At 42.5% G+C, this 53464-nt stretch carries 61 protein-coding genes, 1 tRNA gene and 1 other annotated feature; of the genes, 11 read left to right on the forward strand and 51 right to left on the reverse strand.

The features are described from left to right. The first annotated feature begins 153 nt into the window (after window positions 1–153). Both K1I56_RS08405 and K1I56_RS08410 read left to right on the forward strand, forming a co-directional pair. On the forward strand, window positions 154–603 hold the full coding sequence (locus K1I56_RS08405) for an NUDIX hydrolase (RefSeq protein WP_070586411.1): 450 nt from the start codon (window positions 154–156) through the stop codon (window positions 601–603). Between the two features lie 67 nt (window positions 604–670). Beyond that, window positions 671–973 (forward strand): DUF1827 family protein, encoded by a 303-nt coding sequence (locus K1I56_RS08410; RefSeq protein WP_003012157.1) that lies wholly within the window; start codon window positions 671–673, stop codon window positions 971–973. Between the two features lie 102 nt (window positions 974–1075). On the opposite strand, the gene ileS is transcribed toward K1I56_RS08410, so the two are convergent. The 13 genes from ileS to typA all read right to left on the reverse strand — a co-directional run bounded on the left by ileS (window position 1076) and on the right by typA (window position 15994). Further along, window positions 1076–3868, reverse strand: coding sequence for an isoleucine--tRNA ligase (gene ileS / locus K1I56_RS08415; RefSeq protein WP_223325754.1), 2793 nt, complete (start codon window positions 3866–3868; stop codon window positions 1076–1078). A 253-nt stretch (window positions 3869–4121) separates the two neighbouring features. Further along, window positions 4122–4949, reverse strand: a complete 828-nt coding sequence (locus K1I56_RS08420) for a DivIVA domain-containing protein (RefSeq protein ID WP_021152770.1) — start codon at window positions 4947–4949, stop codon at window positions 4122–4124. Window positions 4950–4958: 9 nt separating this feature from the next. Beyond that, window positions 4959–5750, reverse strand: a complete 792-nt coding sequence (locus tag K1I56_RS08425; protein WP_214260087.1) for a YlmH family RNA-binding protein — start codon at window positions 5748–5750, stop codon at window positions 4959–4961. A 6-nt stretch (window positions 5751–5756) separates the two neighbouring features. Next, window positions 5757–6020, reverse strand: a complete 264-nt coding sequence (locus K1I56_RS08430; protein ID WP_003011858.1) for a YggT family protein — start codon at window positions 6018–6020, stop codon at window positions 5757–5759. A 1-nt stretch (window position 6021) separates the two neighbouring features. Beyond that, a complete protein-coding gene (locus K1I56_RS08435; protein ID WP_003005962.1) occupies window positions 6022–6651 on the reverse strand; it encodes a cell division protein SepF in 630 nt (209 codons plus the stop codon). Window positions 6652–6660: 9 nt separating this feature from the next. Further along, the gene (locus tag K1I56_RS08440; protein ID WP_070673759.1) at window positions 6661–7329 is read right to left on the reverse strand and encodes a YggS family pyridoxal phosphate-dependent enzyme; all 669 of its coding nucleotides are present in this window, start codon (window positions 7327–7329) and stop codon (window positions 6661–6663) included. 2 nt (window positions 7330–7331) lie between these two features. Next, entirely contained in the window at window positions 7332–8597 is a 1266-nt protein-coding gene (gene ftsZ / locus K1I56_RS08445; RefSeq protein WP_003005955.1) for a cell division protein FtsZ, read from the reverse strand. A 15-nt stretch (window positions 8598–8612) separates the two neighbouring features. Further along, window positions 8613–10001 (reverse strand): cell division protein FtsA, encoded by a 1389-nt coding sequence (gene ftsA / locus K1I56_RS08450; RefSeq protein ID WP_003005953.1) that lies wholly within the window; start codon window positions 9999–10001, stop codon window positions 8613–8615. A 142-nt stretch (window positions 10002–10143) separates the two neighbouring features. Beyond that, window positions 10144–11367, reverse strand: coding sequence for a cell division protein FtsQ/DivIB (locus K1I56_RS08455; RefSeq protein WP_223325755.1), 1224 nt, complete (start codon window positions 11365–11367; stop codon window positions 10144–10146). Further along, complete coding sequence (locus K1I56_RS08460) at window positions 11351–12433, reverse strand: UDP-N-acetylglucosamine--N-acetylmuramyl-(pentapeptide) pyrophosphoryl-undecaprenol N-acetylglucosamine transferase (RefSeq protein WP_223325756.1); 1083 nt, start codon at window positions 12431–12433, stop codon at window positions 11351–11353. The genes K1I56_RS08455 and K1I56_RS08460 overlap by 17 nt, the downstream gene beginning before the upstream one ends. A gap of 1 nt (window position 12434) precedes the next feature. After that, entirely contained in the window at window positions 12435–13784 is a 1350-nt protein-coding gene (murD, locus tag K1I56_RS08465) for a UDP-N-acetylmuramoyl-L-alanine--D-glutamate ligase (RefSeq protein ID WP_223325757.1), read from the reverse strand. A gap of 90 nt (window positions 13785–13874) precedes the next feature. Next, window positions 13875–14123 (reverse strand): DUF3165 family protein, encoded by a 249-nt coding sequence (locus tag K1I56_RS08470; RefSeq protein WP_004219693.1) that lies wholly within the window; start codon window positions 14121–14123, stop codon window positions 13875–13877. 23 nt (window positions 14124–14146) lie between these two features. Beyond that, window positions 14147–15994, reverse strand: coding sequence for a translational GTPase TypA (gene typA / locus K1I56_RS08475; RefSeq protein ID WP_003017941.1), 1848 nt, complete (start codon window positions 15992–15994; stop codon window positions 14147–14149). A 177-nt stretch (window positions 15995–16171) separates the two neighbouring features. Here typA and K1I56_RS08480 point away from each other — a divergent pair, with 177 nt between their 5' ends. Then, complete coding sequence (locus tag K1I56_RS08480; RefSeq protein WP_155125256.1) at window positions 16172–16897, forward strand: 16S rRNA pseudouridine(516) synthase; 726 nt, start codon at window positions 16172–16174, stop codon at window positions 16895–16897. A gap of 43 nt (window positions 16898–16940) precedes the next feature. Here the strand turns inward: K1I56_RS08480 and K1I56_RS08485 are convergent, their stop codons facing one another. Next, window positions 16941–17324, reverse strand: a complete 384-nt coding sequence (locus K1I56_RS08485) for a rhodanese-like domain-containing protein (protein WP_223325758.1) — start codon at window positions 17322–17324, stop codon at window positions 16941–16943. After that, window positions 17324–17542 (reverse strand): YqgQ family protein, encoded by a 219-nt coding sequence (locus tag K1I56_RS08490; RefSeq protein ID WP_003017930.1) that lies wholly within the window; start codon window positions 17540–17542, stop codon window positions 17324–17326. The genes K1I56_RS08485 and K1I56_RS08490 overlap by 1 nt, the downstream gene beginning before the upstream one ends. An 87-nt stretch (window positions 17543–17629) precedes the next feature. Here K1I56_RS08490 and K1I56_RS08495 point away from each other — a divergent pair, with 87 nt between their 5' ends. Further along, window positions 17630–18289, forward strand: a complete 660-nt coding sequence (locus tag K1I56_RS08495; RefSeq protein WP_223325759.1) for a prepilin peptidase — start codon at window positions 17630–17632, stop codon at window positions 18287–18289. A 7-nt stretch (window positions 18290–18296) separates the two neighbouring features. Here K1I56_RS08495 and trpB read toward each other — a convergent pair whose 3' ends face one another. The 14 genes from trpB to asnA form a co-directional block, all read right to left on the reverse strand. Further along, a complete protein-coding gene (gene trpB / locus K1I56_RS08500) occupies window positions 18297–19484 on the reverse strand; it encodes a tryptophan synthase subunit beta (protein ID WP_223325760.1) in 1188 nt (395 codons plus the stop codon). 122 nt (window positions 19485–19606) lie between these two features. Then, window positions 19607–19841, reverse strand: a binding site (T-box leader). 67 nt (window positions 19842–19908) lie between these two features. Continuing rightward, on the reverse strand, window positions 19909–20436 hold the full coding sequence (locus K1I56_RS08505) for a VanZ family protein (protein ID WP_223325761.1): 528 nt from the start codon (window positions 20434–20436) through the stop codon (window positions 19909–19911). Further along, window positions 20423–21511, reverse strand: coding sequence for a dual-specificity RNA methyltransferase RlmN (gene rlmN / locus K1I56_RS08510; protein WP_049514207.1), 1089 nt, complete (start codon window positions 21509–21511; stop codon window positions 20423–20425). Before rlmN ends, K1I56_RS08505 begins: the two co-directional genes overlap by 14 nt. Window positions 21512–21517: 6 nt before the next feature. Then, complete coding sequence (locus K1I56_RS08515) at window positions 21518–22093, reverse strand: YutD family protein (RefSeq protein ID WP_003005915.1); 576 nt, start codon at window positions 22091–22093, stop codon at window positions 21518–21520. Between the two features lie 135 nt (window positions 22094–22228). Beyond that, window positions 22229–23941 (reverse strand): cache domain-containing sensor histidine kinase, encoded by a 1713-nt coding sequence (locus K1I56_RS08520; protein ID WP_223325762.1) that lies wholly within the window; start codon window positions 23939–23941, stop codon window positions 22229–22231. Further along, window positions 23938–24672: a response regulator transcription factor gene (locus K1I56_RS08525; protein ID WP_223325774.1), complete on the reverse strand. Its 735-nt coding sequence runs from the start codon at window positions 24670–24672 to the stop codon at window positions 23938–23940. The genes K1I56_RS08520 and K1I56_RS08525 overlap by 4 nt, the downstream gene beginning before the upstream one ends. Window positions 24673–24730: 58 nt before the next feature. Continuing rightward, complete coding sequence (msrB, locus tag K1I56_RS08530; protein ID WP_201037355.1) at window positions 24731–25852, reverse strand: peptide-methionine (R)-S-oxide reductase MsrB; 1122 nt, start codon at window positions 25850–25852, stop codon at window positions 24731–24733. A gap of 12 nt (window positions 25853–25864) precedes the next feature. Continuing rightward, a complete protein-coding gene (locus tag K1I56_RS08535) occupies window positions 25865–26425 on the reverse strand; it encodes a redoxin family protein (RefSeq protein WP_155200254.1) in 561 nt (186 codons plus the stop codon). A 56-nt stretch (window positions 26426–26481) separates the two neighbouring features. Then, complete coding sequence (locus K1I56_RS08540; RefSeq protein WP_070589645.1) at window positions 26482–26820, reverse strand: hypothetical protein; 339 nt, start codon at window positions 26818–26820, stop codon at window positions 26482–26484. Window positions 26821–26846: 26 nt separating this feature from the next. Then, on the reverse strand, window positions 26847–27557 hold the full coding sequence (ccdA2, locus tag K1I56_RS08545) for a thiol-disulfide oxidoreductase-associated membrane protein CcdA2 (RefSeq protein ID WP_201037356.1): 711 nt from the start codon (window positions 27555–27557) through the stop codon (window positions 26847–26849). Between the two features lie 162 nt (window positions 27558–27719). Next, window positions 27720–28802: a SepM family pheromone-processing serine protease gene (locus tag K1I56_RS08550; RefSeq protein ID WP_201037357.1), complete on the reverse strand. Its 1083-nt coding sequence runs from the start codon at window positions 28800–28802 to the stop codon at window positions 27720–27722. Then, the gene (gene coaD / locus K1I56_RS08555) at window positions 28786–29274 is read right to left on the reverse strand and encodes a pantetheine-phosphate adenylyltransferase (protein ID WP_223325763.1); all 489 of its coding nucleotides are present in this window, start codon (window positions 29272–29274) and stop codon (window positions 28786–28788) included. The genes K1I56_RS08550 and coaD overlap by 17 nt, the downstream gene beginning before the upstream one ends. Then, window positions 29264–29803, reverse strand: coding sequence for a 16S rRNA (guanine(966)-N(2))-methyltransferase RsmD (gene rsmD / locus K1I56_RS08560; protein WP_223325764.1), 540 nt, complete (start codon window positions 29801–29803; stop codon window positions 29264–29266). The genes coaD and rsmD overlap by 11 nt, the downstream gene beginning before the upstream one ends. Before the next feature lie 96 nt (window positions 29804–29899). After that, entirely contained in the window at window positions 29900–30892 is a 993-nt protein-coding gene (gene asnA / locus K1I56_RS08565; RefSeq protein ID WP_049514189.1) for an aspartate--ammonia ligase, read from the reverse strand. 160 nt (window positions 30893–31052) lie between these two features. Between asnA and K1I56_RS08570 the strand changes: the two genes are divergently transcribed. From K1I56_RS08570 to K1I56_RS08585, 4 genes are read left to right on the forward strand one after another with little or no spacing between them, the layout of a single operon-like run. Beyond that, on the forward strand, window positions 31053–31730 hold the full coding sequence (locus tag K1I56_RS08570) for a helix-turn-helix domain-containing protein (protein ID WP_223325765.1): 678 nt from the start codon (window positions 31053–31055) through the stop codon (window positions 31728–31730). 2 nt (window positions 31731–31732) lie between these two features. Next, window positions 31733–33145 carry a Y-family DNA polymerase gene (locus tag K1I56_RS08575; RefSeq protein WP_223325766.1) on the forward strand — a complete coding sequence of 471 codons (1413 nt, stop codon included), beginning with the start codon at window positions 31733–31735 and terminating at the stop codon, window positions 33143–33145. Beyond that, complete coding sequence (locus K1I56_RS08580) at window positions 33142–33513, forward strand: hypothetical protein (protein ID WP_049498860.1); 372 nt, start codon at window positions 33142–33144, stop codon at window positions 33511–33513. Before K1I56_RS08575 ends, K1I56_RS08580 begins: the two co-directional genes overlap by 4 nt. Then, a complete protein-coding gene (locus K1I56_RS08585; protein WP_003005875.1) occupies window positions 33494–33820 on the forward strand; it encodes a DUF5960 family protein in 327 nt (108 codons plus the stop codon). Before K1I56_RS08580 ends, K1I56_RS08585 begins: the two co-directional genes overlap by 20 nt. Before the next feature lie 52 nt (window positions 33821–33872). Here the strand turns inward: K1I56_RS08585 and K1I56_RS08590 are convergent, their stop codons facing one another. The 11 genes from K1I56_RS08590 to K1I56_RS08640 form a co-directional block, all read right to left on the reverse strand. Next, the gene (locus K1I56_RS08590) at window positions 33873–34589 is read right to left on the reverse strand and encodes a YebC/PmpR family DNA-binding transcriptional regulator (RefSeq protein WP_003005873.1); all 717 of its coding nucleotides are present in this window, start codon (window positions 34587–34589) and stop codon (window positions 33873–33875) included. 120 nt (window positions 34590–34709) lie between these two features. Continuing rightward, window positions 34710–35807: a nucleotidyltransferase gene (locus K1I56_RS08595; protein ID WP_223325767.1), complete on the reverse strand. Its 1098-nt coding sequence runs from the start codon at window positions 35805–35807 to the stop codon at window positions 34710–34712. Between the two features lie 6 nt (window positions 35808–35813). Beyond that, window positions 35814–36554, reverse strand: a complete 741-nt coding sequence (locus tag K1I56_RS08600) for a class I SAM-dependent DNA methyltransferase (protein ID WP_311626171.1) — start codon at window positions 36552–36554, stop codon at window positions 35814–35816. A 322-nt stretch (window positions 36555–36876) separates the two neighbouring features. Then, window positions 36877–37230, reverse strand: a complete 354-nt coding sequence (gene rsfS, locus K1I56_RS08605; RefSeq protein ID WP_003014310.1) for a ribosome silencing factor — start codon at window positions 37228–37230, stop codon at window positions 36877–36879. A 14-nt stretch (window positions 37231–37244) separates the two neighbouring features. Further along, entirely contained in the window at window positions 37245–37745 is a 501-nt protein-coding gene (locus tag K1I56_RS08610) for a cysteine hydrolase family protein (RefSeq protein WP_223325768.1), read from the reverse strand. Next, a complete protein-coding gene (gene yqeK / locus K1I56_RS08615; protein ID WP_223325769.1) occupies window positions 37746–38342 on the reverse strand; it encodes a bis(5'-nucleosyl)-tetraphosphatase (symmetrical) YqeK in 597 nt (198 codons plus the stop codon). Next, window positions 38339–38971 carry a nicotinate-nucleotide adenylyltransferase gene (locus K1I56_RS08620; RefSeq protein WP_003012335.1) on the reverse strand — a complete coding sequence of 211 codons (633 nt, stop codon included), beginning with the start codon at window positions 38969–38971 and terminating at the stop codon, window positions 38339–38341. Before K1I56_RS08620 ends, yqeK begins: the two co-directional genes overlap by 4 nt. 21 nt (window positions 38972–38992) lie before the next feature. After that, window positions 38993–39304, reverse strand: coding sequence for a ribosome assembly RNA-binding protein YhbY (gene yhbY / locus K1I56_RS08625; RefSeq protein WP_003005853.1), 312 nt, complete (start codon window positions 39302–39304; stop codon window positions 38993–38995). Between the two features lie 222 nt (window positions 39305–39526). Then, on the reverse strand, window positions 39527–40633 hold the full coding sequence (yqeH, locus tag K1I56_RS08630; RefSeq protein ID WP_031575855.1) for a ribosome biogenesis GTPase YqeH: 1107 nt from the start codon (window positions 40631–40633) through the stop codon (window positions 39527–39529). Between the two features lie 2 nt (window positions 40634–40635). Further along, window positions 40636–41163 (reverse strand): YqeG family HAD IIIA-type phosphatase, encoded by a 528-nt coding sequence (locus tag K1I56_RS08635; RefSeq protein ID WP_118095844.1) that lies wholly within the window; start codon window positions 41161–41163, stop codon window positions 40636–40638. 183 nt (window positions 41164–41346) lie between these two features. Next, a complete protein-coding gene (locus K1I56_RS08640; RefSeq protein ID WP_223325770.1) occupies window positions 41347–42036 on the reverse strand; it encodes a hypothetical protein in 690 nt (229 codons plus the stop codon). 143 nt (window positions 42037–42179) lie between these two features. On the opposite strand from K1I56_RS08640, the gene K1I56_RS08645 reads away from it, so the two are divergent. Continuing rightward, window positions 42180–42800 carry a TVP38/TMEM64 family protein gene (locus K1I56_RS08645; RefSeq protein ID WP_070505292.1) on the forward strand — a complete coding sequence of 207 codons (621 nt, stop codon included), beginning with the start codon at window positions 42180–42182 and terminating at the stop codon, window positions 42798–42800. A gap of 71 nt (window positions 42801–42871) precedes the next feature. On the opposite strand, the gene K1I56_RS08650 is transcribed toward K1I56_RS08645, so the two are convergent. From K1I56_RS08650 to rlmD, 10 genes are all read right to left on the reverse strand, one after another. Next, window positions 42872–45520 carry a valine--tRNA ligase gene (locus tag K1I56_RS08650; RefSeq protein ID WP_223325771.1) on the reverse strand — a complete coding sequence of 883 codons (2649 nt, stop codon included), beginning with the start codon at window positions 45518–45520 and terminating at the stop codon, window positions 42872–42874. Between the two features lie 20 nt (window positions 45521–45540). Then, complete coding sequence (locus K1I56_RS08655) at window positions 45541–46272, reverse strand: DNA/RNA non-specific endonuclease (protein ID WP_021152725.1); 732 nt, start codon at window positions 46270–46272, stop codon at window positions 45541–45543. Next, a complete protein-coding gene (locus tag K1I56_RS08660) occupies window positions 46265–46831 on the reverse strand; it encodes a GNAT family N-acetyltransferase (protein ID WP_021152724.1) in 567 nt (188 codons plus the stop codon). The genes K1I56_RS08655 and K1I56_RS08660 overlap by 8 nt, the downstream gene beginning before the upstream one ends. Beyond that, window positions 46818–47396 carry a flavin reductase family protein gene (locus K1I56_RS08665; RefSeq protein WP_021152723.1) on the reverse strand — a complete coding sequence of 193 codons (579 nt, stop codon included), beginning with the start codon at window positions 47394–47396 and terminating at the stop codon, window positions 46818–46820. The genes K1I56_RS08660 and K1I56_RS08665 overlap by 14 nt, the downstream gene beginning before the upstream one ends. A 265-nt stretch (window positions 47397–47661) precedes the next feature. Further along, window positions 47662–48009 carry a helix-hairpin-helix domain-containing protein gene (locus tag K1I56_RS08670; RefSeq protein ID WP_021152722.1) on the reverse strand — a complete coding sequence of 116 codons (348 nt, stop codon included), beginning with the start codon at window positions 48007–48009 and terminating at the stop codon, window positions 47662–47664. A 180-nt stretch (window positions 48010–48189) separates the two neighbouring features. Continuing rightward, entirely contained in the window at window positions 48190–48444 is a 255-nt protein-coding gene (locus K1I56_RS08675; RefSeq protein ID WP_021152721.1) for a DUF1912 family protein, read from the reverse strand. Window positions 48445–48446: 2 nt separating this feature from the next. Then, a complete protein-coding gene (locus K1I56_RS08680; RefSeq protein WP_223325772.1) occupies window positions 48447–49793 on the reverse strand; it encodes a DUF438 domain-containing protein in 1347 nt (448 codons plus the stop codon). Then, complete coding sequence (locus K1I56_RS08685; protein ID WP_003005810.1) at window positions 49793–50026, reverse strand: DUF1858 domain-containing protein; 234 nt, start codon at window positions 50024–50026, stop codon at window positions 49793–49795. Before K1I56_RS08685 ends, K1I56_RS08680 begins: the two co-directional genes overlap by 1 nt. Before the next feature lie 13 nt (window positions 50027–50039). Next, window positions 50040–50483, reverse strand: a complete 444-nt coding sequence (locus tag K1I56_RS08690) for a cytidine deaminase family protein (RefSeq protein ID WP_223325773.1) — start codon at window positions 50481–50483, stop codon at window positions 50040–50042. Window positions 50484–50490: 7 nt separating this feature from the next. After that, window positions 50491–51843, reverse strand: a complete 1353-nt coding sequence (gene rlmD / locus K1I56_RS08695; RefSeq protein WP_021152717.1) for a 23S rRNA (uracil(1939)-C(5))-methyltransferase RlmD — start codon at window positions 51841–51843, stop codon at window positions 50491–50493. 37 nt (window positions 51844–51880) lie between these two features. Here rlmD and recX point away from each other — a divergent pair, with 37 nt between their 5' ends. Further along, window positions 51881–52663 carry a recombination regulator RecX gene (gene recX / locus K1I56_RS08700; RefSeq protein WP_021152716.1) on the forward strand — a complete coding sequence of 261 codons (783 nt, stop codon included), beginning with the start codon at window positions 51881–51883 and terminating at the stop codon, window positions 52661–52663. Window positions 52664–52758: 95 nt separating this feature from the next. Beyond that, a complete protein-coding gene (gene ntdP / locus K1I56_RS08705) occupies window positions 52759–53292 on the forward strand; it encodes a nucleoside tri-diphosphate phosphatase (protein ID WP_003005798.1) in 534 nt (177 codons plus the stop codon). A 97-nt stretch (window positions 53293–53389) separates the two neighbouring features. On the opposite strand, the gene K1I56_RS08710 is transcribed toward ntdP, so the two are convergent. After that, a tRNA-Pro gene (locus tag K1I56_RS08710) sits at window positions 53390–53463 on the reverse strand. Window position 53464: the final 1 nt, after the last annotated feature.

The raw sequence follows: 53464 nt of genomic DNA on the forward strand, positions 1-53464 counted from the left end.
GCGTAGTAGAGCCCACTCAACCACTGCGTCTTGCTCGACAATCCAAAAATAATTGAGAGGCTAGGACTTTTGTCCCATCCTCTTTCTTTTTTCCCTCCAGATTTTTGCTAAAAAATATGATATAATGATGAAAAAATAAGAAAAGAGAAAACCATGACCATTCCAAGTTTTGGTGAAAAAAAACAAGATGTGACCTACGTCAATCGCTATGGTGTCTACGCTGTTATTCCCAATAAGGACAAGGATCAGATCATCCTCGTTCAAGCTCCTAATGGAGCCTGGTTCTTGCCCGGCGGGGAAATCGAGGCAGGTGAAGATCACTTGCAAGCTCTGAAACGGGAACTGATCGAAGAATTAGGTTTTACCGCTGTTTTAGGACAATACTATGGCCAAGCAGATGAATATTTCTATTCCAGTCATCGCGACACCTACTATTACAATCCTGCCTATATTTATGAAGTGGTAGACTATACAGAAGCTCAAAAACCACTGGAAGATTTTAACAATCTTGCTTGGTTTCCTGTAGATGAAGCAATTGAAAAACTCAAACGTGGCAGTCATAAATGGGGCATTGAACAGTGGAAAAATACCCACAAAAAATAAAGGAATTCTTTCACAAAAAATAAAAAAGTGCTATAATAAATGAAGATAGAGGTTAGGAGGAACTCATATGAAGCTCATTAATACCACAAATAGTCATGCTGCACTGGTCAAAAGCCAACTTGCCAGCACTGACGCCTTGCTTGTCGAGGTTTATTCCGCGGGCAATACAGACGTCGTTTTTACACAGGCCCCAACACACTATGAATTATTGATCAGTAACAAACACCGAGCTATTCGTGAAACTGAAGTAGAAAAAATTCGTGAGTTCTTTTTAAAACGTAAGATTGATCTTCAAATCATTGACCAATCCGCTATTAAAACCCTCTACTCCGATAAACTAATTGAAATTTCCTTTCCAATTACAAAGTAAGGCCAATTTGTCTTACTTTTTTTATTTCCTTAATGGATGAACCTCTACACCATCTTAGCCATTAAAAAAGAAGTTCCTTTATGGAACTTCTTTTAATGGCTTTTATTTAGCTTCAAATCCTTCTGCGACTGCGTCCGCAAAGTTCTCTTCGACGATGCTTGCACAGTGATCACAGATGGTTGCGTGGTAGTGGCGTTCAGCCGTTGTTGGATCGATGCGACGGCAACGGTCACAAACTTCACCAGCTGCACGTTCAACTGTGAAGGCTACATCTTCAAAGGTCACTGCACCTTCTGGAGCTGGTCCTTCTGCGATCGTCAATTCAGAAACAATCAAGAGTTGAGCAACATTGCTATCAACAGCTCCAAGAAGTGTTTTCACGACTTCGTTTGGATAAACTGTCAAGTGAGCTTCAAGTGATTTACCAATCACTTTTTCATTCCGTGCTTCTTCCAAGGCTTTTTGAGCTTGACCACGGAAGTCCATGAAGGCTGACCAAGTATCCAAGATTTCTTCTTGGTTGGCAAACGTTTCTGCTTCTGGCAATTCTGACAATTGAACGAAGTCTTCCGCTTCAAACTCAAGATAAGACCAGATTTCTTCAGCAGTGTGAGGAAGAATTGGAGTCAAGAGTTTCGTGATTTTTACAAGGATATCATAGAAGACTGTTTGCATTTGACGGCGTTCGAGAGATTTAGCTCCTTCGATGTAAACAACATCCTTGGCAAAATCCAGGTAGAAGGCTGACAAGTCAACGTTGATAAAGTTAACAAGCGCCTTGTAGATCGTCAAGAACTCAAAGTTTTCATAAGCGTCACGGATAGTCTTGACAAGCTGGTTAAAGCGAATGGTCATGTACTTGTCAACTGAACGAAGCTCGTCGTAAGCAACTGTATCCTCAGCTGGATTAAAGTCAGAAGTATTGGCAATCAAGAAACGAAGGGTATTCCGGATCTTACGGTAAGTCTCAGACACTTGGCTCAAGATATCCATTGAGATACGCACGTCATTGCTTGAGTCTACACTGGTTACCCAGAGACGCAAGATTTCAGCACCAAATTGCTTTTCAACATCACTTGGAGCAATGGTATTTCCAAGAGATTTAGACATCTTCTCACCTTTACCATCCAAGGCAAAACCTTGAGACAAGATTTGTTTGTATGGTGCGACACCATGGTTCGCCACAGATGTGATAAGAGATGAGTTGAACCAACCACGGTATTGGTCTGAACCTTCAAGGTAAAGATCAGCTGGATATTTGAGTTCTGGACGATTAACCACAACCCCATTCCATGATGAACCTGAGTCAAACCAGACGTCCATGATATCTGTTTCTTTTGTAAATTCGCCATTCGGTGAACCTGGATGCGTAAATCCTTCTGGCAAGAGGTCTTTCGCTTCACGCTGCCACCAGATGATGGAACCATGCTCTTCAAAGAGTTGCGCTACATGTTCGATGGTTTCAGCTGTCATGATTGGTGTTCCATCTTCTGCGTAGAAGATTGGAAGAGGCACACCCCAGGCACGTTGACGAGAGATAACCCAGTCACCACGGTCACGAATCATGTTGTAAAGACGCACTTTCCCCCATTCTGAGTGGAACTTCACTTTTTCAATTTCGTCCAAGATATCTTGACGGAATTTTGATACAGAGGCAAACCACTGTGGAACTGCACGCCAGATGATTGGTTTTTTCGTCCGCCAGTCAAATGGGTAGGAGTGAGAGATTTCTTCTTGAGCAAGGAGCAAATCACCAAGTTTTTCGATAACCGTTGGAACAACCTTGTCATAGAACTGACCTGCAAAGTCAGGGCCAGCATTCTCCATCATGATTCCTCGTTCGTTAACAGTAACAGCAACTTCGAGGCCATTGGCAATCCCTACATTGTAGTCATCCTCACCAAAACCAGGAGCGGTATGGACGATACCAGTACCTGAATCAAGGGTTACATGCTCACCAAGGATCACCAATTCATCCACTTCAGGATCCCATGGGTGTTCTGTAACGATATGGTTCAATTCTTTTCCTTGGTAAGTCGCAAGGACTTCAGCATTTTCCCAACCGAATTTTTCAGAAAGACTTGGCAAGAGCTCAGATGCTACGACATACTTGCGGTCAGATCCAGCAGGCTTCACTACGACATAATCAAACTCTGCTCCTACCGTCAATCCACGAGAAGCTGTAACCGTAAATGGAGTTGTTGTCCAGACAACGATGTAAGTGTCTGTATCTAGGATACCCTTACCATCTTTAACCTTGTTCGCATAATAAAGAGACGTTGATACCAAATCATGGTATTCAATCTCTGCTTCAGCGAGGGCTGATTCAGAAGACCAAGACCAGTAGACTGGCTTAGCTCCACGGTAGATATAGCCTTTATTGGCCATTTCACCAAAGACGCGAATTTGCGCTGCTTCATAGTCAGGCGTCAAGGTTACATAAGGATGATCCCAATCACCTGAAACACCTAAGCGTTTAAAGTCTTCGCGTTGTTTATCTACTTGAGAAAGCGCATATTCACGGCAGAGTTTCAAGTACTCAACCAAGTCCATTTCTTTGCGTTTCACACCTTGTTTAGCCAAGACTTGCTCAATTGGCAAACCATGGGTATCCCAACCTGGAATATAAGGGGCATAAAATCCTGACATAGACTTAGAACGAACAATGATATCTTTTGAGATCTTGTTCATGGCATGCCCTACGTGAATATTTCCGTTGGCATAGGGAGGGCCATCATGAAGGGTAAAATGCGGTTTTCCTACATTCAACTCTTGACGGCGTTGATACAATTTTGCATCTTCCCATTCTTTTTGCCAAACTGGTTCTTTCGTTGGAAGCCCAGCCCGCATTGGAAAAGCTGTTTTCCCAAGATTCAATGTTTCTTTGAGTTTCATTGTGTCTCCTTATTGATTTAAAAGCTATAAAAAAAACACGAGCATCCTAAAAAGGACGATTGCTCGTGGTACCACCTTTGTTCGAGAAGTCGCAAGCGACCTTCTCCTCTCATCCCGTAACGAGGGAAACGTCCGTTCTTACTCAAGGGTTCAGAACGAATACTGTAAAAGGATCATCCATTAAGAGGGAGTGCAGATCTTCCACCATCATCTGCTCGCTAGACCTATCATTAATGGACCTGTTTTTACAAAATTATAAAATATTGACAGATTCACGATTTGCATCATCTTCTGGTTGAACAGTTTCTTCAACCTCAACGACTTCCTCATTTTCATGACGAGCGTGCTCTGCTTCTTCTAAAGCGGATTGAACTTTTTCATTCAAACCTTCAAACGCTTGTGTTGCCCCCAATTCTAAATTAGCAGCTTCGATGCGTTTTTGCAATTCTTCGATTTCAGCTGGAGAGAATTGACGAGTCAAATCAATGTTATCATCTTCTGCATGATGATGGTGAACTGATTCACCCAAAGCTTTCTCAACAATTTCACGGAAAGCTTCATCACTTGTTTGAATGTACATAGCTGTTGGACGAAGAATTTCATCCCATTCAGGTGTATCGATAATGCTCAATTGGCTTTCGATTGTTGATTTCAAACGTTGATGGAAGACGCGTGTCTTGTTCTTCAATTCCTCTGTTTCAACGGCAACCTTCTTGGCATTATCCGTTGCATGACGAAGGATTTCATTTGCTTTTTGTTTTGCTTCATCTACTAAGTGCTGTGCATCTTGTTCAGCTTGACGAACAATATTTTCAGAACGTTCGTTAGCGGCTTGTTTGACACGTTCCGCAGTATCTTGTGCAATCAAAACAGATTGACTCAATGAATCTTTCATTTCATCAAAATAGTTTAAGCGTTCTTCAAGAGCTTGAATTTTTGCTTCTTGATCATGATTTAAACGAACAAGATCTTCATAATCGCGAACAACGATATCTAGAAATTCTTCTACTTCGTTCGCATCATACCCTCTAAATTTAACGCCAAAAGTTTTATCTTTAATTTCTAAAGCAGTAAGAGCCATAACTCCTCCTCATTTTTTACTTAAGAGTACTTCAACAGTTATTTTATATTTTCCACTCTTTGAAATACCATTTTCAGAAACAATTTTAAGACGCCCAAAGCGTCGGACACTGACTAAATCATTCAGACCTACAGCATAGCTAACATTGGAAGTAGTAGCATAGTTAACTTTCACTAAACCAGAACTAATCAACTGACTAGCTTGTGAGCGTGAAAGCTTGAAGGTCCCAGCAATCACCTTATCTAACCGATAACTCGACACGAGAATATCTCGCTGCTGGCTTTCTTCCTCTACGATCATTTGTTCAGAGAGAGGAACTTCCCTCAGCTTAACAGGTACCCGAGAAATTTTCTGGATGTGATCCATGAAATAGGGAACAAAACGCTGTTCAACAAATACTTGGATCTTTCCATCACTCGTTAGAATATCTCCAAAGGACTTGCGTTCCACACCTAATTGGTGAACAATGGTCCCCAGTACCTGGGAATGGGTCAAGTGATGAAATTTTGAAGCATAGACCATTTCCAATAGGGCCAGATCAAAGTCACTTGGATCTAATTGGTAATAATCTGGAGCAACAATAACCTTGGCATACTCCATTTTCTGCTCATCGCTGGAAGCAAAGACCTGTAATTGGTAGCTTGCCGCGACATTTCGTAAAATAGTGACCTGATGAGGGTTTAAAAAGCCCGTCACCTCAACAGAATAGCGTTCCACCACTCTTTCAGACAATTCAATACAACGATCAATGAATTCGTGATCTTCGCGATTGAAATGTTGGTAAATCTCTGTCTGTCCCATCGTTTTCTACCCAATCAAAAGTAGGAACAAGCGGGCTAATAACTGATTCATCAAGTTCAAGACCAAAAGTGCTACAAGAACCGTAAAATCCAAGCCCCCAAACTGTAATGGTAACTTTCTAAAAAGGCTCAAAAATGGTTCAACTAGGCGGTGAACCATTTGTCCAAGAGTACTCTGAGGTGCCCCAGGGAACCAAGATAGTAAGGCATAGATGACAAGAATGATGGAATAGATTTGAATGATATTTGATAAGTATTGAAAGATAACCATCTTAACGATTACGTTTCATATCATAGTCAAATTCTGTCACTTCCACATCATTTGGAAGGCGGATATCTTCAATGTTAACAACTACATTAATTGGAGTCAACAAGTACATGGTACTTGCAACACGACGAAGATTTCCTGCTAAAACATAACGAGCCCCATCCAAATAATCTAAACAACGACGTGCTTGTACTTCTGTCATATATTGGAAGTCAATCAAGATACTCTCATTAGATAGTAATAGATCAACAATTTCAGTCGCTTCCTCGTATTTGCGGGGATAGCGTACATCAATGGTAATCTTTTCATCTGTATTCGCACGATTAGCAGCCAATTCACGTTGGCGTTCATGCAAACGAGTAATATTTTCAGATGTATTTTTCGTTGTTGAAACAGGTTCCTTCACTGCCGCTGTAGACACTGGAGTCGTAACAGGTGCGACAGGAGTCGGTTTTGGTTTTACTGGTTCTCTTTGACTAATCTGTGGACGTGGAGAAGTCACTTGAGGAGTCGGCTGTGGCTGTGGAACTGGTTGTGTTTCCGCCCCAGCTGCTTTTGCCTCGCGAACTTCTACTTCTTCACCGTCTTCTGTGAAGTAGTCAATAAAGTTGTTAAATTTATCTTTTAATGACATAGTTCTTTCCTATTTAAAAAATGATGTCCCAATTCTAACATAAGTCGCTCCGTTCGCAATGGCTACTTCAAAGTCACGACTCATACCCATACTTAGTTCTGAAAAAGGCATATTTTTTAATTGTTTCTTTTCTAGTTGTTTCTGAAGTTGGTGAGTTTTTGAAAAAATATCCTGCAACTCTTCTTGACTAGCCTCAAAAGGAGCCATCGTCATTAAACCAACAATTTCAATTTTGTCCAGCTGTGCGATTTCCGCTAAAAAATCACCCAGTTCATCGGGTGCAAATCCATGCTTACTTTCTTCTCCAGAAATGTTCACTTGGAGGAAACACTTGATCGGGTGTTCTGCTCGCTTTTGAATTTCTTGAGCCAGCTTCACCGAATCCAAGGCATGAAAGTAATCGACGAGATTGATCACGTCTTTTACTTTCCGCCGTTGGAGGCTCCCAATCAAGTGCCAAGTGAGATCATACTCTTTTAGAGCTTGATACTTTTCTAGGAATTTATCAACACGATTTTCACCGATATGTTGGATACCTGTTTTCACCAGTGCTTCTGTTGTAGCAACATCCACATACTTGGTGACAGCTATCACATTAACTTGATCTTGACGGTTAGCTTTGTTTCTTGCTGTTTCTACTTGTTGCCGAACAAGATCAGCATTCTCTACCAGATTCATGATTAACGATTCCGGAAGAATGGTGGTGTTTCCAATTCATCATCATCTGAAGATGAATCTACGTAACGATCAACTTGATGTGTTGATGTTGGTTCAGTTTGGCGAACGATATTCTCACGACGAATATCCCAATCACCAAAGGCTGAGCCACGGTTTGGTTCTACCGCTGGACGACTTGGAGTTGTTGGCAATTCAACATCTTGTTTCAAATCAAATTCACGGTCAAATGGCGCAGCTTGTGGGCGTTGTTCACGTGGTCCTGTTTTATAAGGACGTTGTGAGGAAGCAATGCCGCTAACGCGTTCTACCTTGTCTTGACGGACACCAGTTGCAACAACCGTCACGCGGATTTCATCTTTAAGAGATTCATCAATAGATGTACCCAACCAGATGTTCACTCCGTGACCTGCAGCTTGGTTCACAATTTCTGAAGCTTCTTCAGCTTCGATCAATGTCATATCCAAACCACCTGTTACGTTGACGATCACGTCTTCTGCACCATCAATTGTAGTTTCAAGAAGTGGAGAGTAAATGGCTTTACGAGCCGCTTCGATAACGCGTTCTTCACCGCTACCAACACCAATACCCATGAGGGCATTCCCCTTGTTTTCCATAACAGTCTTCACGTCTGCAAAGTCAAGGTTGATCAATCCAGGACTTGTGATCAAGTCAGTGATCCCTTGAACACCTTGACGAAGAACGTTATCTGCTTCACTCAAAGCTTCAAGAAGCGGTGTCTTCTTGTCTACAATTTCAAGCAAGTTGTTATTAGAAATAATCAACAATGTATCTACATGTTCGCGAAGTTCGTTGATCCCTTCAATAGCGAAGTTGCCACGTTTTGAACCTTCAAACCCGAATGGACGAGTCACAACGGCTACTGTCAAAGCACCTACAGCTTTAGCAATACGAGCGATGACTGGTGCAGCACCTGTACCAGATCCTCCACCCATCCCTGCAGTGATGAAGACCATGTCTGCACCTTGCAACGCTTCTGTTAACACTTCTTCGCTTTCTTCAGCTGCCTTACGACCAACTTCAGGTTGACCTCCAGCACCCAATCCACGAGTCAATTTTGGACCCAATTGGATAACTGTTTCAGCTTTTGCACTTGAAAGTGCTTGAACATCTGTATTAGCTGCGATGAATTCTACACCGGCAACGCCTTCGTCAATCATACGATTGATGGCGTTACCGCCACCGCCACCGACACCGATTACTTTAATTACTGCACCTTGTGCCGCTGCTGTGTCAAATGAAAATGTCATAAATACTTACACTCCTTAATCAAACATATTACCGATCAAATTTTTCATTCGGTCTGTGAATGTAGTTTTTGGTTCTTGTTTGCTATCATTGCTTGCTGCTGGAATTTCTTGAGCATCCACTGGAGATTCAATCTTCTCAGCATTGTATGCAGGTACTACCGGTTGTGCTGGAGCAGCAGGTTGTGGTTGTACTTGTGGTTGAACTGGACGGTCAAATTGAATCGGTTGTTGACGCAAGACTTCGTCTCCATGAACCGCAGCCTGAGCAATAATATCCACATCTGTCAAATTGCCTGCATATTCAGACAAGCTAATTACATGGGCAAAAGCTGGATTGCGAATTCCAATTTGATTTGGAACAAACAATTTCACATTTACACCAAAGACTTCTTGAGCCAATTCTTCAACACCAGGAAGGATCGCTCCTCCACCGATAATCACAATACCACCAGGAAGATCCAACAGATGTCTTCTCTCAAGGTCTTGTTTGATTTGCTCAAAGATGTGTTTGATACGTGCTGAAATGATTTCAGCTAAGTACTTCTCAGTCACTTCAACTGGCTCTACTTCACCGATGACTTCTACATGGAAAACTTCGTTTCCAGCAGACGGCACATAGGCTTCACCATAGTTGAACTTCAAGCCTTCTGCCAATTTTTGAGAAGTTTTCAATACTTTAGAAATATCTTTGGTAACATAATCGCCACCTTCTTGGTAGATATTTGTAAATTGAAGTTCTTGGCTACGAACAGATGCCACCGTTGTTTGGCCACCACCCATATCGATCACCGTTGCTCCGAATTCACGTTCGCCTTCATTCAAGACTGTTTTGATCATCGCAAGCGGTGAAATGATGATGTTCTCAACTTGTAAGCCTGCACGTTCGACTGTTTTACGCAAATTGTGCAAGATTGTACGAGGTCCTGTATAAAGAAGGCCACGCATTTCAAGTCGGATCCCCATCATTCCGCGTGGATCGCGGATTCCTTGGAAACCATCAACCGTGAATTCCTCAGGAATGAAGGTGATTACTTCACGATCCGGTGTCATGCTTTTTGTGAGTGCAGATTTGACAACATTTTCAACATCTGCATCTGTGATTTCTTTTGAATCACTTGTGACTGGAATCATTCCTTGAGTTGCTTCGATTTGTAGTAAGTTTGCAGGCAACCCAACATTGACTAGATTGATTGAAATCCCTGCTTTTTCTTCAGCTTGGCTGATTGCATTTTTAATTGCATTTGAAGCAGCTTCGATATCTACTATAATTCCATCTTTGACGCCAGCACTTTTTGCATTGCTGACTCCAATTACATTCATTTCTCCATTGACATGTTCTGCCACCAATACTTTTATTGAACTAGTACCGATATCTAAACCTGTAAAAAAGCCGTCTCTAGCCATTACACCAGTCCTCTCTCTTTATTTGTTTTCACTTTACATCTATTTATAGCCCTTTTAGTTGGAACTATCCAAACTTCATTATATCACAAAGAAGCCTAAAATGGACATTTTTTCTTCAATTATTTGAGATAATTTATGGGCTTTACTCATTTCCAGAAGAATTCTCTCCTTCTGGATTCTGTTCTTGATTCTGTTCTTGGCTTGCTTCCTCAGAATGTTCTTCTTGCTTTTCTGTACTTTCAGCCTTTTCTTTTTCAGCTTGCTCTTTGGCATCTGCAATGGATTGTTCACTATAGCTGAAGACTCCAGCCTCCATATCGATAGTCGAATCATCGTCTAATTGCTTGCTGATAGCTTTATAGTAAGGAAGCTTGCGGGTAATTTGGGAAACAGGCACCAAGATTTTATTATCGTTTTTCATGGTGATGGTCACCAGATCCTTGGTGACCTTGCTTGGTGTCAGATCAACCGAAACAATTTTATCCGTAATGGAAGAAGAAATAGACTTCATTTCTTGGACAAATTGTCTAACCAATTCTCGATCTGAGAATTTCAAGCTAATATAGGAGGACGGCAATTCCGAAGCTGGAGTTACTGTCTCCACTACTTCTCCATTTTCCAATACTGGATAGTGGTCTTCTCCGGTCACATAATAGGCAACCACTTTGTGTTCCACGATATTGACTTTAAAAGTCACCGGGAATTGATAATGCATGTGAACCTCTTTGATCCATGGACTAGCCGTTTTCATATTTTGTTCATAGACCGATTTATGAAGGAAAGTCGTCAGAGTATAATCTTCTTCTTTGATGCGACTTTTTTCATACAAGAGTTGCTGGTCAACCGCCTTGTTCCCTGAAAATTCAATCACTTTCTGTGTGGATAAGGGGCTTAAAAAGTAGATCGAGAGAAGGGCGACAATCGAGCTGATTCCGATAACCGGAAGGGCACGATAGATGTGGCGTTTTGCCACTGTCGGTTCCTTCTTTGGTTTTTTCGTCTTCAAGCCTTTAAAAAATGAAGGCTTTTTCTCTTGTTTCTCTGAAGGATCTAGCTCCTCTTTAGCCGGATCAACTTCTTCTCCTTCTGAACTTTCTCCATCCGCATCTGGATCCTCTTCGGCCTCAGATTCATCTTCCTCTTCAGACTCTTCTATTTCTTCAGATTCTTCCTCTGAGACGGAAGCTGTCTCTTTTTCTGAAAGGTCTTCGTCTTCTTTTGCTTCTTCGCTTTCAGTTTCCTCTGTTTCAGCTTCTTCCGCTTTTTCAAGCGCTTTTTTTTCTAAATATTCTTTGTTTCTTTTTTGCCAGGCTGACAATTCTGTAATTTTGTCATCCGTTGGCGTTTTTTTATTGTCGTCCGTCATCTTTTCCCTTACTGATATCTTTTTGAAGCAGGCCATAAAAATCGTCTAGTGAAAGGAGTTCTGTCGATTTTTCCATTGCTTGGTGGTAGACTTGACTTTGCTTCAACATTTCTTGAATGGTTTCATTAAAGGTTTCGAGGGTCAATTGATCTTCCTGCAATTGCTCTGCGTAACCTTTATCCACAAAATATTGGGCATTTTCAATCTGATCGCCACGGCTGGCTTCTTTTCCTAGCGGTACAATCAAATGGAGTTTGTTCATGGCCAAGAGTTCAAATAAGGTATTGGCCCCACCTCTAGTCACCACTAAATCAGCCTTCTGGAGCATGGGCAAATACTGATCGGTTACATAATCCACTCGATACAAGCCACCCTCAGCCTGATTCAAAGTTGAATCACCCGTCAAATTGATGATATTGTAGTGCTGCAAGAGCTCTGCTTTGTTCTCTGTCACAAATTCATTAAAGACACGCGCACCAGCAGATCCTCCGACAAAGAGAAGGGTCGGCAAGTCTTTTCGGAAACCTTTTGTTTTTTCTTCTAGTTCTTCAGAAGTTGTCGGAATATGATCTGTAACCTTGGTTACCGCACCGATATGCGCACTCTTTGTTAAACCATGAGCTTGCTCAAAAGTCGTGTACATCTTGGTAGCGAATTTATAAGCAATTTTATTGGCCAATCCCATCGAGAGATCCGACTCATGGATATAGACAGGGACACGCGTGAGTCTAGCTGCGATCACTGGTGGCACAGAGACAAATCCCCCTTTTGAGAAGAGAACTTGTGGACGCACACGAAGCAGGATTGCAATGGACTGGAGCGTTCCCCAAGCCACCTTGAACACATCCATCATATTTTGGAAAGAGAAATAGCGGCGCAATTTCCCCGTTGCAATTGAATGGAAGCGCACGTCTAAGCCAGACTTTTTGATCTCTTGGTATTCGATTCCTTTTTTGTCCCCAATATAATGGACTTCCCATCCATCTTCGATAAATTTTGGAATCAAGAGGAGATTAAGGGTCACATGTCCCACGGTTCCCCCACCAGTAAACATTATTTTTTTCATCTTATTTCAACCCTTTTACTGTAGCAAGAAATTCATCCCCACGCACTTCAAAATTCGGATACATATCCCAGCTGGCATTAGCAGGACTTAGTAGTACAACATCTCCAGGGCTAGCCAAGTCGAAAGCTTTCTTTGTAGCATCCGCTACATCTGCCGCATCGACATAAGGGACGCCTGCTTTATCGGCTGCGCGTTTCACTCGAGGAGCTGATTCCCCTAGAATCACTATTTCCTTTAAACCAGTAATGTGAGGTACCAATTCATCAAATTCATTGCCACGATCGAGCCCCCCTGCAATCAAGATCACCTTGCTGTTATCAAAACCAGAAAGAGCTTTTTGTGTTGCTAGAATATTGGTCGATTTACTGTCATTGTAGAATTTGACACCTTGAATTTCATCCACATATTGAAGACGGTGTTTCACTCCTCCAAAGGCCGACAAGGTTTCTTTAATGACCTCATTCTCCACACCTTGGACTTTTGCAACAGCAATCGTTGCCAAGGCATTCTCTACATTGTGACTACCTGGAACGCCCAGTTCAACTGCACGCATGACAGCTTCTCCCTTAAACTTGAGAAGTCCATCTTCCAAATAAGCCCCATCCACTTTTTCGACCGTTGAAAATGGAAGGACCCTTGCCTTGGTTTTTGTAGCCAGTTCCTTGGCCAGGTCTTGGTTGAAGTTCAAGACAATGACATCTTTTTCTGTCATATTCTTTTGAAGATTCCATTTGGCAGCTACATAATTTTCAAAAGAACCATGATAGTCGATATGGGTTGGCATGAGGTTGGTAATCACTGCAATCTCTGGATGGAAAGCTTCAATTCCCATCAATTGGAAAGAAGACAATTCCATGACCAGAACATCCTTTTCTGTTGCTGTTTGTGCAACTTGACTAGCTGGAAAACCGATATTCCCAGACAATAGACCACCTTGACCGGCAGCTGTCAAGACTTCCCCGATCATGGTTGTTGTCGTCGTTTTTCCGTTTGATCCTGTAATCCCAATAATTGGCGCATCCGAAATCAGATAGGCCAATTCCACTTCAGTGAGGACTGGAATACCCTTTTCAAGCGCTTTTTCAACCATCGGGTTCGAATAAGGGATTCCTGGATTTTTGACCATGACCGCAAAGTCTTCATCCAACAATTCCAGAGGGTGGCCTCCTGTCACGACTTTAATCCCTTCTTCCAGTAAACTTTGTGCTGCTGGATTTTCTTCAAAAGGTTTGCCATCATTGACGGTCACAATCGCTCCTAAGCGATCCAACAAACGGGCAGCTGACTCGCCTGACTTAGCCAAACCTAATACAAGAACCTTTTTATTTTCAAATTGTTTCACAAATTTCATGATTTCTTCGCTCCATTTTTATCACTCTCTATTTTACCTTTTTTTAGCAAAATTAAAAAGCCCAAAGGGCTTTAAAAATCACGTCAGCGTTTATTTTTTCTGTTTGGTCGTCATTTTGGAAATATCCACCAAAGCCAGGTAGCCAACAAAGGCAAGAAAGGCACCGACAAAAAACTCAGACGGTAGTTGGAATATCTGAAAAATGGCGAGACAAGTCAGTACGATAATGGAGACGATTAAGACCACCATTGTGACACTGTTTAAGGTACCACGAATACTCTTTGGGGTCATAAAAAGGTAAAAAAGGAGAATCAAAATCCCTAAGATAAAATAGACCATTTTGTTTCTCCTTTCTTTTCGTATTATTCAGCAGCTGCTGATTTTTTCTTTTTATTTGCTTTTTCGCGTTCTGCTTTGTTCAAGATCTGTTTACGCAAACGGATAGATTCAGGTGTTACTTCCATGTACTCATCGTCGTTCAAGAACTCAAGAGATTCTTCCAAAGTTAAGATACGAGGAGTCTTGATAACCGCTGTTTGGTCCTTGGTAGCTGAACGAACGTTGGTCATTTGTTTTGCTTTCGTAATGTTGACAGTCAAGTCGTTCTCACGAGAGTTTTCCCCAATGATCATTCCTTCGTAAACTTCTGTACCTGGATTGACAAAGATCGTACCACGTTCTTCAATAGACATGATCGAGTAGGTTGTTGCTTTTCCGTTATCGATGGAAACAAGAGCACCACGGTGACGTCCACCAATTTCTCCTGGAATCACTGGCAAGTATTGGTCAAAGGTGTGGTTCATGATTCCGTAACCACGTGTCATTGACAAGAACTCTGTTGAGTATCCAATCAAACCACGCGCTGGAACAAGGAAGACCAAACGAGTTTGACCGTTACCAGTTGAGATCATATCCAACATTTCACCTTTACGTTCAGAAAGACTTTGGATAACAGATCCTTGGTATTCTTCTGGTGTATCAATTTGCACGCGTTCAAACGGTTCGCATTTGACACCATCAATTTCTTTGATGATAACTTCTGGACGAGATACTTGCAATTCGTATCCTTCACGACGCATGGTTTCGATCAAGATAGACAAGTGCAATTCCCCACGTCCTGAAACGGTCCATTTATCAGGTGAATCAGTTGGGTCAACACGAAGAGAGACGTCTGTTTGCAATTCCGCTTGCAAGCGTTCTTCAACTTTACGAGAGGTTACCCATTTTCCTTCGCGACCAGCAAATGGTGAGTTGTTAACCAAGAAGGTCATTTGAAGCGTCGGTTCATCGATGTGAAGGATTGGAAGAGCTTCAACTGCGTCTGTCGGTGTGATGGTTTCTCCAACGAAGATATCTTCCATACCAGAGATAGCAATCAAGTCACCCGCTTTAGCTTCTTGAATCTCACGACGTTCTAAACCAAAGAAACCAAAGAGTTTGGTAACACGGAAGTTCTTAGTCGTTCCATCCAATTTAGAAAGGGTTACTTGGTCCCCAACTTTTACAGTACCACGGAAGACACGTCCGATACCGATACGTCCAACGAAGTCGTTGTAATCAAGCAGGGATACTTGGAATTGAAGAGGCTCATCTGAGTTATCAACTGGAGCTGGGATGTGATCAATGATAGTATCAAAGATCGGTGCCATTGTGTGCTCTTGATCAGCTGGATCGTCTGAAAGTGAAGATGTTCCGTTAATCGCTGATGCATAAACAACCGGGAATTCCAATTGGTCATCATCCGCACCCAATTCGATGAAGAGTTCAAGAACTTCGTCTACAACTTCTTCTGGACGAGCAGATGGTTTATCGATTTTGTTGACTACAACGATCGGAACAAGATCTTGTTCCAAGGCTTTTTTCAATACGAAACGCGTCTGAGGCATGGTTCCTTCGTAGGCATCAACGACCAATACAACTCCGTCAACCATTTTCATGATCCGTTCCACTTCTCCACCGAAGTCCGCGTGTCCCGGTGTGTCCATGATATTGATTCGAGTTCCGTTATAAGCAACGGCTGTATTTTTAGCAAGAATCGTGATCCCACGTTCTTTTTCAAGATCGTTTGAGTCCATTGCACGTTCTTGCAATTCTTTACGTTCATCCAAGGTGTGCGATTGTTTCAACAATTCGTCTACCAAGGTTGTTTTACCATGGTCAACGTGGGCAATGATCGCAACGTTACGAATATCTTCTCTTAATTTTGTCATGATTTCCTCTATAAAATTTAAATAATATTTCTAACTGAACAATTATACCACAGTCCTATCTAAAAAACACAGTTCAGCTAGTTGTAAATGTTTTCATCTTTATTTCTTTTCTCCGACTCGATTTCCTTTTCTTTTCATGATACACTGATTATTAGACTTTCAGAAAAAGAGGCTCCCATGAGATTAGATCAATTGATGGCAGACCATCAGTACGCTCGTAAAGACATCAAACAACTTTTGGCCCGAAGGCAAATCTTGGTCGATCACCTACCAGCTCAAAAGCTATCCCAAAACATCGACCCTGGACTCCAACAGATTCAAATCGGAGAACGAATCATTCAAGAACCGCGTCACCACTACTACATGCTCCATAAACCAATTGGAGCCGTGACCGCCAAAAGAGACGCCCACCATCTAACGGTGATCGAGCTAGTAGACCCCCAGCAAGAGTACCTCGACCTCTATCCACTTGGTCGCCTCGATCGCGATACCAGTGGTCTGCTCCTCCTCACAGATAATGGTCCCTTAGGCTTTCAACTGCTCCATCCTCAATACCATGTGGAGAAAGTCTATGAGGTAGAAGTCAATGGTTCGCTTTACGCAGCCCACATCGAGCAATTTCAGAATGGGATTTCATTCACAGACGGTCCTATCTGCAAGCCGGCTTCCTTGACCATTCTAGAAAGTACCCCCAGCTACAGCAAGGCCCAGGTCCGAATCTCAGAAGGAAAATACCACCAAGTGAAAAAGATGTTTTTAGCCATTGGGGTCAAAGTAATGACCTTAAAACGCTTGTCTTTTGGCCCCTTCACCTTGGATCCTCAGTTAGCCCCTGGAGAAAGCCGACCTTTGAATGAGGTAGAGCTCACATGGGTCAAAGATTACCTTGAAAAAACGAGATAAAAAAGCTCTAACCACATACATTGTGCAGTTAGAGCTCTTTTTATTAGGCGTCTTTTTTCACTTTCCCATTCCAAGAATCGAGACCATAAGACAAGACATAAATGTCTGTATAGCCCTGCTTCTTAAGATAGAGAGCCGCATTGGTTACACGCGAACTACGGCTATTTTCATAGAGCAAAATTGGTTTATCTTTGCGCAAGGCTGCAAGACTCAACTTCAACTGAGTAGAAGGAATGTTGCGTGCTCCTAAAATATGCTTGTCATGAAACTCAGCTGGCTCTCGCAAGTCAATCAACTGCCCCTTACGAATCAACTCTTCAAAAGTAGCATTATCCACAAATTTAGCAGCTTTACGGATGCGGAAATAATTAAAGGCCATCCATCCAACTACTCCTAAAACAACCAACCAAAAAATGATATTTCCCATCACTCTACCTCACTCTTTTTCAAAAATTCTAATTCTTGCTTGTGCTCTCTTCTTAAAACGGTATCGGCTTCTAAATAATCGAGCCGCTCCATCAAGCCTGCATCATAAAGACGTTGAAGCTCAATTTTCATCAATTCGATGTCATAGAGGCGCTTCCCCACATAAATGATGATTCCAAAACGTTTTAAAAATTGTTGAACATCATACAGGTTTTTCATGTTCATTATTGTATCAAATTTAGAAAGGCTTTACAAGATTTTCAAGTAGATGATGACATTTTTCGATTTGTTTACGAATAAATAAGTATGATCAACTTTTATTTTTTTACCATCGGTACTTGTTTCGCCTCTTTTTTGGGACTAGTGGTCGATCGCTTCCCAAACCAATCCATTCTCGCTCCTCGCAGTCATTGCGATCACTGCCAGCACGTCCTTGGAGTTTGGGATCTCATCCCCATTCTCTCACAACTACTGCATCGCTTTCGCTGTCGCTATTGTCATCAGACCTACCCATTTTGGTACTGCCTTTTTGAGATCTGGAGTGGCCTGATCTTCTTAGCCTGTTCTAATGGTTTTCTTTCTCTGCCTCAACTTCTGACGTTACTCGGATCTGCTGTTTTAGCCATCTATGACCTACGCTTTATGGAATACCCCTTGGTCATCTGGTGTTGTCTCCATACCTTAGTCCTCTTTTTATCCGGTAGTAATCTCCTCATGCTGGTCTTTTTACTCCTTGCGATCGGTGCCCACTTTTTCTTTATTGGAATGGGGGCGGGAGATTTTCTCTTACTCGCCACCTTCTCACTGACCTTTTCTTCTACCAAGATCCTTATTCTCATCCAGATCGCATCCATCTTAGGCATTCTCTTCTTTGCTCTCAAAAAAGAAAGAGACCGGATTCCTTTTGTTCCCTGTCTCTTTCTCAGTTATCACATTTTACTTCTTTATACGATGTTTTTTAGATAAGTTCTTCTTATTTTGCAGCTTTTGCTTCCAAATAATCGGCAATAGCAGCTACGTCCTTGTCCCCACGTCCAGAAACATTGATGATGATGATCTTGTCTTTGTCCAATTGTGGAGCACGTTTGACCGCTTCTGCAATCGCGTGAGAGCTTTCGATGGCTGGGAGGATCCCTTCTGTCTTACTGAGAAGAAGAAGCGCTTGAACTGCTTCATCATCTGTCGCTGCTACATATTCGACACGACCAGAGTCTTTAAAGAAAGCATGCTCTGGACCAACCCCTGGGTAGTCCAAACCAGCAGAGATTGAGTACACTGGTGCTACTTTCCCATCTTCGCCAAAGACCGCATAGGTCTTCATGCCATCGACAACTCCAACAGTCCCCTTGGTCATGGTCGCTGCGTGCTGATCTGTATCCAAACCATGGCCTGCCGCTTCAACACCGACCAATTTGACTTCTTCATCACCTACATATTGGGAGAAGGCACCAATAGCATTGGATCCTCCACCGACACAGGCAATCACATAATCCGGCAAACGACCTTCTTTTTCCAAGATTTGGCGTTTAGATTCTTCACTGATCACTTTTTGGAATTCATGGACAATGGTTGGGTAGGGGTGAGGACCAACAGCAGAACCCAAGACATAAAAAGCATCCAGATCTGCCATCCATGCTCCAAAAGCAGCATCAACAGCGTCTTTTAAGGTCTTAGTTCCTGTTTCAACCGCATGGACGGTTGCCCCCATCATTTCCATACGGAAGACATTGAGACGTTGGCGTTCCACGTCTTCTGCCCCCATGTAGACATCACAGGCCATGCCAAACTTAGCTGCCGCAGCTGCTGTAGCTACACCGTGTTGACCAGCTCCTGTTTCGGCAATCACGCGCGTTTTGCCCATGCGTTTGGCCAAGAGGATTTGCCCCAAGACGTTATTTAACTTGTGCGAACCTAGGTGATTCAGATCTTCGCGCTTCAAATAAATTTTTGCCCCACCTAAATGTTCTGTCAAACTTTCCGCAAAGTAGAGCGGAGTTTCCCGTCCAGAATAATCTTTCAAATAATGTTTGTATTCTGCGATAAATTCTGGGTCATTTTTATACTGTTCAAAGGTTTCCTCTAATTGATTGAGCAAGTTTTGAATGGGTTCTGGTACGAAAGATCCACCAAATTGTCCGAAATAGCCTTTTGTTTCTGTCATGATTGTATCCTCTTTTCTATATATTCAATCCTGTTTATGATCTTTTTTCTCTCGCTGGCCCTTTGAGCTGCAGTCTCACTGAATTCCTTTGAGATACAAAAAACCTCACACAGAAAAATCTGTGTGAGGACGATTCGATACCGCGGTGCCACCTCTATTGTAGGAAGCTATTCTTCTCCTACATCTCTGACCTGTCTAGCAACAGGGTGCACGATAAGGTGTGCTCACCGAATTTTTATTGTTTCAAATTCATCATCATAAACACATCAGCCCATTTCAAGATTCACCACTGCTTGTTCGCAATCACCACAAGCTCCCTGGAAGTGAGAAAAATCTCTACTTTTCTGATGTCTTGAAGCTATTATAGCTCCCGCTTCTGATTTTGTCAACAAAAATTTTAAAAAGGCGCTAAAATGTTCGGATTTTACATTTCCCCATTTTTGGCTAGCAATCGTGCTCGGAGATACTGAAATACTAGATAAGCCAAGTAAGACCCTAAGGTATTGGTCCACAAATCATCTAGCTCAAAGACACGATTGGCATCAAACAAAAGATCTAAGAGCACTTGGCTAGATTCAATCCACAAGCTCATGGCAAAGCCGAAGAACAAGACCCGTTTGCGACTCCTCAACCAGGGCCATAGCCAGAGAAGTTGAAAGACCAGCGGACTTAACAAAAAGACATTGGCTACGTTTTGGAGAATGACCTTAATGAGTTGGATGACACTGGTGATCTGGCCAAGATTCATTAGTGAGTTAAGAGGAACCAGCAGGACGACAATACGACCGAAATGTTGAATACCCGGTATTTCCATACCTGGCTCTGGATGTTGAGGCAAAAAGCACATTAGGCACAAGAGGATAAAATAGAAGAAGCTGCCACTCTGTAACAGCCTTCTTCCTCTCTTTGTTAGTTCCGTATGATCGATCAGCCCTCGTTTAAGGTTGTGCATGTTCAACAATCGCTTTCTCCCGATCCCGTTTCATCGTATTGGAACGCAATTGGCCACAGGCAGCATCAATATCTGTACCGTGCTCTTGACGCACCACACAGTTGACACCTTGTTTTTTCAAGGTATCATAGAAGGCCATAACCCGTTCTTTTGGACTCCGGCTATATTGGTCATGTTCACTGACAGGATTGTAAGGAATCAAGTTAACATAAGACAATTTCTTGATATTCTTGAGCAATTCTGCCAACTCTAAGGCTTGCTCAACCCCATCATTGACTTCATTCAACATGATGTACTCAAAAGTCACCCGACGGTTCGTGGTCTCGATATAGTATTCAATCGCTGCAAATAATTTTTCAATTGGGAAAGCCCGGTTGATCTTCATGATGCTAGAGCGCAAGTCGTTGTTTGGAGCATGTAGAGACACTGCCAAATTGACCTGCACACCTTCATTTGCAAAGTCGCGAATTTTATGGGCCAAACCAGAAGTTGATACGGTAATATGGCGAGCCCCAATCGCTAGCCCCTTATCATCGTTGACGGTCCGGATAAATTTCAAGACGTTGTTATAGTTGTCAAATGGTTCTCCGATCCCCATGACAACGATATGGCTGACCCGTTCATCTTGACCCCGTTCGTCAAAGTATTTTTGGACCAACATGATTTGAGACACGATTTCCCCATTGTTCAAATCGCGTTGTTTTTTGATCAAACCTGAAGCACAGAAGGTACAACCGATATTGCATCCGACCTGAGTCGTTACACAAACAGATAAACCATAGTGCTGACGCATCAAGACGGTTTCAATCAACATGCCATCTGGCAATTCAAAAAGATACTTGACCGTTCCATCTGCTGACTCTTGCACGATCCGTTGCTTGAGTGGGTTGACGACGAATTGATCATTTAACTTCGCAATTAAGTCCTTAGAAAGGTTGGTCATTTCTTCGAAAGACTGGACACGTTTACGATAGAGCCATTCCCAGATTTGGGCTGCACGGAATTTCTTTTCGCCATTTTCTTCCGCCCAATCAATCATCTCTTGGCGTGTTAAACTATAAATGGATGGTTTCATTCTTTCTTACTCCTCTTTTTGACGAATCACAAAATGACGTTTGTTGTTCGTCTTCGTTGTTTTTTTAGTTTCAGCAGACGGTCTTGTTTTTTTCGAGTTATTCGTTGACTGTCCCTTGTCGCGTTCTCGTTTTTGGAAACGATCTTTTTGTTTGCGATTGCGCGAACGCTTCTTAGGCTCTCTTTCTTCTGATTGAGCTTTTTTAACCGGTGATTTCTTATCAAAGGAAGCACGATGAGGCTCCTTATTTTCAAGGACAAAATAAGCACAACCATAGCTACAATATTCTAACAAATAATCGTCTAAGCGACTTAGTTTATCCATCGTTGCAACATCGCGTTCTTCCTTATAGAAGCCACGCAAGCGCAACTGCTCATTGCTCCAATCACCAACAATGTAATCAAACTTGGTTAAAATCTCAGAAAATCGTTGACCAAAAACGGTCGCATCAAATGCTTCCTTCTCATTTTTCAACAGCTCAAAGGAGAGGTTTTCTGAAAGGATCTGGTCTCCCACCTGACGAAACACAGGTCCAGGAAATTTATTGTAATTATATAATTCAGGGTCAATCTCTTTTCGCATAGTGTTCCTTCATCAAAATCTATTTACTGTAACACTTTATTCTATCATAAATTTGATGACTTGCGTCAGATTTGACTAGAAAAGAGTTGAAATTCCTTTGACAGCAAAAAGAGACAAAGAAGGCAATCTTTGTCTCTATGAAGATTCATCGCCAGATGAAAGTGGCAAATAAAGTGTGATTTTCGTATAGCTATTGGCCTTAGAATCAATCTCCATATGATAGGCTTCGCCAAATTGAAGATGCAATCGTTGGTCCACATTGTTCAAGCCAACACCTCCTAAACGAAGAAGGGTTTGGGCTGTTGATTCTGATCGGTCAAACCCTCGTCCATTGTCAAAAATCGATACGCAGGCGGAGTTTCCACTGACTTCAGTTGTCACTCGAATGAGACCTGGCCGATCGATCTCTTTAATGCCATGGTAAATCGCATTTTCCACTAAGGGTTGAAGTACCAATTTAGGAAGCTGATAGTCGCCCAACCGTTCATCTTCTAGAATTTCATAGTTGAGCTTTTCACCATAACGTTGTTTTTGAATGAAAAGATACTGGCGGACATGGTCAATTTCATCTCTCAGTAGGATTTGTTCCTGGCCTTGGTTGAGAGCTAGTCGAAAATATTGAGCCAGAGACTTGGTGATGTCAACCACCCGCCGACTATCATTAAACTCCGCCATCCAGACAATCGTATCCAAGGTATTGTAGAGAAAATGCGGATTAATCTGAGCCGAAAGTGCCCGCAACTCGTAACGCCGTGCGTTCTGCTCCTCTTCCTTGACCTGTTGCATAAGGTGATCGATTTGGTCCAACATGGCATTAAACGCTTGAGCGAGGTCCACCAATTCTGGAGATCCTTTGGCTGCAGCCCTCACGTGAGCATCTCCTGCTCCAATCCTCAAAATGATGGTCTGAAGGTCTCGTAAGGGTTTGATCCACAAACGCAGAACAAAGCTGATCCCTATCAAACACATGATCAAAGCTAGCAATCCTAGACCAATGAAAGAGTATAGGAGCTGCGACTGCAGCATCTGAAGTCCTTCAAGTGAAGCCACTCCAATCAAGGTCCAATCGCTATCTGGAATCGGAACCTGATAGATAAAATTCTTCCCTCCTTTGCCATAACCATCTTTCACAGCAATATAGGGCTGCATAGCCTGCATTTCTTGGCTGGAGGAATAGACCGCCTTTTTAGGATGGTAGACAAACTCATGCTTTTGATTAATGATAAAACTAAAGCCTTGTTTCCCTAGTTGAAGGTGATCCAAGTAAGCCTGAAGGCTATCGTAACCAATATCCAAGCGTACTACTCCGAGATTTTGGCCAGTCTGATCGACCACTTCTTGGGTAATAGAAACCACCCATTTTTCTTTTTCCGAAGTCAAGGATTCCTTTCGAGCTGGCGTCAAAACTGGCATGGCTCTTTCCTTAATCGCCTCTTGATACCAACTTTCATTCATCATATCTGAGGAAGTCTGCATGCTGATTTTGGAATCTGTCGCTACCAGACGTCCATCCTTGGTCACCAAGACCGCTGAGACTAGGTCCGGATCCGTTTCAATCATCGTTCGCATCAGGTGTTGAACCGTTTCTTGATTCGCACTCTTGTCTTGTGCAAATTGGCGAACAGCCTGCTCTTTGCTAAGAACCGTGGTGGTCTGCTTTAATTTTTTTAGATAGGAGGTGATAAACTGACTGCTTTGATCGATACTATTTCTTGTCGTCCGCTCTGTTTGCTGGCGGATCGTCCCTGAACTCGTTTGATAGTAAAGGCTACCAATAAGACCAAAAAGGAGGAGAATGAAGAGAAAAAAGTAGAGGACCAGCTGAACCAGCAAGGGGTATCGTTTCATTCATGCTCTCCTTTTTTGTACTGCCTTGGTGTCACCCCAACAACCTGCTTAAAGCGTTGAGAAAAATAGTTCATATCTTCAAAACCAACCTGATCGGCGATCTCATAAATCTTTAGATCTGTCGTGAGAAGCAAGAGTTGAGCCTTCTTCATTCGCTCTTGAATGAGGTAGTCTTGGAAGGGGAGTCCCAATTTTTTCTTGATCAATACACTTAGATAAGAGGCACTAAAACCAAGTTGATAGGCCAAATCCTTTAGGGTTAACTGGGAATCTGCTAAACGAGCATGAATGGCTTCTTCCAAGTCTGTCGAATAACCATGACTGACCAAATCTTCGACTTGCGCCTTTTTTCGCTCTTGATCGAGTTTTCCCTTCACCTTTGCTAACATCTCTTCAATATCATCTTTTGAAAAAGGCTTCAGCAAATAATCATCTGCACCTAACTTGATGGCTTTCCTCGCAAACTCAAAGTCATCATAACCTGTCAAAAAAATGATATGACAAGACGGAGACTTCTCTTTGACGAGATGGGCCAGATCCAAGCCGTTCATTTGTGGCATATTGATATCAGTTAGAAGGATGTCGGCTGGTTGCTCTTGAAACTTCTCCCAGGCCTCACGGCCATTTTCTGCCTGGTTGATGACGGTCATTCCAAACTGTTCATAATCCACTAAGGAAGTCAGTCCCTGCCGGATAAGCTCTTCATCTTCCACAATCATGATCGCATACATGTCTTTCACCTACTTGTCTTTGCTATACTTATTATAGCAAATTATGGTTCCAAATGTCTCAGACGTAGTCCAATAAATAACCGTAGCCCTTTTCTTTCATTTCTGCTTTGGGAATGAAGGTAATAGACAAACTATTGATGCAATAGCGAAGGCCGCCTTTTTCCTTGGGACCATCGGTAAAAACATGGCCCAGATGAGAATTTCCTACACGGCTCCGAACTTCTGTCCGAGTCATATTGAAACTCTTATCCTCCTTATAGATGGCCACATCAGGACTAATAGGCCGACTGAAACTTGGCCAACCACAACCAGAATCAAATTTATCCTTAGAGGAAAAGAGCGGCTCACCGGTCACGACATCTACATAAATACCGGCATCAAACTGATCCCAGTAACGATTGGAGAAGGCCCGTTCGGTATCATTTTTTTGTGTCACCGCATACTCTTCAGGAGATAACTTCTTTTTGATTTCCTCATCGCTTGGCTTAGAGTAGCGACTAGCATCAATAACAGGATAAGAAGCCTGATTGACATCGATATGGCAGTACCCATTCGGATGTTTCTTTAGATAATCCTGGTGGTAGTCCTCAGCCTTGATGAAATTGGTCAGTGGCTCTTTTTCCACTGCTAACGGTTTGTCGTATTTTTTTGCTTCTTCTTCAAAAACTTGATTAATGGTTGGAAGATCTTCTTGGGAGACATAATAGACACCTGTTCGGTATTGAGTCCCTTGATCATTTCCTTGACGATTCTTCGACGTTGGGTCGATAATCCGGAAATAATGCAGGAGCAATTCTTTCAGAGACACCTTCTTGACATTGTAAGTGATATGAACTGTTTCAGCATGGCCTGTTTGAGGGACCAATTCATACTTGGTCGTTTCTCCCTTTCCATTGGCATAGCCTGATACGGCATCAATCACACCTGGAACACGTGAGAAATATTCCTCTACGCCCCAGAAGCAACCACCAGCTAGATAGATTTCTCGTTGGTCTTCTGGATTGACTTTTTCTTCCTGCTTTTTGTTTGCTACTGGTGTCTGACTCATGGACGCTTTTTTGATCTGTTCAGTCGTCGCATCTGATGTATCCAAGGCCATGGATCCTTTGACAAGGAAAAAGATTCCAAAACAAAATAGCCCCACTAAAAGAATGGAAATGAGTTTCCATTTTGTTTCCATTTTATGTCCTCCTTACTTCATTTCTTTTAGAGTCTGGACGATGTCTTCCTTGCTCATATAACCGATATGGGTCTTAGCGAGAGTTCCATCGCTTGCAATAAAGAGGGCCGATGGATAAGAACGAATCCCATACTCTTTTAGTAGCTCCCCTTTACTATCTAGCAAAACTGGGAAATCCTTGTAATCCAAAGATTGGTACCAATTTTTGAAATCTGCTGCTGATTTTTCGCCATTAAAGGTTGGAGCTACAACGGATAAAACCACATAATCCTTACCTGACTCTTCTTTTGCCAACTCATTGGTATCCTCTAATGTCGACAGGCAAATAGAGCACCAGGAAGCCCAAAATTTGAGGTAAACTTTCTTTCCCTTGTAATCGGATAAGCGGTAGGTCTTGCCATCCACTCCTTGCAGGTTAAACTCCTTCACTTTCTTGCCAGATGCTTGCCTAGCCCCAGCTTTGGCTGTTTGTTGGCTAATGTCCTTATTGGAAGTAGCCATTCCTTGACTCGAACAAGCCCCCAAAAGTCCAGTACACAAGATTCCTGCAGCTACTAAAGCTAATTTTTTCATCATTATCACCTCTTTAAACAAGGAGAAAGTCATCCTCAGATGACCTCTCCCTTCTTTTATTCCTTGTCTGATTTCATATCCGATGATCCACTCTTTTCGTCTTTCATTTCTGAATCGCTAGATTTCATCTCATCTTTTTTCATATCGTCCTTCATTTCAGAACTGCTGTCAGACATCATAGATGAATCTTTCATGTCTTCTTTTTTCATTTTATCATCGGACATGGATGAATCCTTCATGTCATCCTTCTTCATATCGTCCTTCTTCATATCGTCCTTCTTCATCATACTACTATCGTCCGTTTTTTTCATGTCTGAATCCGATTTTTGACCAGAACAAGCTGCTAAAGTGACGATGCTAAGTGTAGCAATAGAAAGTGCAAGAATTTTTTTCATGATTTTTCTCCTTTAATCATTTAAGATTAGTGAAACAAAGATGCGAGGCTATTAAGATTTCCTAGCATCAGCAAGATGCCCATCAAGATGATGAGGGCACCACCAATTTTTTTCAAGGTTCCCATATGGGGCTTGAGTTTAGCAAAATGTTGTAGAACCCAGCTAGAAGCCAAGGCCAAAAGCAAGAAAGGCAGAGCCAAGCCTAATGTATAGACCAGCATCAGGAGAGCGCCTTGTAAAGCACCATCTCCTCCAGAAGCGGCAATGGCTAAAACAGAACTCAAAACTGGTCCGACACAAGGGGTCCAACCAAAACTGAAGGTGACCCCTATCAGAAAAGCGTTGAAGAATTCATTGCGTTTTTCATCCTTCTTCAGTTGGATACTCTTTTGTTTTTGGAGTTGCTGAAGATTGATGAGGCCCATCTGATGGATTCCCAATAAGATGACAATCCCTCCTAGTAGGTAACGGAACCATGTAGCATAAAGCACCTGGCCAAGGGCCCCTGCACCGTATCCTAGAATCAGGAAAACAGTTGATAGGCCTGCAATAAAACAAAGAGTCTTCACCAAGCCGTACCAAGAAATATCTCTTCCAAAAATCCGAACAGTTTTCACACGTTCAGAATCCAATAGAATCCCTACATAGACTGGCATCAGTGGCAAAATGCATGGGGAGAAAAAGGATAGAACTCCCGCTAAGAATACTGAAATGGAAAACAAACTGGTTTGAATCATTTCACTACCTCCCTTTCTTTCTGATACCAGTATAAAGAAAAAATCCCTCTAAAAATAGAGAGATTGATAAGCAAAAACTTGAATTTGATTAGAAGGTGAATCTTCCTATCTGCCAACTCTACCTCGTACTTTCAAGTACGAGACTGATCTAACAAGATACTTCTAATTCTTCTTCAAATAATCAATAGCGTCTTGAAGGGTTTTGACGGGGACAATTTTCATCTTCGAATGAATTTGTTTCGCTGCTTCTTTCGCTGTTTCATAGTTTGATTTGGCCTTGGGATTGGCTTTCTTTTCTTCTTTGGAAACAGGATTATTAGGGGCAAAGAAAATTTCTGCTCCTTCTTTATCGGCTGCGACGACTTTCTTGTCAATCCCACCGATGTCGCCAACCGTTCCATCTTGGTTAATGGTTCCTGTCCCTGCAATATGGCGTCCCTGACGAAGATCTGGATCAGCCACTTGGGTGTAGATAGCTAGGCTAAACATCATGCCGGCACTTGGTCCACCAATCCCTTGGGTCGCAAACTGTACAGGAACATCGCCTTTGGCTTCAGTCCGGTCGATCAGGCTAATTCCGATTCCGTTTTTCCCATTGGACAATTTGATGATCTTTCCGTCTGCGGTCTTGGTTTGTCCATCCTCTATATAGGTCACCGAAACAGGGTCGCCAATTTTTTGAGAACCAACATAGTCAATCAATTCTTTGGAACTCTTAAAGGTCTTGCCATTCACACCGGTGACGGTATCCGCAATGTTCAAGACTCCTTTAAAGGTCGAGTCATCTGCCACCTGCATGACATAGACTCCTAGAAAGTCCATCTGGGTTTCTTTTCCAGCTGTCTTTAACCCTTGGTAGATGGCCATATTTTGCGAGGTTTCCATATAGAATTGGTTAATCCGCGTGAATTCTTGGCTCGAACTACCACCGGTCATATCCTTGGCAGAATAGATGTCTGTAAAAGGCGTTGCCCAAGCATAGATCAAATCAGCCGGGGTCGCTTCTTTCACTGCCACGGTTACAAAATCATAAGATCCTGACTTGGTATCTATTTTTCCATCCACTGTCATGACGGATCGAATATCTTCTGCCGTTCCCGGCATCTCAATATAATAGGGAAGGCGGATCACAAAAGCAGCTAGCAAGAGAAGCAAGAAAAGAACTCCTGCAATCGGCCATCGGTATTCTTTCAACCGTCCTTTTTTCTTTTTAGGGGTCAAGCTTGGTTTATTCGCTTGGGTCATCTTTAATTTCCTCCATTACACTCTCTGGGACATAAGGTGAGATATCCTGCTGAAAAGCCAGCAACTCTCGAATACGCGTCGAACTAATGGCCTGGTAAGGAGGCTGGGCATAGAGATAAATAGTCTCCAATTCAGGTGCCAACTGGTGGTTAAAATAATCCATATTGGCTTCGTAAACCAGATCCTGTGCATTGCGCAATCCCCGGATCAAGGTCACCACACCAAGATTACGTGCCACTGTCACAGCCAATTCTTGAGTTGACGTCACAATTTCAACATTTTCCAAATGAGCCAAAGCCCCTTCTACCATGCGCACGCGCTGCTCAATGGAAAAAAGCCCGACTTTTTCCGGATTATAAAAAATTCCGACATAGACACGGTCAAACAAGCGACTAGCTCGCTCGATCAATTGCACATGCCCAATGGTAATCGGATCAAACGATCCTGTAAACAATCCAGTTCTATCTGACATATACTGTTACCTTACTAATTCCATAGATTTTTTCTTTCCAGATTCCCACTTGTCCGATTTCCTCAGGAAGTTCTACATGTTTATCGGTTTCGCACACAATCATGATGTTTTCTGACAAGAGTTGACGCTCGCACAAGGTTTCGATATCGCGGACAATCTCTTCCTTGGCATAAGGCGGGTCTAAGAAAACCAGATCAAAAGTGCCCGTTAGAAGCCCCAAGGCTTGCTTGGCCTCCATTTTTAGTAGTTGAAACCGTTCCTTTTCCTTGGTCATAGCAATATTGGCTGCCACAATTTCCTGCGCTCTGCGGTCTCTTTCCACTAGAACGGCCTCTGACATGCCTCGAGAAACTGCTTCGATAGAGAGGCCACCGCTTCCTGCATAGAGGTCCAGCGCTCTTCCACCATCAAAGTAAGGACCAATCATATTGAACATGGCCCCTCTGACCTTATCAGAAGTCGGCCTGGTTGTTTTTCCTTCAAGTGTTTTGAGGGGACGTCCCCCATAGGTTCCAGATACTATTTTCATAGGGACCATTATACCAAAAAAAATCAGAAAATTGCGATTTGATATGGTTAAGCGACAATTAAAAGAGCCGAGCTCTCTGCTCGACTCTTTCATCCATTATAGGATATTTTCATATTCATCGCGGACAGATTGAGGCCAGACACTGGTTTGGACTTCACCGATATGTTTCTTACGAAGTAAGAACATAGCCAAACGAGATTGCCCGATCCCTCCACCAATTGTGAGTGGGAAGAGACCATTTAATAAGGCCTTGTGCCACTCTAATTGGAGACGATCTTGATCTCCTGTAATCGCAATTTGACGGCGAAGCGTTTCCTCATCGACACGGATTCCCATTGAAGACAACTCAAAGGCTGAACCTAGGACATCATTCCATACAAGGATATCACCATTCAATCCCTTGTAGCCATTTTCAGATTCTGTTGTCCAGTCATCGTAGTCAGGTGCGCGTCCATCGTGTGGTTTGCCATCTGCAAGCTCTCCACCAATCCCGATCAAGAAAACGGCTCCGAATTCTTTGGCAATAGCATTTTCACGCTCTTTTGGAGTTAAATCTGGATAGCGTTCCACCAATTCTTCTGTGTGAACAAAGGTAATTTGTTTTGGAAGAACTGATTCAATATCATATCGCGCTTCTACTGCTAGTTCTGTTAAGCGAATTGCCTTGTAGATCTTTTCAACTGTTTCTTTAAGGTAAGCGATATTGCGTTGACCATTTGGGATGACTTTTTCCCAGTCCCATTGGTCTACATAAACGGAGTGAATGGCATCTAGTGAATCTTCATCTGGACGAAGGGCCTTCATGTGGACAAAGAGGCCTTCGCCTTCGCCAAACCCAAAACGCGCCAAGGTGTGGCGTTTCCATTTTGCGAGTGAATGCACGACTTCATAAGTCTCATCAGGAATTTGAAGGACCTTTACAGATACTGGGTGTTCAATCCCAGAAAGGTTATCCTGCATCCCGTCTCCGACCTTGCTCAAAATTGGCCCTTGGACTTCAATGATGTCCAATTTATCTTTTAAATATTGTGTAAACGTCGTTTTTACAAACGAAATTTCTTTTTGTTGGTGTATAAAACTTTTTTTCATATAATTCCTCGTTGTTAGAAGTTGTAAAACTGATTATACTCTTTTTTCATTCAAATTCCAAGCCTTTCCGTCACCTTATAACGGAATTTTTCTCTTGCAAAAGGATTTTATTTTTGATAAACTATATGTAACTTTTAAAACGTTACATAGGAGAAGCGACATGTTTGATGCAAAAAAACTAAAAGAAAGACGCCTGGAAAAAGGCCTGACCCAAGCAGATGTCTACGAGGATCTCAAAATTTCTCGCAAGACTTACTCCAGTTGGGAGAATGGCTTAGCGGAGCCACACGAAAAAAATCTCAGGAGGTTGGCCAAGCGCCTCTCCGTTAAAGAGGACTACTTTATTAACAAAGAGTCTGCACTCTACACCTACCCTTTATTAACCCCACCTCATCAAAAGAAAGTTGACCAATTGGCCAGCCAGTTATTGGAACAGCAGCAAAAAGTTGTTTCCTTGACGGCTTATAAGGTTCTTTCGATTGAGCTAGCAGCTGGTTTAGGACATACCTTTTATGATAACGAAACGGACTATGAAACCGTCTATTTTGACAAAGAGATTCAGCATGACTTCGCCTCTTGGGTATCTGGAAACTCGATGGAACCTCTCTACCCCAATGGCTCTGTTGCCCTCATGAAGCAGACTGGCTTTGACTATGATGGGGCTGTCTACGCCCTCATCTGGAATGGAAAAAACTACATCAAGAAAGTCTATCGGGAAGCGGAAGGTTTGCGCTTAGAATCCATCAACCCTGATTACGACGATTTATTTGCTCCCTATGAAGACGAGCCCAAAATCGTCGGCATTGTGGTCGGGCATTTTCTTCCACTAGAGGTTTAAATATGCTATTTGATTATTCACGTGAGCCTCATTCTGATATTGCTTTTGTGGATATGAAAAGTTTTTATGCCAGTTGTGAATGTGTCCGTCTAGGGCTCAATCCCTTGACGACTTCTCTTTGCGTCATGAGTCGGAGCGACAATTCAGCTGGCCTAATTTTGGCGAGCTCTCCCGTTTTCAAACAAGTCTTTGGCAAGAAAAATGTCAGCCGTAGCTACGACCTACCTTTTGACCTCAAAACCAGAAAATTTAATAGCTACGTCGCTAAAAAGCAAGGATTGCCCACAGATCCAGCCTTTATTGCATCCATTGAATCCTGGGCCAAGAGAACCCTGATTGTACCTCCACGGATGAATGCCTATATTCAGGTCAATATGGAGATTCAAAAAGTCTTTCAGGAATTTGCGGCACCAGATGATATTTTCCCTTACTCGATTGACGAAGGCTTTATCGATCTGACCTCTTCCTTAAATTATTTTATTCCAGATCTCTCCCTCTCTCGAAAGGAAAAATTGGATCTCCTTTCTGCCAGAATCCAAAAAAGGATCTGGCAGGAAACTGGAATCTACTCTACCATCGGCCTCAGCAATGCCAATCCCCTTCTTGCCAAGCTAGCCTTGGACAATGAAGCCAAGCATTGCCGAAATATGCGCTCCAATTGGTCTTATGAAGATGTAGAAAGTAAGGTCTGGAAACTGCCCCAGCTTACTGATTTTTGGGGCATTGGACGTCGGACTGAAAAGCGATTGCAAAAAATCGGGATCACGTCGATTGCTGAACTGGCCCAGGCTCACCCAGATCTCTTAAAGAAAGAATTCGGAGTCATGGGCCTTCAACTGTGGTTTCATTCTCATGGCATTGATGAAAGCAATGTCCACAAGCCTTATCGTCCGAAATCACGAGGCATTGGCAACTCTCAAATCTTGCCCTATGACTACCATCTACAAGCTGATATTGAACTGGTATTTCGGGAGATGGCTGAACAGGTGGCTATTCGCTTGCGACGGAAAAAAAAGAAGACCCAACTGGTCTCCATTCATGCCTCCTACTCCAAAATCGAGGGGCTTCCGTCCATTCACTGCCAGCAAAAGATTGAGCCCACCCAAACCACCAAGGTTTTATCCGATACGGTTCTGCGACTCTTTCGCTCCAAGTACGAAGGAGGAGCCATTCGGCAGATTGGTGTTTTTTATGGAGAACTTGTCGAGGAGTCTCTTCAACTCTTTTCTCTCTTTGATGACCCAGTAGCCTTGGAAAAAGAGGAGAAACTCCAGCAGACCATTGACCGCATTCGGGACCAATTTGGCTTTACCTCTCTTCAGAAAGGCTCCTCATTACTAGAAAACTCACGCGCCATTGCACGCAGTAAACTAACAGGCGGACATTCCGCAGGAGGCTTAGATGGATTAACATGATCGACCGTTCTTATCTCCCTTATCAATCCGCCCGCGAATTTCAAGATCGTGGCATGGCCAAATGGGCTGGCTTCTTTTTGTCTGAGCACACAACCGCCCTACATACAAAAGAAATTGACCGTAGTCAGCTCACGGTTCTTCCACTTGCTGAACAGATCCAGCTCCTGGAGCAGGCCTTTCAACAACAAACGACGATCTCGATCACAACTTTAGAGGGGAATCAATTTGCTACCTACACAGGTTCGATTCACACCTTATCTGCTTCTGAGCTTCTTCTCAAAAGCGATGGCCACTACCACCGTCTCCTCGTAGACTCTATCATTTTTATTGAATCTGAGGAAACACCCTATGAAACCTATTCAGACTAAACACGAATTACAATTTGATTATTTTTCGGAGAATTACCACCAATTTGAGATGGACTTTTACAAGTGGGCCGCTACTTCTACGCCGCTCGTCTTTTTAGAAGACGATATTCTCCACTCTATGGCAGCAGGCCAGCGAAACTACTTTCGTCTTCACCATACTAAAAGTCGGGATCATCGAGACCATTATTTCTATTTCAAGGTTTCCACACTCTCCCAATCACCCCTGACCCGTATTTACGCTTATACAGGACATCACTTACAAAAGATAGATCCTCATCAGACAGAGAAAAAGGATAGCTTGATCTGAGAAGCTATCCTTTTTCTTGATTTATGGGATTCACTACAATCCTTATGAGTGATTAGAATCCATCTACGTTTGTGTAGATTTTTTGTACGTCCTCGTCATCTTCAAGAACGCTGTAAAGTTTTTCAAATGTTTCCAAATCTTCACCTGATAACTCAACTTCTGATTGAGGAATCATTTCCAATTCTGTTACTTGGAATTCTTCGACACCTGATTCACGCAAAGCAACGATCGCTTTGTGAAGATCAGTTGGAGCAGTGTAGACTGTGATCGTTCCTTCTTCTGCTTCGACATCATCTACATCAACATCTGCTTCAAGCAAAAGTTCAAAGATCGCATCGGCATCATCACCAGCAAATACGATGACACCTTTGTTGTCAAAGAGGTAAGATACAGAACCGGAAGCTCCCATGTTCCCACCGTTTTTACCAAAAGCAGCACGGACATTAGCAGCTGTACGGTTGACGTTTGACGTCAAGGTATCAACGATCAACATCGAACCATTTGGTCCAAATCCTTCGTAACGTCCTTCTGTAAAGGTTTCGTCAGTGTTTCCTTTTGCCTTATCGATCGCTTTATCAATCACGTGCTTTGGCACTTGCGCTTGTTTCGCACGGTCAATAACGAATCTCAAAGCAGTATTTAGTTCTGGATCTGGTTCACCCTTTTTAGCAGCTACATAGATCTCCACACCAAATTTAGCATACACTTTTGAGTTGGCACCATCTTTGGCAGTTTTCTTGGCAACAATATTGGCCCATTTACGTCCCATGAGGATTCTCCTTAAATTTTTTCAAATTATTTTCAATCTTTTATATTATATCATAAATCACAAGACTTGGAAGAGTTTTTTGCGTATCCTTCCAATTGGAGTTGCTCGACTATTCACCTCTTATTGATCTTCCACTCTCACTGGCACCCGCCCCCAGATCTGCTCTGGCAATTGGGGATGGCCTAGTTGATACACCTGATCGGCTTGCTGGGTCAAACTGTCCCAAGGTTCCTTACCGATTCGGGTCACGATTTCTACTGATTTTTTCAAGCCTTTGAGATGAGCTTGTCCCTTTGCGGAAAATCCTAAGACATGAATGGCATAGGGAAGAGCTTGATCCATCGCCCCTACCAAGATGTAGGTCAAGATGCGGCGCACACGTGCTTTGGTATAGCGCTTGGTTGCGACTTTCTCCACCAGGTCTTCCACAGAACTAGCACTTCGAACCGCATCTTTTATCCGATTGGCCAGTTCTTCATTGACTTGAAAAATCTGTGTCAAATCCGGATGGGTTAGGATTTGATAACGGAGCAGTTGGTCATAATACTCCCAAGATACCTGTGGAGCCGACTGAAAGAGTTGGCTATTGGGCATGAATTTAGCGACAAAGTCTTGATCTTCCTTGTGTAGGCGTAGACTAGTCGCAGAAGCATAGGCCACCTCTTTTTCTTCTGAATGGTAGCCTGCACCTTGACGTTGGATAGCCTTGAGCGCAATTCCCTTCCCAGCACAAGCCTTGGCATAGGCCAAACCCAGGATATGATTGGGAGTAGCTCCTGTGAACTCCACTCCAGCAAAGGTTTCCCACATTTTTTGAGTCTTTTGTGGATAGGATAAATCTTCTGGAAGACTTCGCAGGAAAGCTTCCATTTCCACTTCTTTCTCCGAATAAACAGTCGCAATCGCTTGGTAATCTAAGACCTCTTCTGTCCCAAAAGTCAATTGGTCGATTCCTAGACGGGACAAGATTTCTACTGCTCCCTTGGCAAAATGATCAGCCGACTGAACAGCCACGAGAAAGGGGAGCTCGACCACCAGATCTGCTCCATTTTCCAAAGCCATCTGAGCACGTGTCCACTTGTCTACAATGGCAGGTTCGCCACGCTGGACAAAATTCCCAGACATGAGCACAATCTTCAGCCCTTCTGCCTGTTCCAGCAGGTACTTGTGTCCATTATGAAAGGGATTAAATTCTGCAATAATACCTGTAACTGTCATGCTATCCTACTTCTGTGCTACAAAAAACCAACGTTTGCTGGTCTTTGTTGGCGCTTTGTCCTCAAAGTCTGCATACAATTTGAAAGATTTAAAGCCAGCCTGCTCCAATAAGATGTCATAGGTTAAAACTTCATAAGTGCGTTCCTCATGAACTTCATCGTGGCGACTAAAGGAGCCATCCTCTTCTTGGACAAAGAAGGTCAGCTCATGGACGATCGAGTGAGGGGCTGCATCCTCATAGGTATCCCAGAGCATGGCAAAGTCTTCCGCATTCTCGTGGTAAGAATATCCTGGGAATACCTCATCTGTCTGGTAGGTCGAATGTACATCAAAGATAAAAACACCATCTTCATTAAGGGCATTATACACTTCTTTGAAGACATCCCCTACTTCTACCTCGTCTTGCATGTAGCAGATAGAATCGGAATAGCAGGTCACGAAATCATAAGTGCCTGCTTGCGACAGGTCCAGCATATTGCCCTTGATAAAATCAATCTTCTGCTTGGCTGAAGCCGCTCTTTTTTCAGCAATTTTCAGCATATCCGCACTCAGGTCTAATCCTGTCACATCAAAACCAGCTTTGGAAAAGCGAACAGACTGAATCCCTGTCCCACAAGCCAATTCCAGTAATTTTTTCCGGTCCTTACTTTTAGGAAGATGACGGAGGGAAAAATCCGTCCATAAGTCATACAGACTATCATCCATGACCGCATCGTAGACCGCCGCAAACGTTTCATAAGTCGCCATATTCATGATACCAAGTCCATCCGTAATCCGATAGAAAATTAGGAGCACGACGATGGAGCTAAACTCCAAGGAGTGCTATCTATTTTCCGAGGAGTACAGGACGGGTTCAAATCCTTTCTAAGATACAAGGAGCGTTAAAAGCATAGAGAAAATAGGGAACTTTCTGCCGTATCATCAGATACAAAGGAAGTTACTCTTTTTCTCACAGCTTTTAGCTCGTGTTCAATTATCAAATTAACCAAACACGAGGCCCCATCCTTTCTTTCCATAGAATTTCAATTTAACCAACAAAACTCAGTTGCTACCAACTGAGTTTACCTGCTTATGCTAGGGCTGCTGAAAGATCGACAGCACTTGCTTCGTGCCATAGCTTTTCTAGGTTATAGTGGGCACGCATTTCTTCTGAGAAGACATGAACCACTACACCACCTAAGTCAAGAAGGACCCAACCTCCAGCTGAATCACCTTCGACGTGGCTGGCATTGCCACCAGCTTCAACGACCTTCTCGCGAATATTTTCAGCGATAGCCTCCAATTGACGGCTATTCATAGAGCTTGCGATGACAAAGTAGTCTGTCACGCTGGTTAAGCTTTGAACATCCAAAGCTACAATGTCTTCTGCACGCTTTTCATCTGCTGCTTTGACAACTAGTTCAAGTAGTTCTTTTTCTTTCATGTAATCCTCTTTCCTTAAAAAATTGATTTGTAATCTAAGACATCCGCAAAACGTTCTGCCCAAATATTTTCATAAAATTCATTAAGCGTTTCTGCCGGAATATCCTCTCCATCAAAGGTTGTGACAGCTCCTTCTGGAATGACCAGCTTGTAGCCGTATTCAAACCCCACTTTGACGGATGTATCGACACAATATTCTGTCTGCATACCACACAGGACCAGTTGTTCAATCCCTTGTTGATCCAAGTATTCTTTTAATCCTGTCTCTTTAAATATGCTATTGTATCGCTTCTGAAATACCTTTTCATTCTCCTGTCTTTTCAACAGAGGAGATAATTGCCAATCTTCCGAAGTTAAAGCCTCTGACGTTTCAATATGCTGCATGTAGATAATTTCAACCTGCTGTTTTCTAGCCTGATCCTGCAAATAAGCGATCTTCTCTAAGAGCTTTTCTGTCTCAAAACCTGTTTCCACTAAGATATTTTGTACATCAATAATGATAAAAGCTGTCTTCACTCACTGCTCCTCTTTCAAATACTTCACAAAGGCGTTATAGGTTTCAAGGGTTTGGGGATAAATCGGCAATCCTTGGTGGGCTAGGTGTTCGACTGTGCGAGCCGTCTCATAGGCCACGGCACGATCCAAGGAGACTTGGGCGATATCACGTGCTTGCTCTACCCCTGGAAAGGCACGGTTGTGCTCAATGTAATCTGCCACATAGACAATCTTGTCTAAGGTTGACATCTGATCACTCCCCACGGTGTGGATCTCAATACTGTGAAGAATGGCTGGATCTGTCAGTCCGAGGTCTTCTTGGATCTTGTAAATCCCGACCATCCCATGCCAGACATTGTTCCCCCAGTTTTTTAATGCTGGATCCAGCTCATAGCGATCGATCAAGTCCAGAAATTCCTGATCTGATAATTTCTTGGCGTAGTCATGTAACAAACCTGCTAGACCAGCCTGCTCTTCATCAGCCCCATAGCGTTTGGCTAAGTCACGCGCAGCCTTCTCAACCCCTAAACAGTGAGTTAGCCGCTTTTCTGGCAGGATTTGACGCATTTTTTCAAGCAAGACCTCACGAGAAAAGCCTAGATAGTTTTCATAGGTCATTGATACAATCCTTCTTTCTTGATGTAGTCCAAGACTGGTTTTGGCAACATAAAATTCGGCGTCCGGCCTTTTGCCACAAAATCACGCACCATACTAGAGGAGATGTCCATTAGAGGAACATCCACCCAGATCACCGGATAAGAAGTCCCTGCCTTATAGCGTGGTCGCTGTACCCCGACAAATTGCACAATCTCCACCAATTCATCGATGCGGTGCCATTTTGGTAAATAATCCACCATATCTGCACCAATGATGAAGTAATAATCTGTGTCTGGATCCCGTTCATTGAGCAAGAGCATGGTGTCGTAGGTATAGGAAATCCCTTTTCGTTCGAGCTCGATCGTCTCGATTTCCAGACCTTCAATGCCTTCAATAGCTAATTCCAGCATCTTAAGGCGATGGTGCTCTGCAATCGTCCCCTTGGCATCGACATGCGGTGGCTCATACTCAGGCATCAAGAGCACCTTATCTAACCCTAATTGTTGGCGCACTTGATCCGCAACGACCAAATGGGCATTGTGGACCGGATTGAAATTTCCACCCAAAATACCAACTTGTTTGCGTTTCTTGTCTTTGATCTCTGGCTCTAACTCTACCTTGGTAAAAGGAGTCAATAGTTCAATTGCCATAGGTTTGCTCTCCTCGATGTCTTAAATTTCTTTTACCTTCGCTGAAATTTTACGATTTTCTTTTTTGCTCGATTGTTTGAACAAGATGAGAATCCGACCAATCTTTTGGACCGTTTCCACACCGATTTCTTCTTCCAAGATTTCTGCGACTTCATGGATATTCTCATCCGTATTTTGAAGAAGAGTCACCTTGATCAATTCGCGCGCATCAAGCGCTTGGCGCACACTGGTTTTGATTTGGTCATTGAGCCCATTTTTCCCAATTTGGATAATGGGTTTGAGGCTGTGGGCTTGGCTGTTGAGGAAAGCCCGTTGTTTAGATGTTAATGTCATGTTTTTACTTCCTTTTTTTGATCGTTATTTTAAGTGGTGGGGACGGCCGGAACTAATTTTTCAAAGATCTCATCTTTGAAAAATGGATTTCCTCACCTCAAAATGGAGCCTTGGTCTCCATTTTGCCCTTGCCAATCGATCGATTGGCAACTACACCACGGCAATAACGATCTCTTTATGAGCTCACTTCGTGCGCTCTTCAATTCATTCTATTACAAATTTTTAAATGATAGCTTTGCGGGTAACGACGGCGACGCCTTCTGGTGCCCAGACGGCTACTTTGGCTTCTCCATTGACGCGGATCCAGCCGAGTCCTGAGATAACGAGGTCAGTCTTGTCCTTGATGGTAAACTCATGGGAAATCAAAGGCGGGAATTCTTCTTTTTCCTTGCTGTTAGGAGGGGTTAGTAAGCCACCGACATGCTTGTCATAAAAAGCGGTCGCGCCCTCAAGCTTGGTTCGGTGAAGCTTGAGTTCGTTGTCAAAGAAGGCGGTGAAACCTTGCTTTTCCCCCTTAATAAAGTCAAAGCGTCCCAAGCCACCCAAGAAAAGGGTTTGCTCTGGATTGAGCTGATAAGTCTTAGGCTTGATTTCCTTTTTAGGACTGACATACTTGAGGTTTTTCGCCGTCAAGTAGTGAGCCATCTGGTGGCGATGGATAATCCCTGGTGTATCGTAGATGTAGGATCCATCGTCCAGTGGGATTTCGATCTTGTCCAGTGTCGTCCCTGGGAAGCGAGAGGTCGTAATGATATCCTTGTCCCCAGTGATTTCTTGGATGATCGCATTGATAAGGGTCGATTTCCCAACGTTGGTCACACCCACCACATAGACGTCACGGCCCTTACGGTACTGCTCAATCTTTTCCATCAAGTCCTTGATAGCACTCTTGTTTTGGGCAGAGGTGAGGACCACATCGACAGGACGCATGCCTTCTTCGTGGGCCCGCTCCATCAACCAATGGGTTACCTTGCTGTCCTTGACAGACTTGGGCAAGATGTCTTTTTTGTTTCCGACCAAGAGAACATCATTTCCTGCTACAAAGCGTGGTAAGCCAGGGATAACGGATCCATTAAAATCAAAAATATCCACTACATTGACCACGAGAGCATCACTATCTCCTACTTCGTGAAGGAGTTTTAGGAAATCATCATCTGTCAGATGCACATCAGTGATTTCATTGTAGTGACGCAGACGGAAACAGCGTTGGCAATAAACCTCGCCTGTTTCCAAGCCCTTTTCAAGAGCTGATTGGGGAGTATAGCCTAGCCCCTCTTTGTTTTCTGTCTGAATGGGGGCTCCACAGCCAATACAGAATAATTCTTCCATTCTTAAATTCCTTTTTTGTATACAATCGGACCATATTTCTCGGCCATTTGCTTCATGACACGGCGTTCACGCGCCCGGTTGATCTGCGTCTTGATCGAGTCATGCTCAACCAAAGGCTTGACCAAAATCGAACGAATGCCTGCACGATGGGCAGCCCGAATATCGGTCATCAGTTGATCCCCGACCATGACCACTTCATTTTTCTCATAGTGGAAACGTTTGAGGGCACGATCAATCCCAAAAGTAAAGGGCTTGAGCGACCAGGCTTCATAGTCAATATCAAATTTCTCAACAGCGCGCTTGACCCGTTTGGGACTATTATTAGACACCACGATAACCCGAATCCCTCCATCACGAAGGTCATGCAACCACTGGCGCATCTCAGGAGTTCCATCCGGATTATTCCAAGCAATCAAGGTATTATCCAAATCCACAAGGACCGCCTTGATACCCTGTTTTTTCAAGTCTGTAACGGTGAGATCATAGGCTGCTTCCACCGCAAAATCTGGTTTGTAATTTTCGATTGACACGTTTTTCTCCAAACATTCGTATTCTCCCCATTATAGCATAAAATAGGCTTTTTAGCACGGATGACTTGATCTCAGAGGAGAGGGCTACTTATAAACAAATGTAGAATGTCTCCGTTACTTTTTCTAGACAAAAAAACTTTCCAAAATGGAAAGTTCTGATGTTAGAGTGGAGAGCCGTTTTATTCACAATTTGGACTTTTTTCCATTCTTTTCTTCCTGCGAATTCTTATAATATATGAATTGAAGGTCGCTAACAATACTAGTAGCACCTACTTTTTCTTCTCTTTCGATATGAAGCACTTTAGAAAATTTCTGAAAATCACTTTCTTCAACACTTGGTGCAATACGAATATCTACAGATTGCCAACTATCATCTTTCACTTCATATCCAACCAAAACAATCACAAAGTCATTTCCAACCTGCTGTCGACCTGATAGCAACATGGATGCTTTTCCAAACAACGCATCATAATATGTTGGATTAGATATCGCAAATAGGATAATATCTTGTCTTTTTAATTTTCCATCAACACTGGCTATGGGAATTTTATCAATATTCTCAATCATAGGTAAAACGGTGTCACGTTTTAACCCTTCAAAACTCCATTCATTGTTATAATCTGATTTGGGATTCATAATTTTATCATAACTGTATAGATACTCCGCTCCCATACTAAGAAAGAATAAGACAAAAGGAATACAAGTAACAATCAGGACACGTTTTTTATTTCCTGCTAAGAGATCAAACATGACATAACTGAAATAAATTAATAACCCCCAGGAAAGTGTATTTTGATTGATGAAAGTATCTCGCACATTAGTAAAAGCTATTTCCCATAATTTCTGATGGTATAAATTTATATATTCTTCCACTACATCCTCCTCTAATATCTATGATAATTCGAGCCTCAATTACATCATTATACCATCTTTTAAGGCTTTCATCACCTCCATCACCAGAGCTTACAAATAGACAAAAAAATGGTATAGTAGAAGAAAAAATACACGGAAGAGTTATGATAACAAAAGAAAAAAAATTGAGGGAGGTCTCACCTCTCCTCCAGCGCATCATTAATTGGTCATCTATCATTGGTGCTCTCGGGACCTTGGCCTTTTGTATCTGGGCCTACTTTTCTGGCATCCTTCAATCCAAAGAAACCTTGTCAGCTTTTATTTTGCAAGCCGGAATCTTCGGGCCACCGCTCTTTATCTTTCTTCAGATCCTTCAAACAGTGGTCCCTATTATTCCTGGCGCCCTGACATCTGTAGCAGGTGTCTTCATCTACGGCCATATTATCGGGACCATCTACAATTACATCGGGATCGTGATTGGCTGTGCCATTATCTTCCACCTAGCCAGAATGTATGGGCCTAAGTTCGTCCAATCCATGGTCAGTCAGAAAACCTACGACAAGTACATTGGCTGGCTCAATGAAGGCAAGCGGTTCGATCGCTTCTTTATCTTCATGATGATCTGGCCGGTTAGTCCCGCCGACTTCATCTGTATGCTGGCAGGTCTGACCAATATGACCTTCAAACGCTACATGACCATCATCATCCTCTGTAAACCCATCACCCTCGTCATCTACACCTACGGCCTGACCTATATCATCGATTATTTCTGGAAAATGGTCTAAAAATAGGTTACTTAAACTTTTTCTCTTACAGAATCATACAAAAAACACGGCATTCCGCCGTGTTTCTGTGTTTATTTAACGAGTTTCTTCATCTCATCAATACGTGCTACAGTCGCGTCGTATTTAGCTTGATAGTCGGCTTGTTTGTCGCGTTCTTTTTGGACGACTTCTGGTTTGGCATTGGCTACGAAGCGTTCGTTAGAGAGCTTCTTACCGACCATATCCAGTTCTTTTTGCCATTTGGCTAATTCTTTTTCAAGACGAGCCAATTCTTCTTCAACATTAAGAAGGTCAGCAAGTGGCAAGTAGATTTCTGCGCCTGTGATGATGCTTGACATAACCAAGTCAGGCACTTCGACATCTGCTGCAATTTCCAAGTGTTCTGGGTTTGTGAAACGTTTGATGTAGTTGACATTATCATTAAAGAAAGCATCAAGCTTGCTGTCGCTTGTCTTGATCAAGATAGTGATTGGCTTACTTGGCGCTACGTTCACTTCTGCACGTGAGTTACGAACGGAGCGAATCACATCTTTAAGAGCTTCTACACCAGCTGCTGCTTCCTCGTTTTCAAACTCTGGACGAACCACTGGGTATTCCGCCGTCACGATTGTTCCTTCAGAGATTTGGCCGTAGATTTCTTCAGTTACGAATGGCATAATTGGGTGAAGGAGACGCAAGATTTGGTCCAAAGTGTAAAGAAGAACAGAGCGTGTGATAACTTTTTCGTCTTCGTTATCGCTGTATAGCACTTCCTTAGTCAACTCAACATACCAGTCCGCAAACTCATCCCAGATGAAGTTGTAGAGGATGTGACCAGCCACACCGAATTCAAACTTATCAAAATTTTCAGTGACTTTTCCAATAGTTTCGTTGAGGTTGTGGAGAATCCAACGGTCTGTCACGTTACCTGATTGACCAGCAGCGACTTTAGCCACATTTTCACGCGCCACATCCAAGGTCAAACCTTCATTGTTCATGAGGATATAACGTGAGATGTTCCAAATCTTGTTAATGAAGTTCCATGACGCATCCATTTTCTCGTAAGAGAAACGCACGTCTTGCCCTGGTGCAGACCCGTTTGAAAGGAACCAACGAAGGGCATCGGCACCGTATTTCTCAATAACATCCATTGGGTCAATCCCGTTACCGAGTGACTTAGACATCTTGCGTCCTTGTTCGTCACGGATAAGGCCGTGGATCAAGACATTCTTAAATGGTTGGCGTCCTGTGAATTCCAATGATTGGAAGATCATACGAGACACCCAGAAGAAGATGATGTCGTAACCTGTTACCAAGGTTGAAGTTGGGAAGTAACGTTTGAAGTCTTCTGAGTCGACATCAGGCCAGCCCATGGTTGAGAATGGCCAAAGGGCAGAACTGAACCACGTATCCAAGACATCTTCGTCCTGAGTCCATCCGTCACCTTCTGGAGCTTCTTCGCCAACATACATTTCACCCTCAGCATTGTACCAAGCAGGGATTTGGTGACCCCACCAGAGCTGACGAGAAATTACCCAGTCATGGACATTTTCCATCCATTGAAGGAAGGTATCGTTGAAACGAGGTGGGTAGAATTCTACCTTATCGTCTGTGTCTTGGTTAGCAATAGCATTTTTCGCCAATTGATCCATCTTCACAAACCATTGCGTAGACAAGCGTGGCTCAACCATCACCCCTGTACGCTCTGAGTGACCAACTGAGTGGGTCATCTTCTCAATCTTAACAAGGGCACCAATTTCTTCTAACTTCTTGATAACAGCCTTACGAGCTTCAAAGCGGTCCATGCCATTGAATTCACCAGCCAATTCATTCATAGTACCATCATCGTTCATAACGTTGACTTGTGGCAAGTTATGACGTTGTCCAACCAAGAAGTCATTAGGGTCATGGGCAGGAGTGATTTTCACCACACCAGTACCAAATTCAGGGTCTGCGTGTTCATCACCAACGATTGGGATTGGCTTGTTCAAGATTGGCAAGATAACATTTTTACCAATCAAGTCTTTATAACGGTCATCATTTGGGTTAACCGCTACGGCAGTATCCCCAAACATGGTTTCAGGACGTGTTGTTGCTACTTCAAGGGCACGTGAACCGTCTTCCAACATGTAGTTCATGTGGTAGAAGGCACCTTCGACATCCTTGTGAATCACCTCGATATCAGAAAGGGCTGTACGGGCTTTTGGATCCCAGTTGATGATAAATTCACCACGGTAAATCCAACCTTTCTTGTAGAGCTCTACAAAGACCTTACGAACCGCTTTTGACAAACCTTCATCAAGGGTAAAGCGCTCACGAGAGTAGTCTACAGAGAGCCCCATTTTACCCCATTGTTCCTTGATAGTCGTCGCATACTCGTCTTTCCATTCCCAAACTTTTTCAAGGAATTTTTCACGACCCAGGTCATAACGAGAGATGCCGTCCTCAGCCAAACGCGCTTCTACTTTAGCTTGAGTGGCAATCCCAGCATGGTCCATACCAGGAAGCCAAAGCGTGTCAAATCCTTGCATGCGTTTTTGACGGATGATGATATCTTGAAGAGTTGTATCCCAAGCGTGACCAAGGTGAAGTTTCCCAGTTACGTTTGGTGGTGGAATGACGATTGAATAAGGCTTAGCCTTTTTATCGCCAGAAGGCTTAAAAACATCCTCATCAAGCCATTTTTGGTAACGACCAGCCTCAACCTCGGCTGGATTGTATTTAGGTGAAAGTTCTTTCATTTTAGTTCTCCTTTGTTCTGTTATTCTAAAACTGTAAAAATTGCATCTTTATAATCGATCTTTAGTCTAGAATCGATATTTGGTATAAACACATGTATAGATTTAATCGTTACAAAATTAGAATATTTTTCTGTTTTCTTGTTAAATATAGCTTTTAAACAAATACCTCTAGGAATTAAATCATCATCACTATAAATCAATTTCACATAATAAAGCACTTGTGAATTAGTATTCTCATCCAAAAATTTCTTAATTTCAGACTCGTAATAGGCCAAGTTTTTTCCAACTTTTAAATCACCTTCCTTGGTTGCTTTGCTAGATTTATTACTCCATTCAGTTTGAGTAAAATACTTCCTATCCTTATCACATTCCCAATTGTCATCTGGATATAATTCATGAGCAATTATATGACCTCTGTTAATATAAGTGACACTACTATTAAGTTCCTTATCCCACCCAACTGGTGTAACTTTTTTACTAAATTCTTTTGGCCTTGGTTTGTTTGCTAAAAAATTTTTAGTAAGCAAGACTTTGCACCCTATAGGCAATAGGACTTCTTCCTCACTTTTCACGATTCTTTTCGATTGATAAAAGTCTAAACCTCGAGAAGAAATAGTCAATCTAACTTTTCTTCTAATATGAAAGCTACCGTTATCAAAAATTAATCTATCTTTCGAACTCACACCCAGTTGTTTAAGAACTGTTTTAGTGAGTACGGCATCAAATAATTCATATTCTTTTAACCTATTCATAGTATAACTCCCACTCACTCTTCAGCAAGCCATATCTCAAATCATCACAGCGATTGCCCTGAGCATCTTTGCGGTCCCTTATACGAGCTTCGAGGGTAAAACCAAGCTTCTCAGCGACTCGTTGACTTTGGACATTGTAGCCAAAGCAAGACAATTCTATCTTGTGAAGTCCCAATTCTTTAAAAGCTAAATCAATCAAGGCATGTGCTGCTTCTGGCACATAACCGCGACCCCAATAATCTGGGTGTAAGGTATAGCCAATTTCCAGCACATCATCTTCGTAGCGATGGTTGAAGTCAACAGAGCCAATGATTTTATCGGTTCCTTTGACCACAATGCCGTAACCAGCTGGAAGATTTTCTTTTTGATTGCGATCGGGAAGGATATGCTCTAGATAATAGATCTCGTCTTCCAAGGTCTTGACGGGTGGAAAACCTGCTGGGTAAGAGACTTCTGGAAGACTAGCGTAAGCATGGATGTCCTCTGCATCAGCCACTGTTCGGACTCGTAAGACCAGACGATCCGTTTCGATTCGTTCTGGCAGTTCAGCTCTTGTCATTCTTCTTCCTCGCTTTCTTGATAAAGCACCCCATGGGATCGACTCGGTCATCTAGATAACGGTAAACACGCTGATGGCCGTCCCCCATAAAGTAAGTCGGCGCAAAACGGTCATTTTTAAAATGCCCCTTGTCATCTAAGAGCTCTGGATCAGCCAGTCGCTCAAGAATCTTAGCAAAGATATGGCAGATGCCATCTTCCTCGACAATCCGATCTACCTGGCAATCCAAAACGACTGGACAAGCCTCCAAAATCGGAGCCTGAGTCCGTTCAGAAATCTCGTAGTCTAGCCCTAGGTGTTCCAACTTCTCCCGATGGCTGATAAACCCAGCCTGCTCCATCTCAAGCATAAAGTTTTCATCAGGGATGTTCACAGTGAACTGTTGATAATGCTTAATCTGGTTAGCCGCATTTTCCTCACTACCAACCCCGATGACCAGCCAATCTCCCAGGCTATAAGAGGAACTGCAGGTCGTGATATTGTGCCCAAAGTTCTGGTCCTGATACCCCAAGATGAAGATCGGAAAACCATAGTAGAGTTTACTGGTGTTAAAAGATTGTTTCATGACAAGCTCCTTTGGCTAGGCTGCAACAAAAAAATCGCCCCTGTCATCAATCTGACAGGGACGAATGTGTTGATCCGCGGTACCACCCAATTTCGGGCAATGCCCGCAACTTTGTTTATTTCATTTTCATCCATTAGCAACCAGTTTTGACACATTTGTGGACTTCTCAGCACCGCCACTTTCTGTAAAATGTGGGACTCAAAACACCTCTAACAGGTTCATTTTAGCAAGTTTTCCTGGAAATAGCAAGAAATCATAAAAGCGATTATTTAAATTTAACGCCTAGTTCTTTCAATTTCTTGATTGTAGCTGGGCCGATTCCTTTAAGGGCCAACAACTCTTTTTCTGTCCAGTTTGCGAAGTCCGCAACAGAGCGAATACCTTCATCATAGAATGTTTGCGCACGATCAAGTGCCACACCTTCCAAACTTGCAGCAAATTCTTCCACTGAAGAAGCCGCTTGTTTCACTTCTTTCGCCACTGCTTTTGTAGCTTTCTCAACCTTTTTAGGTGTTTCTTTCACAGCTGCAGTTACAGTTGCGACAGCTTTTTTCAAAAGATGTCTATTTTGATGTTTGTATTGTTTCGCACGGTTTACGTTCTTCTTTGCCATTTTTCCTCCTAAATTCAGTGATCAATTCCTAAGGCAACAAGGTTTCATCACTATCATTCCATTCAAAAATCCGTTGATGTCATTTCAACTTTTTTATTGTATCACAATCCCCTAAAAAATCAAGTCATTGCTCAATTTTCAGGTAAATCTAGCTAGTAAAACGCCTTCAATAAGGTGTTTTTAATATTTTCTTTCACCAAAGAGGCCATCTGGTAAATCATGAAATCCTTTTCCAGCATGGAAATTTTCAAACTTCCCTTGCAAGAACTGATAAGCGTCCAAACGGCTTTCATAGCGAATCATGGCGATTTTAGCTCGTTCATCCTGGTCTTCCTCAAAAACCTTCTTACTCTCTTCGAGAGCCATTTCATTGATCATGACTTGGGTCTTGATCCACTCCTCAAACTCCTTCATAAACTCTGTTTCGTAACTCATCTTTACTCCATTCCTCTATAAAAATCCGTATCGATCTCTCGATAAGGTTGAATGTCCTGAACATATTCCAAGACACCTTGGAAGTCTCCAGCTTCATCACGCACGGCTGCATAGGTAACATGGACAAATTTCCCACGCGATTCTGATTTGAACCACATTTCATACTTGTCTTTTTTCCCTTCACGAAGCCCCTGCATGATGGCTTTGACCTTCTCCAAATATTTCGGTGGGTGACACAGCTCAACATTGCGTCCTACCTGCGATGGCGTCCTCTTAAAAATCATTTCCTCAAAAGGCGCAGCATCATTGTAATATTGGAAAATATCATCCTTATTGACAAAGGTGATCTCCATTGGTAACTGGTTCAAGATTAAATTCGCTTGCTCCACCGATAAAAATCCATGACCAAAAGCTTGTGGCTGCTTGCGATCGAAGCTCTCTTCTTTTTTCTTAGGCGTGAAGGTAATCGTCAATTGTCCCTCAGGAGTCTCAATGACCTGACGGTGCTCATCTCCTTTTGAAGAAGGAAGCGGTTCAGTTGAACTCTCTGACTCTCTTGCTCCTTCTTCCTTGAAGTCCACACGTTTCGGCACCCATTTCTCACTTGAGAGAATAATGGCATAACCATAAGCATCACTTTCTTCTGCAATGGAGAGCCAGTCATCCTGGGTAAAGGACTCCAGCAAAATCATCAAGAGGATCGACTCTTCCTTGAAGATCATGCGCTCAAACTCTTGTGCAAAGGCTTCAAAGCGTTCCTTGACTTCAAAAATACTAGAATCCGGTAATTTCTTTGCCGCATCCAAAGTTTTCGCAAAGAGTTCCCGAATCTGGTCATCTACTCCCCACATCACTTTTGGTGGGGAATCATGACCATATTTTTCCATAATCGGAAACATCAACTCTTCCTTACGACGGTAATGCCGGTCAAATTGACCCACCAAGCCCAGCTGACGTAACAAGCCCTTATGAATCTCCTGAATCATCTCAGGATCCTCAGTCGTCTCATAATTGTCTAGCAAGCGACGTACCCGCATCATAGCGGCTCGAAGGGCTAAGTTCTCCTGTTTAAAGATTTGAACAGGATGCCCTGGGTGGTCAGTATCTGCTACTTCGACCCCTTGAACCGCATTCTTAAAGAGATTGGCATGGACATCACAAAGCTCCATAACATCTTCAAAAGTAACCCCTGCATCGGAGTTCATCAGTTCATGCTCCATAAGAGAGATCTCAATCGCAGAAACCCCTGCAAAGGTCGCATCAAAGCGCTCCTGAACCGACTCAGGGGAAGCTCCATGATGAAGCTCTAATAAGATATCTCTTAAGACGTGAATTCGTTCATCACTCATTAGTCTAGCCCCACTACTTCATAGCCATTAGCCTCTAGTGTTCGCACAATCTTCTCCATAGGCGTACCTTCTAATTTTGATCCTTGTTTCAAAGAAACCTTGCGCCCAACTGTATTGCGCATGATCGGATTAGCTAAGGGTTTAAAGCCCAACTCCACCAACAAATCCAATACTTCCGGATGTTGATCAATGACTTGAGCAACTGGAATCGATACATCAATAACATTGTCCATTTTTCTATTTCCTCTACTCATTCCCTTTATTTTCTCTTTGACGAGCCCGTTCTTCCCCCCACCAAAGAGGCATCAGTTCACCTAAAGTAATGGTCTTGCGACTTTCATAATCCACCATAAATTCTAGATGACGATTCTCTGCATCTAGCTCAAGGAGAAATTCGCGACAGGCCCCACAAGGCATCCCTGAACCTTCTCCATAAGGAGGCTTGTCTCGAAAAGCAATAATGCGCTTGACCTTGGTCTGTCCTGATTGTTGATACATGTTGAAGAGGGCCGCTCGTTCGGCACATAAATGAAAGACGCCACAGGTTGCTTCCATACAAAAGCCCGTAAAAATCTGACCATCTGCAGCCTCAACAGCAGCAACCACATGTCGAGCATAGACAAAATCTGAAACCTCTTGAGGCGCATAGAGAGCTTTCGCCTCAAGATAAAGTTTTTCCCAAATATCCATTCTTCTTTCACTTCTTCACTAATTTCACAACTGCTTCTGCCCGTGCTGTATGGGGGAACATGTCCACTGATTGAATGTATTCAACCTGATAAACCTTCGTCAAAGCCACTAGATCCCTTGCCAAAGTAGAGACATTACAAGAGACATAGACCATCTTTTCAGGTGCATAGTGCAACAAGGTCTCTATTAATTTTGTCCCCAAGCCCGTACGAGGTGGATCCACAATCACAGCATTAGCCCGATAGCCTTCTTGGTACCAGCGAGGAATGATCTCTTCTGCTGTACCAGCCTCATAGTGGGTATTCTCAAATCCCATCCGTTTAGCATTGTATTTGGCATCTTCAATTGCTTCAGGAATAATATCCATCCCCCGAACACTTTTCACTCTATTAGCAAAAGCAAAGCCAATCGTTCCAACCCCACAGTAGGCATCAATAAGATGATCCTCTGGAGAAACATCTAGAGCCTTAACCGCCTCACTATACAATACTTCAGTTTGTTCCGGATTCAACTGGTAAAAAGCTCGAGGAGAAAGGGAGAATTCATAATCCAAAACACCTTCCAAAATGGCCTCTTCTCCCCAAATAATCTGCGTTTGTTCCCCATAAATCTCACTGGAACGAGACGTATTTTTGTTAACAGCAACCGTGACAATTTCAGGGTGTTTCGTGACCAAGTCTTGCACCAAATTGTTTACGTTAATCTGACGACTGGTGACCACAATGATCTGAACCTGACCAGACTTCCGAGCCCGTCTAACCATCATGGTTCTGACACCCAGTTCTTTACGCTCATCAGCAATCGGAATCTGATAATAGGTCAATAAATCCGCTAGATCGTTGGCGATAGCTTGAATAACCGGATCTTGAACCAAACAATCTTTTAATTCCACCAAATAATGTGAATTTTGAGCATAGAGTCCCGCCTTCACCTGGCCCTTGAATTTCCTTGTTTGAAATTGCAATTTTGCCCGATAGTAAAGAGGCTCCTGCATTCCAATTGTCGGCCGAATATCATACTGTTCAAATCCTTCAGGTGAGAACTTCTTCAAGGCCTGTTGCAACAAATCTGTCTTAAACTCCAGCTGCTTGTCATACTTCAAATGCATGATTTGACAGCCCCCACAGGTCTCATAGATATCACACATGGGCGTCACACGAAACTTAGACGCCTTATTCACAGATAAGAGTTTGGCTTCCGCAAAATTTTTCTTGACACTTGTAATTTGGCAGAAGATATCTTCTCCCTTTAAAGCACCTGGCACAAAGACAAGTGTTTTTTTATAAAAGCCAATCCCTTCACCGTTAATTCCCATTCGTTTAATTTTCAAAGGAATTTTTTGTTTTACTTTAACGTTCATATCCCTATCTTAACACATTTTTCGGTATAATAAAAACATGAAAATTACAAAACTAGAAAAGAAAAAAAGACTCTACCTCCTGGAATTAGACAATGATCAAAAACTTTATATTACAGAAGACACCATCGTCAAATATTTCCTTTCCAAAGATAAGGAAATCAGTGAGGAGGAATTAAAAGAAATCCAAGAGTTTGCTCAATACTCCTATGGTAAAAACCTGGCCCTTTACCATCTTTCTTTTAAAGCTCGGACAACAAAAGAAGTCCGAGACTACCTGACAAAATATGAGATTGAAAGTGACATTATTGATAAAGTGGTCCAACACCTAAAAGAAGACAAGTGGTTAGATGATCGTCAATATGCAAGAAACCTGATAGAGGCTAACCTTCTCAGTGGCGATAAGGGCCCTGCCTTATTACAACAAAAAATTCAACAAAAAGGGATCTCAAAATCTATCCTTCAAGAAATTCTTGCAGACTATGATTTTTCAGAAGTGATCGACCGTACCGCAATAAAACTCGTAAAAAAATACCAAGGGAAATATCCGTTAAAAGCTATTGAAACTAAAATCATCCAAGGACTCATTTCAAAAGGCTTTACATACAACCAAGCGAAGATAGCATTCCAAAATCTCGAGCTCGAAACAGATGAAGAAACAACCAATGAGCTCATTCTAAAAGAGTTAGAAAAACAATACCGTAAATACAGTAAAAAATATGAAGGCTATGACCTCAAACAACGCTTGACTCAGGCACTAGCCAGAAAAGGCTACGATTATAGTGATATAACGTCAGCCATTAGAGAATACTTAGATTCATAAACCAAATTGAAAATTAAATAGTAAAATAAGAAAAAATTTGAAAAAATATGATACAATATAGAGGATATACTTAGATTGTAGAAAGTTGGTAAGTTATGAAACTACCTAAAGAAGGCGACTTTATTACAATTCAAAGTTATAAACATGATGGCAGTTTACACCGAACATGGCGTGACACCATGGTATTAAAGATAACCGAAAATGCAATTATTGGAGTAAATGATCATACACTTGTGACTGAAAGTGATGGTAGACGTTGGATCACGCGTGAACCAGCGATCGTTTATTTCCATAAAAAATATTGGTTTAACATCATCGCCATGATCCGTGACAATGGTGTGTCTTACTACTGTAACCTAGCAAGTCCTTTTCACATTGACCAAGAAGCCTTAAAATATATCGACTATGATCTCGATGTCAAGGTCTTTACCAATGGTGAAAAAAAATTGTTAGATGTTGAAGAATACGAGCAGCATAAAGAAAAAATGCACTATTCAGATGACATCGACTTTATTTTAAAAGAAAATGTTAAGGTTCTAGTAGATTGGATAAACCAAAACAAAGGTCCTTTTTCTGAGGAATATATCAAAATTTGGTATAACCGTTATGTTGAACTGCGAAATAAATAAAGTTGAAAAGAGCGAAAGCTCTTTTTTCTTGAAAATTAATAAAAAAATAACTACAAAAAAAGTCTAATGTCAACCATTAGACTTTTTCGATACACTATCGGGAAGACAGGATTCGAACCTGCGACACCTTGGTCCCAAACCAAGTACTCTACCAAGCTGAGCTACTTCCCGA

It is taken from the genome of Streptococcus parasanguinis (assembly GCF_019929185.1).
GTDB lineage: Bacteria > Bacillota > Bacilli > Lactobacillales > Streptococcaceae > Streptococcus > Streptococcus parasanguinis_O.

What these genes read in the sequence shown, in the direction of transcription:
- K1I56_RS08405 (WP_070586411.1), top strand. Translation starts at nt 154, where the DNA reads ATGACCATTCCAAGTTTTGGTGAAAAAAAACAAGATGTGACCTACGTC.
- K1I56_RS08410 (WP_003012157.1), top strand. Translation starts at nt 671, where the DNA reads ATGAAGCTCATTAATACCACAAATAGTCATGCTGCACTGGTCAAAAGC.
- ileS (WP_223325754.1), bottom strand. Translation starts at nt 3,868, where the DNA reads ATGAAACTCAAAGAAACATTGAATCTTGGGAAAACAGCTTTTCCAATG.
- K1I56_RS08420 (WP_021152770.1), bottom strand. Translation starts at nt 4,949, where the DNA reads ATGGCTCTTACTGCTTTAGAAATTAAAGATAAAACTTTTGGCGTTAAA.
- K1I56_RS08425 (WP_214260087.1), bottom strand. Translation starts at nt 5,750, where the DNA reads ATGGGACAGACAGAGATTTACCAACATTTCAATCGCGAAGATCACGAA.
- K1I56_RS08430 (WP_003011858.1), bottom strand. Translation starts at nt 6,020, where the DNA reads ATGGTTATCTTTCAATACTTATCAAATATCATTCAAATCTATTCCATC.
- K1I56_RS08435 (WP_003005962.1), bottom strand. Translation starts at nt 6,651, where the DNA reads ATGTCATTAAAAGATAAATTTAACAACTTTATTGACTACTTCACAGAA.
- K1I56_RS08440 (WP_070673759.1), bottom strand. Translation starts at nt 7,329, where the DNA reads ATGAATCTGGTAGAGAATGCTGATCTTGTTCGGCAACAAGTAGAAACA.
- ftsZ (WP_003005955.1), bottom strand. Translation starts at nt 8,597, where the DNA reads ATGACATTTTCATTTGACACAGCAGCGGCACAAGGTGCAGTAATTAAA.
- ftsA (WP_003005953.1), bottom strand. Translation starts at nt 10,001, where the DNA reads ATGGCTAGAGACGGCTTTTTTACAGGTTTAGATATCGGTACTAGTTCA.
- K1I56_RS08455 (WP_223325755.1), bottom strand. Translation starts at nt 11,367, where the DNA reads ATGACGGACGACAATAAAAAAACGCCAACGGATGACAAAATTACAGAA.
- K1I56_RS08460 (WP_223325756.1), bottom strand. Translation starts at nt 12,433, where the DNA reads ATGAAAAAAATAATGTTTACTGGTGGGGGAACCGTGGGACATGTGACC.
- murD (WP_223325757.1), bottom strand. Translation starts at nt 13,784, where the DNA reads ATGAAATTTGTGAAACAATTTGAAAATAAAAAGGTTCTTGTATTAGGT.
- K1I56_RS08470 (WP_004219693.1), bottom strand. Translation starts at nt 14,123, where the DNA reads ATGGTCTATTTTATCTTAGGGATTTTGATTCTCCTTTTTTACCTTTTT.
- typA (WP_003017941.1), bottom strand. Translation starts at nt 15,994, where the DNA reads ATGACAAAATTAAGAGAAGATATTCGTAACGTTGCGATCATTGCCCAC.
- K1I56_RS08480 (WP_155125256.1), top strand. Translation starts at nt 16,172, where the DNA reads ATGAGATTAGATCAATTGATGGCAGACCATCAGTACGCTCGTAAAGAC.
- K1I56_RS08485 (WP_223325758.1), bottom strand. Translation starts at nt 17,324, where the DNA reads ATGGGAAATATCATTTTTTGGTTGGTTGTTTTAGGAGTAGTTGGATGG.
- K1I56_RS08490 (WP_003017930.1), bottom strand. Translation starts at nt 17,542, where the DNA reads ATGAAAAACCTGTATGATGTTCAACAATTTTTAAAACGTTTTGGAATC.
- K1I56_RS08495 (WP_223325759.1), top strand. Translation starts at nt 17,630, where the DNA reads ATGATCAACTTTTATTTTTTTACCATCGGTACTTGTTTCGCCTCTTTT.
- trpB (WP_223325760.1), bottom strand. Translation starts at nt 19,484, where the DNA reads ATGACAGAAACAAAAGGCTATTTCGGACAATTTGGTGGATCTTTCGTA.
- K1I56_RS08505 (WP_223325761.1), bottom strand. Translation starts at nt 20,436, where the DNA reads ATGCACAACCTTAAACGAGGGCTGATCGATCATACGGAACTAACAAAG.
- rlmN (WP_049514207.1), bottom strand. Translation starts at nt 21,511, where the DNA reads ATGAAACCATCCATTTATAGTTTAACACGCCAAGAGATGATTGATTGG.
- K1I56_RS08515 (WP_003005915.1), bottom strand. Translation starts at nt 22,093, where the DNA reads ATGCGAAAAGAGATTGACCCTGAATTATATAATTACAATAAATTTCCT.
- K1I56_RS08520 (WP_223325762.1), bottom strand. Translation starts at nt 23,941, where the DNA reads ATGAAACGATACCCCTTGCTGGTTCAGCTGGTCCTCTACTTTTTTCTC.
- K1I56_RS08525 (WP_223325774.1), bottom strand. Translation starts at nt 24,672, where the DNA reads ATGTATGCGATCATGATTGTGGAAGATGAAGAGCTTATCCGGCAGGGA.
- msrB (WP_201037355.1), bottom strand. Translation starts at nt 25,852, where the DNA reads ATGGAAACAAAATGGAAACTCATTTCCATTCTTTTAGTGGGGCTATTT.
- K1I56_RS08535 (WP_155200254.1), bottom strand. Translation starts at nt 26,425, where the DNA reads ATGAAAAAATTAGCTTTAGTAGCTGCAGGAATCTTGTGTACTGGACTT.
- K1I56_RS08540 (WP_070589645.1), bottom strand. Translation starts at nt 26,820, where the DNA reads ATGAAAAAAATTCTTGCACTTTCTATTGCTACACTTAGCATCGTCACT.
- ccdA2 (WP_201037356.1), bottom strand. Translation starts at nt 27,557, where the DNA reads ATGATTCAAACCAGTTTGTTTTCCATTTCAGTATTCTTAGCGGGAGTT.
- K1I56_RS08550 (WP_201037357.1), bottom strand. Translation starts at nt 28,802, where the DNA reads ATGACCCAAGCGAATAAACCAAGCTTGACCCCTAAAAAGAAAAAAGGA.
- coaD (WP_223325763.1), bottom strand. Translation starts at nt 29,274, where the DNA reads ATGTCAGATAGAACTGGATTGTTTACAGGATCGTTTGATCCGATTACC.
- rsmD (WP_223325764.1), bottom strand. Translation starts at nt 29,803, where the DNA reads ATGAAAATAGTATCTGGAACCTATGGGGGACGTCCCCTCAAAACACTT.
- asnA (WP_049514189.1), bottom strand. Translation starts at nt 30,892, where the DNA reads ATGAAAAAAAGTTTTATACACCAACAAAAAGAAATTTCGTTTGTAAAA.
- K1I56_RS08570 (WP_223325765.1), top strand. Translation starts at nt 31,053, where the DNA reads ATGTTTGATGCAAAAAAACTAAAAGAAAGACGCCTGGAAAAAGGCCTG.
- K1I56_RS08575 (WP_223325766.1), top strand. Translation starts at nt 31,733, where the DNA reads ATGCTATTTGATTATTCACGTGAGCCTCATTCTGATATTGCTTTTGTG.
- K1I56_RS08580 (WP_049498860.1), top strand. Translation starts at nt 33,142, where the DNA reads ATGATCGACCGTTCTTATCTCCCTTATCAATCCGCCCGCGAATTTCAA.
- K1I56_RS08585 (WP_003005875.1), top strand. Translation starts at nt 33,494, where the DNA reads ATGAAACCTATTCAGACTAAACACGAATTACAATTTGATTATTTTTCG.
- K1I56_RS08590 (WP_003005873.1), bottom strand. Translation starts at nt 34,589, where the DNA reads ATGGGACGTAAATGGGCCAATATTGTTGCCAAGAAAACTGCCAAAGAT.
- K1I56_RS08595 (WP_223325767.1), bottom strand. Translation starts at nt 35,807, where the DNA reads ATGACAGTTACAGGTATTATTGCAGAATTTAATCCCTTTCATAATGGA.
- K1I56_RS08600 (WP_311626171.1), bottom strand. Translation starts at nt 36,554, where the DNA reads ATGGCGACTTATGAAACGTTTGCGGCGGTCTACGATGCGGTCATGGAT.
- rsfS (WP_003014310.1), bottom strand. Translation starts at nt 37,230, where the DNA reads ATGAAAGAAAAAGAACTACTTGAACTAGTTGTCAAAGCAGCAGATGAA.
- yqeK (WP_223325769.1), bottom strand. Translation starts at nt 38,342, where the DNA reads ATGACCTATGAAAACTATCTAGGCTTTTCTCGTGAGGTCTTGCTTGAA.
- K1I56_RS08620 (WP_003012335.1), bottom strand. Translation starts at nt 38,971, where the DNA reads ATGGCAATTGAACTATTGACTCCTTTTACCAAGGTAGAGTTAGAGCCA.
- yhbY (WP_003005853.1), bottom strand. Translation starts at nt 39,304, where the DNA reads ATGACATTAACATCTAAACAACGGGCTTTCCTCAACAGCCAAGCCCAC.
- yqeH (WP_031575855.1), bottom strand. Translation starts at nt 40,633, where the DNA reads ATGGAAGAATTATTCTGTATTGGCTGTGGAGCCCCCATTCAGACAGAA.
- K1I56_RS08645 (WP_070505292.1), top strand. Translation starts at nt 42,180, where the DNA reads ATGATAACAAAAGAAAAAAAATTGAGGGAGGTCTCACCTCTCCTCCAG.
- K1I56_RS08650 (WP_223325771.1), bottom strand. Translation starts at nt 45,520, where the DNA reads ATGAAAGAACTTTCACCTAAATACAATCCAGCCGAGGTTGAGGCTGGT.
- K1I56_RS08655 (WP_021152725.1), bottom strand. Translation starts at nt 46,272, where the DNA reads ATGAATAGGTTAAAAGAATATGAATTATTTGATGCCGTACTCACTAAA.
- K1I56_RS08660 (WP_021152724.1), bottom strand. Translation starts at nt 46,831, where the DNA reads ATGACAAGAGCTGAACTGCCAGAACGAATCGAAACGGATCGTCTGGTC.
- K1I56_RS08665 (WP_021152723.1), bottom strand. Translation starts at nt 47,396, where the DNA reads ATGAAACAATCTTTTAACACCAGTAAACTCTACTATGGTTTTCCGATC.
- K1I56_RS08670 (WP_021152722.1), bottom strand. Translation starts at nt 48,009, where the DNA reads ATGGCAAAGAAGAACGTAAACCGTGCGAAACAATACAAACATCAAAAT.
- K1I56_RS08675 (WP_021152721.1), bottom strand. Translation starts at nt 48,444, where the DNA reads ATGAGTTACGAAACAGAGTTTATGAAGGAGTTTGAGGAGTGGATCAAG.
- K1I56_RS08680 (WP_223325772.1), bottom strand. Translation starts at nt 49,793, where the DNA reads ATGAGTGATGAACGAATTCACGTCTTAAGAGATATCTTATTAGAGCTT.
- K1I56_RS08685 (WP_003005810.1), bottom strand. Translation starts at nt 50,026, where the DNA reads ATGGACAATGTTATTGATGTATCGATTCCAGTTGCTCAAGTCATTGAT.
- K1I56_RS08690 (WP_223325773.1), bottom strand. Translation starts at nt 50,483, where the DNA reads ATGGATATTTGGGAAAAACTTTATCTTGAGGCGAAAGCTCTCTATGCG.
- rlmD (WP_021152717.1), bottom strand. Translation starts at nt 51,843, where the DNA reads ATGAACGTTAAAGTAAAACAAAAAATTCCTTTGAAAATTAAACGAATG.
- recX (WP_021152716.1), top strand. Translation starts at nt 51,881, where the DNA reads ATGAAAATTACAAAACTAGAAAAGAAAAAAAGACTCTACCTCCTGGAA.
- ntdP (WP_003005798.1), top strand. Translation starts at nt 52,759, where the DNA reads ATGAAACTACCTAAAGAAGGCGACTTTATTACAATTCAAAGTTATAAA.